This is a genomic window from Shinella curvata, assembly GCF_022899935.1.
GTDB classification, from domain to species: domain Bacteria; phylum Pseudomonadota; class Alphaproteobacteria; order Rhizobiales; family Rhizobiaceae; genus Shinella; species Shinella curvata.
Genome location: NZ_JALJCJ010000003.1, coordinates 520,379 through 574,694, shown reverse-complemented (window position 1 = coordinate 574,694; position 54,316 = coordinate 520,379). Strand labels below are relative to the sequence as shown.

The following is a 54,316-nucleotide window of genomic DNA, read 5'->3' as shown; positions in this document are numbered from 1 at the left end:
ACATAGGCATCGGCGAGGCGGGCGGCCGGATCGCCGAAATCGTGCGGCACGCCCTGTTTTTCCCAGTTGGCGCGGTCGACGGAAATGGCATTCATCGTGGTCGGCACGCACACCCTGGCGCCCATGTCGGCCATCTTTTCAGCGAAGGTCAGGTTGGCGGGGCTGGCATAGATGCAGCCGTCGATATGACCCTGCACCACGTCGATGAGCTTTTCGGCGCCCTGCTGGGCCGCCATGGCGACGGTGATGCGCAAGGCCAGTTGCACGGCGATGCCGTCGCGGCCCTCCAGCATGGCGCGGTCGTTCTCGGTGAGATCGAGCGCGGATGTGGTCGGTGGGGAAACGGGAATGACGAGGCCGTCGGCTTCGATTGCCGTGTCGCTGATCGTCGCCGTCTTGGCCCGACAGAGCGCGTCATAGGCCGCATGCGAGAGCCGCAGCACCGGCAGCGATTTGCCGAACATTTCCGCGGCGATCAGCGCGCCGAGCGTCAGCACGTCTTCCGCTTCGCTGAAAACAAGCGCGGCCGGCGCGCGGCCGGTCAGAGCCAGATCGAGCAGCACGCCGGAGCCGGTGCAGGAGCCGCGGCTCGATGGCATCATCAGGATGCCGCCGTTGATCGTCACGCCATGCAACGGATGGTGCACGTCGATGACGCGTCCGGTCGCCGGATCGACGCCGCCCCAGAAGCTCAGCGCCTCGCCTGCGGCGATGATCGGACCGGAGGCTGTTCCGGAAAGAATGCTGCGGGCGGAGAGCGCTGTCATGGGATGGCTCCTAGAAACGTTGCGGCGAGAAGGCCGCGATGTTGATTGAGGTCGGCCGGTCCGTCAGGAGATCGGCGACGAGACGGGCGGTGCCGGCGGACTGGGTGAGGCCGAGATGGCCGTGACCGAAGGCATAGACGACGCGCGGCGTGGCGCGGGCGCGGCCGATCGCCGGCAGGCTGTCGGGCAGCGACGGGCGGAAACCCATCCACTGTTCGCCGCCCTGGGACTTCAGGCCGGGCAGGAAGGTGCGGGCCTTTTCCAGCATGGCTTCCGACCGGCGGAAGTTCGGCGGTAGCTTCAGTCCGCCAAGCTCCACCGCGCCGCCAACGCGGATGCCGGTCGAAAGCCGGGTCACGACGAAGCCATGGCCGCCGAAGGTCACCTGCGTGCGCAGGTCGAAGGCGTCGATGGGCAATGTCGTGTTATAGCCACGCTCGGTTTCGAGCGGGATGGTTTCACCCAGCGAGCGGGCGACCTGATGCGAGAAGGCACCGGCCGCCAGCACGATTTTTTGCGCCCGCAAAGTGCGTCCGTCGGCTGTGCGGATCTCGACGCCGCCCTCGATCGGATGCAGGCCGGAGATGTCGGCCCGCTCGATCGTACCGCCCTGGGCGCGAAAATGGTCGGCGAGGGCCAGCGTGTAAAACTTCGGATCGGCAATGGAATACCAGCCGGGCGTGAAGGTGCCGTGCGTGAAGCGCGGCGCAAGACCGGGCTGGATCGCCGCCATGGCATTGGCATCGAGATGATGGAACTCGACGCCGTGCTGTTCGCGGGCCTTCCAGCCGGGCAGCGAGGCGTTGAGTTCGGCCTGGCTCTCATAGACCTGCAGATTGCCTTCCTTGCGCAGCATGTCGGCGGTGCCGGTCTGGGCGAGGAAAGGCTCCAGCTCGGCCTTGGAAAGATCCATCAGCGCGGTCTGTGCCGCCGTGGAATGGGCGACACGGCTGGCCGAACAGGCGCGCCAGAAGCGAAACATCCAGGGCGCGATCTGCAGGGCATAGGACGGCGGCACGCTGAGCGGGCCGAGGGGGTCGAGCAGCCATTTCGGCGCCTTTTTCAGAATGCCGGGCGAAGCGAGCGGCAGGATGTCGGTAAAGGCGAAGGCGCCGGCATTGCCGGCAGAGGCGCCGGCCGCCGGAGCGTCGCGTTCCAGAACGGTAACGGTGAGGCCGCGCGCCTGGGCGGCGATCGCTGCAGACAGGCCGACGACGCCGGCGCCGATGACGACGACGCCGGGCTCAATTTCAGTGTTCATCACGGTCTCAATGCGTTGCGGCGAGGAAGGTCTTCAGTTCCGGATCCTTCGGCGCGCCGAACAGCTCTTCCGGCGGCGCGATCTCGGCCATGACGCCCTTGTGGAAGAAGGCGACGCGGTCGGAGACTTCGCGGGCGAACTTCATTTCATGCGTGACGCAGATCATCGTCATGCCTTCGGATGCCAGCATGCGCAGCGTGTCGAGCACTTCGCCGACGAGCTGCGGGTCAAGCGCCGAGGTCACTTCGTCGAACAGCATATAGGCCGGCGACATGGCAAGCGCGCGGGCAATCGCCATGCGCTGCTGCTGGCCGCCCGACATGCGGCTCGGATAGACCTTCAGCTTGTCGCCGAGGCCGACATGGGTCAGCTGCTTGACGGCCATGGCCTCGGCTTCCGCCTTCGACTGGCCGAGCACCTTGACCGGCGCCAGCATGACGTTTTCCAGCACGGTCAGGTGCGGGAAGGCGTTGAACTGCTGGAACACGATGCCGAGCTTGCGGCGCAGCTTGTTGAGGTCCGTGCCCTTGGCATGGACGTCGGTGCCATCGACGACGATACGGCCGGAATCGATATCCTCCAGACCGTTGATGCAGGTGAGCAGCGTCGACTTGCCCGAGCCCGAGCCGCCGATGATGGTCAGCACTTCGCCCTTCTGGACGGTGAGGTTGATCCCCTTGAGAACTTCGAGCTGGCCGAAGGACTTGCGGACGTTTTCGATCTCAATCATTGGACCACCGTTTTTCGAGATAGCCGCCAAGCCGGGCTATGGGGAAGCTGATGATGAAGTAGATGGCGCCGCAGATCAGCAGGATGAACAGCGGTTCCTGCAGGCGCGTGACGAGGATCTGCGAGGCGCGCAAAAGCTCGATGAGGCCGAGCCAGAGCACGAGCGCCGAATCCTTCATGACGCCGAGCGTAAGCCCGATCCAGGCCGGCAGCGAGACGCGGGTGGCAAGCGGCGCCACGATGTAGCGCATGTCCTGCCACCAGGTCATGCCGAGCGAGCGGGCTGCGCGGCGCGTCGTGGTCGGCACGGCGGAGATGCCGCCGCGCACGATCTCGGTGCAATAGGCGGCCGTATAGAGCGACAGCACCACGCAGGAGGTGGTGAACGGCGCCCAGCCGAGCTTCAGGATCGACTGCAACGCATTGCCGAGCACGAGCTGGATGAGCAGCGGCACGGAGCGGAAGATGTCGAGCAGGAATGTGATCGGCAACGACCAGTAGGTGCCGAGCTGATTGCGCAGCACGCCGAAGACGACGCCGAGAATGGTGCCGGCCAGCACGGAGACGGCCGTGACCGCCAGCGTCATGACGGCGCCTTGCGCCAGGAAGCCGAGATCGGCAAGTGTGAGAGCGGTATCGAACATGGTTTACCTCTCTCAGTAACGGAACATGCGCGTAGCGGCGAGGCGTGCGGCGAGCGTCACGGCCTTGGCGATCACGTAATAGATGACGGCGGCGAGCGCGAAGAACTCGAAGGTCCGGAAGGACACTGCATTCAGTGCCTGGGTGACGCCGGCGAGGTCGGTGTTCATGCCGACGGTGACGCCGAGCGAGGTCATCAGGATCGCCCAGACCATCTGGTTGGTGGCCGGCAGGAAGGCGATGCGCAGCATCTGCGGCATGACGATGTAGCGGAAGGCCTGCAGCGGCGTCATGCCGAGCGAGCGGCCGGCGCGGGTCTGCGTCTCCGGGATTGCCTTCAGCGCACCGCGGAAGTTTTCCGCGAGATAACCGGCATTGTTGAAGGCGATACCGACGAGCAGTGCCGTATAGGGGCTGAGGTGGATGCCGAAGCTGCCGAGGCCGAAATGCGCCATGTAGATCTGGAACAGCGCCGGCGTGTTGCGCGCGATCTCGACCCAGACGGTGGCGAAGCCATTCAGGATGCGGTTGCCGGAAAGCCGGAAGAGCGTCAGCGCGAGCGCGACGACAAGGCCGATGGCCATGGAGAGCAGGGCGATCTGGAGCGTGACCAAAGCACCGTCCAGCATCTGCGGCAGGGCCTTGAACGCCTGATTCCAATGGAAATTGTAACTGAACATTGCCGTCTCACCCTTCGGAAACGATCGGCGGCGCGGAAGAGGCTTCCGCGCCGCCTTCTTAAACGGCAGATTAGCGATAAACGCCGTTGACCGAAAGCGACGGAACTTCGCCGCCGACCCACTTTTCGTAGAGTTCGTTGTAACGGCCGGTGCGAACCTGCTGATTGATGAACAGGTTCAGGTAGTTGATCAGGCCGTATTCTTCGCGGTTGGTGAACAGCGCGACATAGTCGATGTCGTAGGGCGCGTTGCCGACGACGGAGATGCCGGCGAACTTGCCACCCTTGACGTTGGACTGGGCGACCGTCGAGGTCGATACCGTGGCGTCGATCTGGCCCTGGCTCAGCGCGAGGAAGACGTCAGCCTGGGTCTGGTACGGACGGAATTCGCCGGCACCCCATTCCTTGACCGACTTTTCGAGCGCGATGGCTTCGAACGTGCCGGCGGTGGCGCCGACAACCTTGCCCTTCATGTCTTCGAAGGACTTGACGCCCGACTTGTCATTAGCCGTGACGGCCATCTGGAAGGCGAAGTAGGGGATCGTCATGCCGACGGTCTTGGCGCGTTCCAGCGTGTCGGAGGTCGAGGCTACGCCGACATCGACGCGGCCGGACATCAGAGCCGGGATACGTTCCGGGAAGGGCGTCTCGACGATTTCGGCGGTGACGCCGAGCGCCTTGGCCAGATCGTTGCAGTAATCAACGTCGAAGCCGATCGGGTTGTTGGCTTCGTCGCGCGAGCCCATCGGCGGGAAGTCGAGAACGACGGCGCAGCGCAGCGTGCCGGAAGAAATGATGTCGTCCAGCTTGTCGGCCTTGGCCGGGCTGGTGAGGGCGGTGGCGGCCACGAGGCCGAAGGCGAGGACCGAGGTCTTCTTCATAACTCTCTCCCTGGATTGGTCTGGACGATTCACTTGGCGAGGCTCGTCCTGCGCCGTGATGTAAATCTCCTCTAAAATACAAATAATATGCAAAAAGTATATAGCTCGTATGCAAAAAAAATGGCCGAGCCTTCCTTTCAGAAGACCCGGCCCTTGCACCTATGCTTCAGGCTTGAATCAGTTGAGGAAATCCTCGGGCAGCAGGCCTTCCGGGAAGTTCTGGTAGGAGACCGGGCGCAGGAAGCGGCGGATCGACATCGTGCCGACGCTCGTCGCGCCGAAATTCGTCGAGGCCGGGTAGGGGCCGCCATGCACCATGGAATCCACCACTTCCACACCGGTCGGGAAACCGTTGACGAGCACGCGGCCGGCCTTGCGTTCCAGGAACGGACGCAGGCGCTTGGCATCGTCGAGGTCGCCGGCGTCCATGTGGATGGTCGCCGTCAGTTGGCCCTCGAAATTGCGGGCAAGCTTTACCATCTCGTCGACCGAGGAGACGCGCACGACGAGGCCGAGCGGGCCGAAGACCTCCTCAGACAGCGCGTGGTCGGCGAGGAACTGGTCGCCGGAGATCTCGAAGAGGTTTGGCAGGGCGTTGCGGCCGGTGGATTCGGTCGTCAGCAACGGCTTGACCGTGTTGCGGCCCTCAAAGCGCGCCTGGCCATCCTGATAGGCCTTGGCGATGCCGTCGGTCAGCATGGTCTGCGGGGCGACCTTGGCAAGCGCCTCGACGGCAGCCGCCGTGAAGCGGTCGGCGTCCGCGCCGTCCTGGACGATCGCGATGCCCGGGTTGGTGCAGAACTGGCCGGCGCCCATGGTGAGCGAGCCGGCCCAGCCCTGGCCGAGGCTTTCCGCGCGGGCCTTCACGGCTTCCGGCAGAACGAACATCGGGTTGACCGAGCCGAGTTCGCCGAAGAACGGGATCGGCTCCGGACGGGCGGCGCACAGGTTGAACAGCGCGCGGCCGCCGGCGAGCGAGCCGGTGAAGCCGACGGCCTTGATCAGCGGATGCTGCACGACGGCCTCGCCGACCTGGCGGTTGCCGCCCTGGATGAGCGAGAAGACGCCCGGATGCACGCCGGTCTTCTTGACGGCGGCGAGAACGGCTTCGGCGATGATCTCGCCGGTGCCCGGATGGGCCGAATGGCCCTTGACGACGACGGGGCAACCGGCGGCAAGGGCCGCTGCCGTGTCACCGCCGGCCGTGGAGAAGGCGAGCGGGAAGTTGGAGGCGCCGAACACGGCGACTGGGCCGATCGGCCGCTGGATCAGGCGGATTTCCGGGCGCGGTGCCGGCTGGCGGTCAGGCAGGGCCGCATCGAAGCGGCGGTCGAGGAAGTCGCCCTTCTCGATGTGATCGGCGAAGAGGCGGAGCTGCCCGGTGGTGCGGCCGCGCTCACCCTGAAGGCGCGCGACGGGCAGGCCGGTTTCCTGCGTGCCGATCTCGGTAATGGCGTCCGCACGGGCTTCGATCTCGTCGGCGATGGCGCGCAGGAAGGCGGCGCGGTCGGCACGCGAGGAATAGCCGTAGCTGAGGAAGGCGTCTTCCGCCGCTTCTGCGGCGCGGTTCACCAGCTCGACCGTGCCGACGGCGAAGTCATGCGCCGGGCCGTGGGCGGGCGAGGAGGTAAACGTGCCTTTGCCGTCAAGCCATTCGCCTGCGACGAGGTGTTTACCGTGGGGAGTGAAAACCATGAGACGTACCTTTCTTGCGGAATGGGGTTCGCCCGATATAGGAGAGGAGAGGGCGAATTGCACTTGTCAAAATCTTGTATACTCTATGTATGCAAATGTTCAATCGCCAACCTGCATGGGTCGGCACCAGCCTGAAGAGATGAACGATGACGCAAACCACCATCCTGCCGATCGACGCCCTGTTTTCGCGCGTCGAAGCGATCTTTCTCAAGGCTGGCCTGAATGCCGTGCAGGCCGGAGCGCTTGCCCGCGTCATCGTCGCCGGTGAACGTGACGCCTGCAAGTCGCACGGCATCTACCGCATCGAAGGCGCTTTGCGAACCGTCAAGGCCGGAAAGGTGAAGCCGGATGCGGTGCCGGTGCTCGATCGCAACGAGGGGTCGGCCATCGTCAAGGTCAACGCCGGCGGCGGTTTCGCCAACCCCGCCTTCGAGCTCGGCGTGCCTGAGCTCGCCGCTCGCGCCCGCAAGCTTGGCATTGCCGCCCTCGTCATCAACGACTGCACCCATTTCTCCGCGCTCTGGCCGGAAGTCGAGGCCGTGACGAATGAGGGGCTTGCCGGTCTCGTTATGTGCCCGAGCTATGCGACCGTGGCGCCGACGGGCGGCAACAAGCCGCTGCTCGGCACCAATCCCTTCGCCTTCGGCTGGCCGCGCAAGGACACGTCGCCCTATGTCTTCGATTTCGCCACCTCGGTCGCCGCCCGCGGCGAGATCGAGCTTCACCGCCGCGCCGGCAAGCAGCTTCCCGAGGGCTGGGCGATCGACGCCGATGGCAACCCGACGACCGACCCGGAAGCGGCACTCGCCGGCGCCATGCTGCCCTTCGGCGGCCACAAGGGTTCGGCCATCGGCACGATGATCGAGCTTCTCGCCGGCATCATGATCGGCGACCTGACGAGCCCGGAAGTGCTCGACTATCTCGGCACCACGACGCTTGCGCCGTTCCACGGCGAACTGATCATCGCCATGTCCCCGGAAGCCTTCGCCAAGGGCCGCCCCGGCGATCCCTTCGCCCGTGCGGAAGTGCTCTTCGAAGCCATCGTCGGCGCCGGCGCCCGCCTGCCCTCGCAGCGCCGCTTCGCGGCGCGCAAGAAATCGGAAGCCGAAGGTGTGTCGCTCACTGCCGCTGAGATCGAACAGCTTGACCGCCTGTTGGATAAGGGTCTGGACGCCATCGCCTGATCGCGTCAACGCATTCGTTAGCCGGCGAATCGCCGGCTAAGGTGCGTGATAAGCAGGTGGTGCAAGCAATTTCCGGCGAACTCCCGTTCACCTGAAATGCTCTGGCAGGACGACATCCCACCCACCCACGTCATCCTCGGGCTTGACCCGAGGATCCACGCCACAAGCGATGTCGTGCGGATGTATGGGTCCTCGGGTCAAGCCCGAGGATGACGGAGGAGAGGGGTGGGGCCAAGCGTATAAACAAGTCGGGTCAGCGGGATTGAGCTGTGCCTGGCTTGGGCCGGACAAACCGGCTTGTGTACAGCTTCTTCCCTCCACCCAATCGGCAAAACAAAAAAGGCCCTCCTTGCGGAGGGCCTTTCTCGTTGGGAGGATCGTAGAGGCTTAGACCTTGTAGGTCTGTACGGCGCCGGGCAGCTTGCTCCATTCGGCGTACCAGGTGTCGAACAGCTTCAACTGGCTTTCGACATAGCCGCGCTGGCTGTCGGAGAGCGCGTCGGTCTCGTTGAAGTGCAGCGTGTATTCCTTGTCGCCCTTCAGAACCATCATGTGCTTGAAGTAGAGAACGAGGTCCGGGCCTTCGTCGAAGGAGGAGAGAACGGCAAGCGCCGATTCCAGCTCCAGCGCGCGGGCGCGGGCGTCCGGGTCACCCTTGGCGGCAGCCTGGGCGAGCGCACACATGTGCAGCACTTCCTTCGGCAGCACGCAGCCGATGCCGGTGATCGCGCCGACGGCGCCGGCATCGACGAAGCCGGTGAAGACGCAGGTATCGACGCCGATCATCAGCGAGACGTCATCGTCGCGGCTGGTGATGTTTTCGGCCGCATAGCGCATGTCGGCCGCGCCGCCGAATTCCTTGAAGCCGACGAGGTTCTTGTGGTCTTCGCGCAGCGCGAAGAACAGATCGGCGCGGGTGGCGAAGCCGTAATAGGGGCTGTTGTAGATAACTGCCGGCAGATCGGGAGCAGCCGAGAGGATCGCCTTGAAGTGGTTCTTCTGGGCGGCAACGACGGAACCGCGGGAGAGCACGCGCGGGATGACCATGAGGCCCTGTGCGCCAACCTTCTGGGCATGCGCGGCGTGGGCAACGGCCGAGGCGGTGTTGACCGCGCCGGTGCCGACGATAACAGGGATGCCGGCCTTGACGAGGCGCTCGACGCCTTCCATGCGCTGTTCATCCGTCAGGAGCGGCCAGTCACCCATCGAGCCGCAATAGACGACGGCGGACATGCCCTTGGCGATGAGTTCCTTGGCCTTGCGCACCAGCTGGTCGAAATCCGGGGTGCGGTCGTCCTTGCAGGGCGTCATCAGGGCGGGAATGACACCGGAAAAAATCTTGGCCTTCATGTCGATCTCCTTTGGCAATTCTTTGGGTGGTCAGCCGGCACGATGCCTCAGGCCTCCCCTCTCTGATTGTGGGTATAGCATCTTGCATTTTATTTGTCGACAAGAAAAATACAACGCCGAACGCCCCGGACTTACAAGGCGATGTCGAGCCTGTCGTTGCGGCTGAAAAGCTTCTGCACCTGGGCGACGATCGCCTCCGCATGGGCCTTGCCGAGCCGGTCGGCTTCCTCGATGTCGCGTGCTTCGATGGCGGCGATGATCGCGGCATGTTCATCGACGAAGCGCTGCGGGAAGTGCTCTTCATATGACTGGTAGTAGAGCTGCAGGATGCGGCGCCCCTCGTCGAGCAGCCGGCGGAACAGGCCGGTGAAATAGGGGTTGCGCCCGGCCTCGGCGATGGCTGCGTGGAAGGCGGCGTTGGTGGCGATCATCGTCAGGTGATCGCGCGCCTTGAGCGCCGTCGCATAGTCCTCGTGAAAGCCCCTGATGATGACGAGGTCTTCCGGCCGATGGCTCTGTGCGGCAAGCCGCGTCGTCACGCGATACATCAGCACCAGCGCGTCAAAGAAGGTGTGCAGGTTCATGAAATCGATGCTCGATACCATGGTCGAGCGGTTCGGCAGCGTCTCGATCAGCCCTTCGCCGGCGAGCCGCACCAGGGCTTCGCGGATCGGCGTGCGCGACATCTTGAATCGCTCGGCCAGCTGCACCTCGTCGATCGGGCTGCCGGGCGCGATCTTCAGGTCGAGAATTTCGTCGCGCAGCAGGTCGTAGACCATCTTGACGCCGGAGCCGCGTTTGCGCTCGGGCAGGGAATCGGTGTCGGTCATGAAAAATCCTCTTGTCGACAAAAGAAATACAATTCTCTGCCCGCGCTATCAATCGTTTTAAGAGGGCCTTTTGCCGAAAGCCGCGTCAAGTGTCCGACCGGCGTGATTTCCGCGATTTCAGTGCTTTGCGGGCAGAAAACGAAAAGGACGGGAAAATCCCGCCCTATGTTCCGTCAGAAAAGCGTCGGGCCGATCAGCCGCGCTGGTCGCGCAAAAAGCTCATCAGCGCGCGGCCGGCGTCGAGGATGTGATCGCGCGTCAGGCGCGAGGCGAGGTCGGCATCGCCCTTTTCGCACGCGGCCAGGATTGCCTCGTGCTCGCGGCCGGCGCGCGGGACGCCGTTGGTGAAGGTCAGCTGGGCGCGCAGATAGCGGTCGATGCGGTCGAGCGAGGATTGCACATTCTGCAGATAATAGGGGCGGCCGGATGCTTCATAGAGGGTGGTGTGGAACTGGCGGTTGATCTCGCCCCAGCGGTGCGGATCGGTCTCGCGGTCGAAGGCGTCACAATAGGTACGCGCCTTGTCCAGCGTCGCACGGTCGAGATTGGGCACGGCAAGGCGCATGACCTCCGCCTCGATCAGCGCGCGGAACTCGAAGATCTCGTCGATCTCCTCGATGGACAGGCCGGCGACAACAGCGCCCTTGTAGCGCTGGGTGGTGATGAGGCCATGCTGCTCCAGCCGCGACAGCGCCTCGCGCACGGGGATGCGGCTGGTGTTGAACATCTGCGCGATCTCTTCCTGGCGCAGGTTGTCGCCCACGGCGATCTTGCCCTCGATGATCGCCTTGCGCAGCGCCTCATAGACGAGGTCGGCCGCCGAAGCGGACTGCCGGACATCGACGGCGGCAAATTTCATCCCGTTCAACCCCTGAAAATCGAGTTTATGGTCATAGGTGGATTCCGTATGCGGAGCAATAAACGAAGCCTTGAGAATGAATATTGTATATTGGATCCAATTTTTCTATAAGAGTTCATCCGCGTCGAGCCGCATCCGGCATCGCCGCGAAAAATCAGGACATCGGAGAGAGCCATGCGCAGCAGCAAGGTCATTCACATCGTTTCCTGCCACGCCGAGGGCGAGGTGGGCGACGTCATCGTCGGCGGCGTGGCACCCCCGCCGGGCGCAACGCTCTGGGAGCAGCGCAACTTCATCGCCCAGGACCAGACACTGCGCAATTTCGTGCTCAACGAACCGCGCGGCGGCGTCTTCCGCCACATCAATCTGCTGGTGCCGCCGAAGGACCCGCGCGCGACCATGGGCTTCATCATCATGGAGCCCGAGGATACGCCGCCGATGTCCGGTTCCAACTCGATCTGCGTCTCCACCGTGCTGCTCGACAGCGGCATCGTGCCGATGGTCGAGCCGGAAACCCATATGGTACTGGAGGCGCCGGGCGGGCTGGTCAACGTGGTGGCGACCTGCCGCAACGGCAAGGCCGAGCGCATCACCGTCACCAACGTGCCCTCCTTCGCCGACAAGCTGGATGTGAAGCTGGAAGTCGAGGGCCTGGGCACTCTGACCGTCGACACCGCCTATGGCGGCGACAGCTTCGTCTTTACCGATGCCCGCGCCCTTGGTTTCTCGGTCACGCCGGACGAGGCGCGGGAACTTGCCGAAACCGGCATCCGCATCACCAAGGCGGCGAACGAGCAGCTCGGCTTCACCCATCCGGAAAACCCGGAATGGAACCACATTTCCTTCTGCCAGCTCACCTTGCCGGTTGAGGAACGCGACGGCGCGCTACATGGCCGCAACACCGTCGTGATCCAGCCGGCCAAGCTCGACCGCTCGCCGACCGGCACCGGCTGCTCGGCGCGCATGGCCGTGCTGCATGCCAAGGGCCAGATCAAGGTCGGCCAGCCCTTCTCCGGCTATTCGATCCTCGATTCGCGCTTCGATTGCCGAATCCTCAGCGAAACCACGGTCGGCGGCCGCCCGGCCATCGTGCCGGAGATTTCCGGCCGCGCCTGGATCACCGGCACCAGCCAGGTGATGCTGGACCCGGCCGATCCCTGGCCGGCCGGTTACCGCCTCGCCGATACCTGGCCGCGCAAGCAGTAATCTCCCTTCCTGCCCGGTGCACGCCAAGCACCGGGCAGAATGTCTTTGACGATCCCGTTAGGAGGCTATAATCATAAAGTCATCCGATGACTTTATGATTATAGCCTATGCAATCCCTCAGCAAAACCAATCTCGCCGATACCGCCGTGGAGGCGATCCGCACGGATATCCTCGCCCGCCGCTGGGCGATCGGCGAAAAGCTGCCGAACGAGGCGGCCTTGTCTTCCATGTTGTCGGTCAGCCGCGGCACGGTGCGCGAGGCGGTGCGCGTGCTCGCCTCGCAGGGCTATCTCGAAACGCGGCAGGGCTCCGGCACCTATGTGCTCTCGACGGTCGATACCGCGCGCCCGCTCACCATGGCCCGCCGCGCCGGCCTGCGCGATCAGTTCGAGGCGCGGCTGGCGCTCGACGTCGAAGCCGCCCGCCTTGCCGCGCTGCGCCAGACGCCGACAACGGTGTCCAGGCTCCGCGCGCTGTTGTCCGCGCGCGGTCATTCCGAGGCCAGCGACCGGGCGGCCTTCATTATCAGCGACTTCGCCTTCCACCAGGCCGTCATCGCCGCGTCGAACAATGCCGTTTTGATCGGCATGTACGATTTCTTCTCGACGGTGATCGCCGAAACCATTGCGGCCACCCTCGAAGACGACCTTCCCGAACCCGACATGGCCGCGCATGCCGCCATCGTCGATGCCATCGAAAGCGGCGATCCCGACAAGGCCGATGCCGCCGTCCGTGGCTTCATGGCCCCCGTCCTCGCTGCCCTCGACAAGCTGCTTCTGTCATGACCCTCCCCAACGATCCCGCCGCCATAGATCTGATAGATGCCGAAGCCGACAGCGTGCCGGCACCCGAACCGCACCGGCCGAAAGGCACGGCGGCGCGCATACTGCTCGGCGCGAGCCTCGTGCTCATCGCCTTCAATCTGCGCGCGGTCTTTTCCAGCGCCTCGGCCCTGCTGCCAGAAATCCGCGATGTGCTCGGTCTCTCCCCCACCGGCGCCAGCCTGCTGACGACGTTGCCCGTCGTCTGCCTCGGCCTGTTCTCGCCGCTTGCCCCAAAACTGGCCCAGCGCATCGGCACGGAGCGCACGCTTCTGGCCGTCATCCTGCTGGTGGCATTCGGCACGGCCCTGCGCGGCCTGTCCTCCATTCCCTTGCTGTTCTTCGGCACGGCGCTGGCCGGCGGGGCGATTGCCGTCGGCAATGTGTTGCTGCCCGGTCTCGTCAAACGCGATTTCGCCGACCGGGCGGCGCTGATGACCGGTTGCTACACCATGGCGCTCTGCGCCGGTGCGGCTGGTGCCGCCGGCCTGACGCTGCCTATCGAGCATGCGCTCGGCGGGTCGCTGGACGGGGCTTTGGCGGCCTGGTCGCTGCCGGCCTTGCTGGTCGCGCTGCTCTGGCTGCCGCAGGTGCTGGCGACCCGCTCGCAGGCCAAGCGTGCCGGTTTTCGCGTTGAGGGTCTCTGGCGCGATCGGCTGGCCTGGCAGGTCACGCTGTTCATGGGCCTGCAATCGGCGCTCGCCTATTGCGTCTTCGGCTGGCTGGTGCCGATCCTGCGCGAACGCGGGCTGGATGGCGTCACGGCCGGCGCGATTGTCTCCATGTCCGTCATGGTGCAGGCCGCCGCCTGCCTCGTCGCGCCGCATATCGCCGTGCGCGGAAAAGACCAGCGGCTGATCAATGTCACGCTCTGCGGCTTTGCCGTGGTGGCGCTGCTCGGCCTGCTGTTTGCGCCGCTTTGGTCGGTCTGGATCTGGGCGGTCTTGCAGGGCATCGGGCAGGGCGGGCTGATCGCGGTCGCCATGACCGTCATCGTGCTGCGCACGCGCGATCCCCATGTCGCGGCGCATCTCTCCGGCATGGCGCAATGCGTCGGCTATTTGCTGGCCGCCATCGGCCCGCTGGTCGTCGGCCTCATCAGGGGCTGGACGGGCAGTTTTGCCTGGAGCGCCGTGCTCTTCGTGCTGCTTGGCTTGGGAGCCGGCATCAACGGCTGGTTCGCCGGCCGCGCACTCTATGTCAATGCGCGCACGGTGGAGGCCTGAGGCCGGATGATCCCGGTCTCGGTGACCACGACATCCATCGGAATGTCGTGCAGCTGCGGATAGATGGTCGTGATGCGGGAACCGCTGTAGCCGATGCCGATGACGCGCGGCTTTTGCGACATCGCCGCCAGCGTGCGGTCGAAGAAACCGCCGCCATAACCGAGCCGATAGCAACAAGCGTCGAAGCCGACGACGGGGGCGATGACGATATCCGGCCGGCAGGGGTTCGGCACGGCGGGAATGGGAATGTTCCACACGCCGCGCGAAAGCGCTTCGCCCGTCTGCCAGAGATGGAATTCCAGCGGCCGACCCTTTTCCACGACGACCGGCAGGGCCGTACGCCCGCCGCGTTCCGTCACCGCTAGCAGGAAGGGCCGGAAATCCGGCTCGCCGCGAAACGGCCAATAGGCGCTGACGATGCGGCCGGTCACATCGCCGATCTCGTCGAGCACGCGGGCTGCGATGGCCTCGCCACAGGCAAGCCGCGTCGCGGCCGGCATGGCGAGGCGCTCTGCGATCAGCCGCTCCCGCTCGGCTTTGCGCCAGCGGTTCACATCCGTCCAGGCCTGTAGATCGAGCGGCCCCGGCAGGCCGGCATAGGCCGGGTCGATCTCGTGCAGGAAACAGGCCGGCGAGGCAAAGGTGGCGGGTCTGTCGTCATCTGCCATCGCATCCTCCTCCTTGCAGATATCCGGCCTGGAGCCGGTTCTTCGGCGGTCCGCATTGCCGGGTGTTCAGGCAGGCAGGATGGGGCTTCGCCAGTACGCTGACAAATCAATTCTCGCGCTGGGACGGCCTAGCTGTCTTTCAGCAATTCAGCCAGCACGGCAGCGTGGTTGAACGCCGTGTTGCGAGAACCGTAGAGCAGGGTCAAGGTGCCGGTGGCCGCACGCCTTCTGAGGTCGTCGAGATCGGGGCTGCCCTTGAGTTCCTCGCGATATAGCGTCTTGAATTCCATCCAGCGCTCCGGCTTGTGGTCGAACCATTTCCGAAGTTCGGTCGATGGCGCGACGGACTTCATCCATGTTTCGAACGATGCCTTCTCCTTCGAAATGCCGCGCGGCCAGAGCCTGTCGACAAGGATACGCGTGCCGTCGTCTGCCGCTGCCGCCTCATAGACACGCTTGATTCGCACCGGCATCGCATCAGCCTCCCTCTGCTCCGCATCCCGCATTTGAGATCAGAAAGCGGCCCATCCTTCAAGCCATGGGTCAAGTCGGCGCGCCCTGCTTGACTTTGCCGTCGCGCTCGTCCCATCATGGGAGCATGACGACGATGCCTTCCCTTGCCCGGTTTCTGAAACGGCTGTTTCCTCTCGCAGGACACTAGCCCCTCGGCTTGGTCGCGTCGCGCCCCGGCCGTGGGGGCATAGCGGTTTCGTCCAGCACGTCACCGCGCCAGGAAAGCGCGACACCCATTTCCCAGATTTCGAATTTTCCGCGTGCCTTGAGGGCCGCGTAACCCCGTGCGCGAGGTTTCCATGACTGCCAAGACCAAGAGCGGCCGCCGGCCGGCCATCACCATTGCCCGCTCGGAACATGAGCGCCTGTCCAACCTGGCCGACAGGCTGGCCGAGCGCGATCCGCACGCCGCCGAACAGCTCGCCGCCGAGCTCGACCGCGCGAAGATCGTCGACGATGCGCGCATGGCCCCGGGCATCCTGCGCATGGGTTCGTTCGCCGAATTCCGCATCGACGATGAAGCGCCGCAGACCGCCGAACTCGTCTTCCCCGGCGATGCGGATATTTCCCGCCAGCGCATCTCGGTGCTGACGCCGGTCGGCGCCGCGCTGCTCGGCCTTTCCGCTGGCCAGTCGATCGACTGGGCGGGACGCGACGGGCGGGTACGGCGGCTCAGCGTAATCGCCGTGCATGCGGCCCCCCAAGCCGCCCAGGCCTCCTGAGGGCCGCGCGTGCCATGAAGTTCCTGTCCTTCTCTCTTGCCGGGCGCATCGGAGGCTGCCTCGTCGCAGGATCGTGACCCCCTGTGCCGCATTCGCGGCCAGGGGGCTTCTCCACCACGATTTCACATGGAGATGACGATGGGACAGAATCCCGCCTTGTTGACGCTGCGCGATGGGTACGTGCTGGAAAAGATGGCGGCCGACGCGCCGCCGCTGACGCAGGAATGGTGCACCCTCCTGCACCGCAAGCTCTTCGGCCATCGGTTGGCGCTGGAAGGCGGCATCCCGGCCGACCTCGCGATGATCGACGCACGCGTAACCTTCCGCTGCGCGAGCGGCCTCACCGATGTCAGGACGCTCTGCTTGCCCGGTACCTATGTGCCCGGCGGTGCCTTCCTGCCGGTCACGACCTTCTATGGCCTTGCCCTGCTCGGCCTGCGCGAGGGCCAGTCCATGGTCTTCGACCGGCCGGAGGGACGGCGCGACTGGGTCGTGCTGGAAAAGGTGCTCTACCAGCCGCTATCCGCCCAGCCTGCCCCGGAGGAGCGTCCGCGCATCCGCCTTGTCGCCGGAGGCCGCTTCGGTCAGGCTTTCCATGCCGCCAATGAAAACGGCCCCGGAGAGGGTCCGGGGCCGTCTGCTGCGTAGGAATAAGGCGAGGCTATCAGATGACGCCCTGCGCACGCATGGCTTCGGCCACGCGGATGAAGCCGGCAATGTTGGCGCCGAGCACGTAATTGCCCTTGGCGCCATATTCCTCGGCCGTCTCGGCGCAACGGTCGTGAATGCCCTGCATGATCTGGCCGAGGCGTTCGCGGGCGGTCTCGAAGCTCCAGCTGTCGCGGCTGGCGTTCTGCTGCATCTCGAGCGCGGAGGTGGCGACGCCGCCGGCATTGGCCGCCTTGCCGGGGCCGAACAGCACGTTGCCCTCCTGGAAGGCGCGCACGGCCTCCGGGGTGGACGGCATGTTGGCGCCCTCGGCGACGGCGATGACGCCGTTTTTGATCAGCGTCTTGGCGTCCTTGCCGGTCAGCTCGTTCTGCGTGGCGCAGGGCAGCGCCACGTCGCAGGGCACGTCCCAGATCGAGCCCTTGCCGGAGGGGATGAAATGCGCGCCCTTCCTCGTCAGGACATATTGCGACAGGCGCTCGCGGCGCACTTCCTTGATCTCCTTGACGAGATCGAGGTCGATGCCGTCATCGTCGACGACATAGCCGGAGCTATCCGAGCAGGCGATGACCTTGGCGCCGTAGGCTATGGCCTGTTCCATGGCGTAGATCGCGACATTGCCGGAGCCCGACACGGTGACCCTCTTGCCTTCGAAGCCGGTGCCGCGGCTTTCCAGCATGGCGCGGGTGAAATAGACGGCGCCGTAGCCGGTCGCTTCCTTGCGCACCAGCGAGCCGCCATAGCTCAGGCCCTTGCCGGTGAAGACGCCGGCCTCGAAGCGGTTGGTGAGGCGCTTGTACTGGCCGAACATCCAGCCGATCTCGCGGCCGCTGACGCCGATATCGCCGGCCGGCACGTCGGTGTATTCGCCGAGATGGCGGTAGAGCTCCGTCATGAAGGACTGGCAGAAGCGCATGATCTCGCCCTCCGATCGGCCCTTCGGGTCGAAGTCCGAGCCGCCCTTGCCGCCGCCGATCGGCAGGCCGGTCAGCGCGTTCTTGAAGATCTGCTCGAAGCCGAGGAACTTGATGATGCCGAGATTGACCGAGGGGTGGAAGCGCAGGCCGCCCTTGTAGGGCCCGAGCGCCGAATTGAACTGCACGCGAAAACCGCGGTTGATGTGCACCTGGCCCTTGTCGTCCACCCATGGGACGCGGAAGATGATCTGGCGTTCCGGCTCGCAAATGCGCTCGATCAGCGCATCCTTCAGGTAGTCGGGGTGTTTGGAGACGACGAGGCCGAGGCTTTCCAGCACTTCTCGGGCTGCCTGGTGGAATTCCGGCTCGGCGGGGTTGCGTTGCAGCACCTGGGCCAGGATGGGTTCAAGCTTCTCGTCGACGGTCGCCATGGCGACACTCCTTTCGTTCTTCTTCAAAAAATCACTGGAAGGGGGCTGCCGGCTTCACACCGGTCAGCCCGCGGTGACATCGTTTCTGCATGGGGTCAGATTCCCTGTCCGTGCCCACCCATCAGGCCCGTCGGGCCTGTGTGGGAGAGGCTCTTGGCAAGCGTTGCCAGAAGATCGGTCTGCGAGATGATGCCGACGACGCGGTTGTTGTCGTCGGTGACGACGACGGCATGGATCGCGCCGTCGGTGAGATGCGGCAGGAGACCGATGGCCGGGTCACCCGTCTTGGCGGTCTTGGCCGGCGACATCGGAAGAGGCGAGGCATGCGCCATGGCGGCGAGCTCGCGCAGGCCCACGGTGCCGAGAAGGTGGCCTTCATTGTCGACAACCGGCAGGGTGCGAATGTCGTGCTCGAGCAGCTGGCGGCGTGCCTCCTCGGCGCTGGCATCCGAGGTCACCGTCACCACATCGCGCGACATGATGTCGGCGCAGGTAAGGTCGCCGCGCTGGCGCATCAGCGCCTGCAATTCGACCTTCCGCAACAGCACGTCGAGGTCGGCGCGGCTGATGTCGAGCGTTTCGTTGAAGCTCGCGACGGCGGCGTCGATGTCCTCGGTGCTGAAGCCGACGCGGAAGGCGGCCGGCGGATCGGCAGTCCTGTGCGTGTTGACGGGGGCAACGGCCTGCCGGTGAGGATATTGCCGGCCGGCAAGCCGGTGGAAGACGACGCCGAGCAGGACGAGAATCAGCGAATTGATGCCGATCGGCACGATGGGGAACCAGAAACCGGCTCGTGCGACGGCCGTGCCGCCGATGACGGCGGTCAACGCGGCGGCCCCGCCCGGCGGATGCAGCGAGCGGGTGAGCGACATGACGAGAATGGCGAGCGCCACCGCTAGGCCGATGGCGATGGCGGGATCCCGGACCAGCGTGGAGACCGTAACGCCGACGAAGGCGGAGATCGTGTTGCCGCCGACGATCGACCAGGGCTGGGCAAGGGGGCTGGCCGGCACGGCGAAGAGCAGGACGGCGGAGGCGCCGATCGGCGCCACGATCAGCGGCAGGTGCGGATCCTGCCCCATGAAGAAGCCGCTGACGAGGCCGGTGAGGCAGATGCCGATCAAGGCGCCGAGGCAGCCGATCAGGCGTTCCCTGAGCGTCGCGCCGGCAAGAATGGGGGAGAACAGCCGGAATTTGGACAGGATGCCCGATTTCTGGGCATCGTGTGGGGGTGGGGCCACGATGATCCTGATCTTAAAAAGGCAGATGACTATTTTCGAGGCTTATCCGCCCTTCGCGCCCTGGACGCAAGGGTGCACGGGGAAGATTCTGTTTTGCCGGCGGGGAATGGGGAGGGTGGCTGTTTCAGCCAACAAAAAAGCCCGGCTGAGCCGGGCTTTTTTGACAACGCTCCTGGTAAGTGGAGCGGGGAATTTGGTGCCCAGAAGAGGACTCGAACCTCCACACCCTTTCGAGTACCAGCACCTGAAGCTGGCGCGTCTACCAATTCCGCCATCTGGGCGACGGAGAGCGATGTAGAAGGACCGCCCGCCGGTGTCAACAGGCTTTTTGAAGTTTTTGCAACGGCTTGGCGAAAAGTTTGTTTATCGGCTTTGTGCCCAGTCGCGGATGCGCCGGAGTCCGGCAGTGAGAAGGTTCGCGGCAGCCGGCTCGTCAGCGGCCTCCACATAACAGCGCATTTCCGGCGCATTGCCGGAGGGGCGGAAGTGGATGATGCTTTTATCCTCCAGCATGACGCGTAGCCCGTCGATATCGCTTACCGTCCGCGGCACGCCGATCGGTCCGAGGAAGGCGGTAAGCGGGCCGGGACCCGAGCGCAGCTCTGCCATAAGGGCGGCGCTCGTCTCGACGGGAAAGTTTTCCAGCCGGTCGCTGGCGGCGGCAGGCAACGCAAAGCTGGATGCGACGGTGGAGAGCGGCTTTTCTTCCGAGGCGGCCAGCGCCAGCACGGCCAGAATCGGCATCAGGCTGTCGCGCGTCGGCAAAGCGGCGAGCGTGTGGCCATTCACGGCAAACGGCGTCGCCGTCAGCGTGCCGCCGTTCGCCTCGAAGCCCGCAACGGCCCTTTCGCCGGCGCCGACAGCGTCGTTCATCGCGGCGATCACGAAGGGCGAGCCAACGCGGGTGCGCAGCACGCTGCCGTCCACGGCCGCCTCGATGCCGGAATTGGAGGTGACGGGCGTGGCGATGGCGGTCGCCCCCAGGAAGCGGCAGGCGATGAGGCCGATCAGGTCGCCGCGCATGGGCATGCCGGTCTCGTCCGCCACGAGTGGCCGGTCGCCGTCGCCATCGGCGGAAACGATGGCATGCAGGCCGTGTTTCACGGCCCAATCCTGCAGGAGCGTGATGGTTTCCGGCGAGACGGCTTCGGTATCGACGGGGATGAACGTTTGCGAGCGGCCAAGCGCGACGACGTCGGCGCCGTAGTGTGCAAGCATGTCCACGAACAGATCGCGGGCGACCGTCGAATGCTGATACACGCCGACCCGGAGGCCCGATAGGCTGTTGTCCGGCAGCAGCGAGCGGTTGCGCGTCCGGTAGAGCGCCATCGCTGTCTCATGAAGGTCGTCAGATGTTTCCTGCGCCGCGTCGAGGACGATGCCTTCGGCCTGGATTGCCGCCGCAGCCGCCGTGATCGCCGCTTCGTCCGCCTTGTCGATCTCGCCGTCCGGCCGGTAGAACTTTATGCCGTTGCGGTCGGCGGGAATGTGCGAACCCGTCACCATCAGGCAGGCCGCCTTGCGGGCAAGGCCAAGGAGCGCGAGCGCCGGCGTCGGCAGCGTGCCGCAATCGCGGGGTGTGAGGCCGGACTTGCGCAGGGCCGCGATGGCGATGGCCGAAATGGCGGGACTGGAAGCACGGAAATCGCGGCCGATCAGGATTTCGTCGCCAGGCCTGGCGATGCCGGCGGTCAGCAGATGGTGGGCGAAGGCGGTGGCATAAAGGGCGGTCGCCGGACCTTCCAGATCAACCGAGAGGCCCCGCAGGCCGCTGGTTCCGAATTTCAGGCTCATGCTTCACCTCTGCCCCTTGCGGATCGCCCGCGCCGCGATAAATCCGCCACACAGGACGGCGCGCGACCATGAATAAAACAAAATGCGTGAACGTAATGCAAAGCAGGGACGTGACAGGGAGAAATCCCGCCAAGAACTAGAGAGGATCACATGTCGAAGATCAGGAATCTCGTGTTCGGTTGCGCAATGGGCATCGCCTCCGCAATCGCGCCCATGGGAGCGGCCCAGGCCGTCCCGCTTGCTGTACCGCTGCAGGCAAAGAGCGACGTACAGAAGGCGCAGGTGGAGTTCTGCGTCGGCTATGGCTGCGAGCGCCCGCGCTACTATCGCCGCCATCATCGCCCGTATTACGGCTATGAGCGCCGCTACTACCGCCCGCGCTACGAACGGCCGCGCTACTATGGCGGCGGACGCAACGCGCATGTGCGCTGGTGCATGAACCGCTACCGCACCTACGACCCCTATACCAACCGCTACCATGCGGGTGGCGGTGTCTATCGTATGTGCTACTCGCCCTATCGCTGATCGCGACCGGGAGGGAACAGGCGGCGGGCTTCGGCCCGCCGTTTTCGTTTCAGGGCATAGTCAATCAAGCAGGCGTCTGATCAACGCGGTCGGTGTGGCCGAGGTCGCGGCCGGGCTCGATGATATCGCGTACCCGCTGCTTCAATTCCTTCGGCCCCGGAAATCCGCCGTCGCGCTTGCGTTCCCAGACCAGCACGTCGTTGACGCGGATCTCGAAATTGCCGCCGGTGCCGGGGATGAGCGCCACTTCGCCGAGCGCGTCGGAAAAGGTGGACAGCAGTTCCTGCGCCATCCAGCCGGCGCGCAGCAGCCAGTTGCACTGGGTGCAGTAGAGAATGGAAATACGCGGCTTTTCCCCGGACATGGCAACCTCCTGAACGATCGCCAAAGCATATAGCAGCCGGTGCCGCTTGGCACGCCTTCGCTCGCGGCGAACTCACGGAAATGTCAACTCAATTCATCAAGTTTTGTCGCCGGACATCTTGTCGCAGCCCGAATCCTGGGAGAGACGTGTTGCACCGCAATATGCTCACAGGAGATCCCATGACAGAGCTTGCCACCAATCGCCCGCGCCTCATCATCCCCTCGCTCGGCGGCCTCTATTCCAGGCTTTCGGAAAGTGCCGAGACGATCCTGCGCGTCGCCACGGGTCTCCTGCTTGTCACCCATGGCTACGGCAAGATTCTGAACCCCTTCGGCGCAAGCGGCATGGTCGAGAGTCTCGGCTTCTATCCGGGTGCCTTCTGGTCGCCGCTGCTTGCCGCAACCGAATTTTTCGGCGGCATCCTGATCGCCATCGGCCTCTTCACCCGCCCGGCCGCTTTCGCCGGTATGATCGTGCTGGCCGTGACGGTCTACTTCCACGGCATCGTGCAGGCCGAAGGCCTCGGCGGTGCGGAAAAGTCGATCCTCTGGACGCTGATCCTGTTCTTCTTCGCCGTGCGTGGCGCCAACAGCCACTCGGTCGACGCCAAGATCGGCCGTCAGTTCTGATCCGTCTCCGGCGGTTGCGGTCTTTGCCGCAGCCGCCCCTCGACGAGCGCCGCCAACGTTTCGCCCTCATAGGGTTTCCGTGCGATCGGAATGACTTCGAAGCCGGCGATGCCTCCGACATGAATGTCCGCGACCGTCGTGAACAGCAGCGGCACGCGGGCCTCGATCAGGCGCTCGATGCGGGCGGTGATCCGCGTCGCGTCGAGCGGAATGTCAAGCAGGCACAGATCGATATCGGCCAGCATGGCCGTGTCCCATTGGTCGAGCTGCTCGGGTCTCAGCAGCGTGATGCGGCAATCGATTGCCGACTTGATCAGATATTCCGCGTCGAGCGCGATCAGGAACTCGCGTTCGGCGATCAAGACGTGCGGTAAAGACGGTTCCATGGCGCCGCACTCCTCATCCATGCACAAGCACCGGAATCACGGCGCTTCGGGAGGCGGACATTGGGCATCATCCCAAAAAGTGTCATTTAAAAAAGACATAGCATCGGCGTGATGGAACAAGCGCACCGCTTCCGCGTTTTGCGGAGCCAGCCGGTTCCGGCTGGCTTCAACGGACAGGCACGGAGGCATGATGGCGAGCGGTACGGTGGGCAACCAGCAGACCCGATGGCGCACGCCCTGCCAGCAATGTCCCTTGCGCACTCTGCCTGATTTCCGGGATTTCACGCCCAAGGAACTGGATTTCGTTTCGCACTTCAAGAGCGGCGAACTGTCGAGCGAGCGTGGTGCGACCATCCTCGTCGAGGGCATGCACAGCGCCCATCTCTTCACGGTGCTGTCGGGCTGGGCCTTCCGCTACAAACTTTTGCCGGATGGCCGCCGTCAGATCATGAACTATGTGCTGCCGGGCGATCTGATCGGCCTGCAGGGCAGCCTGATGGGGGAGATGGACCATTCCGTCGAGGCGCTGACGCCGGTCACGCTATGCGTCTTCGAACGCTCCAAACTGGAACGGCTCTTTGAGCGCCACGCTTCGCTGGCCTACGACCTTACCTGGATTGCCTCGGCCGAAGAACGCATCCTCGACGAACATCTTTTGAGCATTGGGCGGCGCACGGCGCTGGAGCGCACGGCCTATCTCCTGTCCTTCATCCACCAGCGGGCGCATCTGGCAGGCGTGAACGGCGGACGGCGGGTCATTCCGATCACCCAGCAGCATGTCGCCGACACACTGGGCCTGTCGCTCGTCCACACCAACAAGACGTTGCGCAAGCTTGCCGATCGCAAGCTGATGCGCTGGCAGGAAAAGGGGTGCGAAATTCTCGATGCCGACGGGCTTCAGGCGCTCGCAGGCTGGGAAGGGCTGAAGCGGGGACCCCGGCCCTTCATCTGACCTGACGGATTATGCCACATCCCAATGAAGCGGGAACATCGGGTCGAACACCGTCACCGGCCCGGCACCCGTCTCGATCTTCGCGGGAAAGGCGACAGGATCCGCCCGCTTGACGAGACGGATCGTCTCCTCATTGGCCGGCAAGCCGTACCATTCAGGGCCGTTCAGCGAAGCGAAGGCTTCCAGCCTGTCGAGCGCGTTGTCCTGCTCGAAGACATGGGCGAGGCAGCTCATGGTGTTGATCGAGGTATAGATGCCGGCGCAGCCGCAGGCGCACTCCTTGAGCGGATCGACATGCGGCGCCGAATCGGTGCCGAGGAAGAAGCGCTTGTCGCCGGAGGTTGCGGCGGCGCGCAACGCGAGGCGATGTTCTTCGCGCTTGGCGACGGGCAGGCAGTAATAGTGCGGCTTGATGCCGCCGACCAGGATGGCGTTGCGGTTGATGATCAGGTGATGCGTTGTGATCGAGCCGGCAAGGTTGGCTTTCGACGCCTTGATGTAGTCGATGCCGTTCTTCGTCGTCACGTGCTCCATGGTCACGCGCAGCTCCGGCAGGCGCTGGCGCAGCGGATCGAGCACCGTCTCGATGAACACCGCCTCGCGGTCGAAGATATCAACCTCGGGCGTCGTCACTTCGCCATGCACGCAGAGCGTAAGCCCGATCTTCGCCATGCGCTCCAGCACCGGCATCGCCTTGTCCATGTCGCGCACGCCGCCATGCGAATTGGTCGTGGCACCCGCCGGGTAGAGTTTTACCGCACGGATCAGGTCGCTCTTGAAGCCGGCTTCCACGTCGTCGGGATTGGTGTGCTCGGTGAGGTAGAGCGTCATCAGCGGCTCGAACCGGTCGCCCTTGGGCAGGGCCGCCAGAATACGGTCGCGATAGGCGCTCGCATCGGCTGTCGTCACGACCGGCGGCACGAGGTTCGGCATGATGATCGCACGGGCGAAGTGCCGGCTGGTATCGCCGATCACGCCCTCCAGCATGGCGCCGTCGCGCAGGTGCAGGTGCCAGTCGTCAGGCCGGCGGATGGTGATTTCTGTGGTCATCGGCGTTTCTCCCGTCTTGGAGCATTTCCGCAAGCGGACATGCTCCAATCCCTTTGTTCAGCGCAATTCCGGACGCAAAACCGCTGTACACTTTTGCTGGAATTGCTTTGGGCTGCGATAGCATCCGCGGGCACTGACGACAATCGCTTCAGAAGATGTCGATATGCAGATCGGCGGGGCGGGAGTTTTCCAGGATGCGCTTTCCGTTCGGCAGGTCGTTGCCGTAGAGCTTCCAGCCGATCTGGTCCTCGGGTAGGGCATAGCCCATCCAGCGCTGGCGCAGCCGCTCCTCCAGAACATGGTAAGGCGGGCCGACGAAGATGGTGAAGTCGAAGACGCCGTCGAGCGCATCCCAGGGCGCATCCTTGAAGAGCAGGTAGTTGCCCTCGGCCAACACGAAGCGTGTTTCCAGAGGAATGGCACGGGCCGCATTGATGGCAAGTTCGCGCGAGCGGTCGAAGACCGGCACCAGCACCTCGCCCTCGGCGCGTTTCAGTGCCTGCACGATGTCGACGAAGCCGCGCCCGTCAAAACTCGCCGGCACGCCCTTGCGCGGCAAGAGGCCGCGCTCGGCGAGAATGCCGTTGTCCATGTGAAAGCCGTCCATCGGCAGGATTTCTGCGCTTTCGCCGCGGGCGAGCAGGCCGTCGCGCAGGGCTTCGGCCAAAGTCGACTTTCCGGCGGCCGGTGGGCCGGCGAGGCCGACGAGGAAGCGGCGCGCGTTCCCCGCGCGCCGCAAGAGTGCATCCACGATGGTGGGAGGCGAGATCATGCCGCGATGGCCTCCGCTGGCAGCTTTGCGCCCGTCATGAAGGCGACGGCGTCGGACATCGAGTAGTCCTTCGGGTTGATCACGGTCAGACGACGGCCGAGCCGGTGGATATGGATGCGGTCCGCCACCTCGAACACATGCGGCATGTTGTGCGAGATCAGCACGATCGGAATGCCGCGCCGGCGCACGTCGAGGATCAATTCCAGCACGCGCCGGCTTTCCTTGACACCAAGTGCTGCCGTCGGCTCGTCGAGGATGATGACCTTCGAGCCGAAGGCCGCCGCCCGCGCCACCGCAACCCCCTGCCGCTGGCCGCCAGACAGCGTTTCCACCGCCTGGTTGATGTTCTGGATCGTCATGAGCCCGAGTTCGGAGAGCTTGTCGCGGGCGAATTTCTCCATCGCCGTGCGGTCGAGCTTGCGGAACACATCGCCCATGATGCCCGGTTTGCGCAGCTCCCGGCCGAGGAACATGTTGTCGGCGATCGAGAGGGCGGGGGACAGGGCAAGATTTTGGTACACCGTTTCGATGCCGGCCTTCTGCGCGTCGATCGGCGAACGGAAGCTGACCGGCTGGCCTTCGAGGCGGATTTCGCCTTCGTCCGGCGTGATGGCACCTGATATCGCCTTGATCATCGAGGATTTTCCGGCGCCGTTATCACCGATGACGGCGAGAATTTCACCCGGATAGAGGTCGAAATCGGCATTGTCGAGGGCGGTGACGCGGCCGTAGCGCTTGACGAGACCGCGTGCGGTGAGAATGGGTTCGAGAGCCATCAGCCTGCTACCTTTCTGATCCACTGGTCGATTGCGACTGCCGAGATGATGAGGACGCCGATCAAGAGGTAGGTCCATTGCGGGTCCGTGCCGATGAGACGAAGGCCGAGCGAGAAGACGCCGACGATCAGCGCACCGAAAATCATGCCGAGGATCGAGCCGCGTCCGCCGAACAGCGAGAGGCCGCCGATCACCACGGCGGTGATCGATTCGATGTTGGCGAACTGGCCGGCGGTCGGCGAGACCGAGCCGATGCGGCCGATGAGAGCCCAGCCGGCCAGCGCGCAGATGAGGCCGGACAACGTGTAGACCGAGACCAGCATGCGCTTGACGTTCACCCCGGCAAGCTCGGCCGCATCGGGGTCGTCGCCGACCGCATAGACATGGCGGCCCCAGGCGGTGTGGTTCAGCACGTACCAGAGCACGCCCACCAGAAGCACCATGGCTATGACGCCATAGGTGAAGACCGCGCCGCCGAGCTTGATATTGTTGCCGAAGAATTGCAGGAGCGGCGCCTGTGCGGCGAGGTCCTGCGAGCGGATCGTCTCGTTGGCCGAATAGAGGAAGTTCGAGGCGAGGATGATCTGCCACATGCCGAGTGTCACGATGAAGGGCGGCAGTTTCATGCGGGCGACGAGCAGGCCGTTGATATAGCCGCAGAGCGCGCCGCAGGCGAGGCCGCAGGCGACCGATACGACCGGCGGCAGGCCGTAGCGGAAGGTGAACTGGCCCATCACCACCGACGACAGAACCATGATGGCGCCGACGGAAAGGTCGATGCCCGCCGTCAGGATGACCAGCGTCTGGGCCGCCCCCACGATGCCGACGATCGCCACCTGCTGGAGGATCAGCGTCATGGTGAAGGCGGAGAAGAATTTTCCGCCGAGAATGATGCCGAATATGGCAACGGAGAGCACGAGCACGATGAGCGGCACGGCAGACGGGCTGCCGTGCAGGAAATGCTGGAATTTCTGGATGGCTGTCTTGTCATGCGTATCGAAGGACGCGACCTGCGTTGCGCTGCCGGTCAGCACCTTCTCGAATTCCTGCGAGGGTTGCGAGGCTGTCGAAGCCGTCGTTGTCTCACTCATGATCCTTTTCCTCCCCTTCCGATGCCGACCGTCGCGGCAGTGCCGGATAAAATGGGTGCGCGGACGTATCGGTAGAGACGCGTTTTGCGCACCCGCCGCCTTCTTCGGGCGGCCTTCTCCGCGCAGCAGCATGATACCGTGCCGCTGATCGCCGGGGAGAATGGTGCCCACGTCTCTTTGCGATTGTCAAAACAAGGGTGCGCTCACTGCTTTCTTCGCAATTGCTGGCGCGTCACCCGATCCGTCCATGGCGGATGGCCGGCCCGGTCAAACCGGGCCGGCGGGGGCATCAGCCCCAGCACTTGTCCTTGCCGGCCTTGGTGTCGATGGACTCGACGCCTGCTGCCGGCTTGTCGGTGACGAGCGTCACGCCCGTGTCGAAGAAGTCCTTGCCTTCCGTGGCCTTCGGCTTTTCACCGGTGTCGGCAAACGTCTTGATGGCCTCGACGCCGAGCGCCGCCATCATCAGCGGGTACTGCTGCGAGGTCGCGCCGATCACGCCATCGGCGACGTTCTGCACGCCCGGGCAACCGCCGTCGACGGAGACGATCAGCACGTCGCCTTCCTTGCCGACGGCCTTCAGCGCTTCATAGGCGCCGGCAGCAGCCGGTTCGTTGATGGTGTGCACCACGTTGATCGACGGATCCTTCTGCAGGAGGTTTTCCATGGCCGTGCGGCCGCCTTCCTCGTTGCCGTTGGTCACGTCGTGGCCGACGATGCGCGCATCGTCCTCATCACCGATCTTGGTGATGTCCTTCACGTCGATGCCAAAACCCTTCATGAAGCCCTGGTTGCGCAGCACGTCGACCGACGGCTGCGACGGGGTGAGGTTCAGGAAGGCGATCTTGGCGTCCTTGGCGGCGTCGCCGAGCGTTGCGGCGGCCCACTTGCCGATCAGTTCGCCGGCGAGCAGGTTGTCGGTGGCAAAGGTCATGTCGGCGCTGTCGAGCGGCTCGAGCGGCGTGTCGAGCGCGATGACGAGCAGGCCGGCTTCGCGGGCCTTCTGCACCGAGGGAACGATGCCCTTGGTGTCGGAGGCGGCAATCAGGATGCCCTTCGCGCCGTCGGCAATGCAGGTTTCGATGGCGGCAACCTGGCTTTCCGAGTCACCGTCGACCTTGCCGGCATAGGCCTTCAGCGTCACGCCAAGTTCCTTGGCCTTGGCTTCGGCGCCTTCCTTCATCTTGACGAAGAAGGGGTTGGTGTCGGTCTTGGTGATCAGGCAGGCGGTGGTGTCGGCGGCGGCTGCCGGCGACGAGAAGGCCACGCCGAGCGCAAGTGCGCCGAGAGCGGCGGAAACGATCGTCTTCTTCATCTAATCAATCCTCCCAAGGACGAAACGGGATGCGCCCTGTCCGGGCCCATCCGGTCACACGGGCCAGGGGCTCCTCCGCCGGCTTTCCGTGTTTCCGATCGTGAAGAGACCACCAAAAGAAATGCCTGTCAATAAATAAATCGAATTGAATTATTAATTCGATGTGGCATGCTGGTGGAAAGAACGGGTGAAAACCCCGGCTGTATCGTTTCCGATGGAAGAGCGGAGCGCCAGCCGATAAGAGGACCGGAAGCGGTGCCTTGCGCCGCGACCGGCACGGGAGGAGACGATGAGCAAACATGCCGCGACGGCGCCCGCCGCGCCGGCCGAAATCCTCGATCCCAGCGGGGGCGCCAACCAGGTGCGCGTGCGCGCCTATAACGAGCGCCTCGTCATGTCGCTGGTGCGCCGGCACGGCAGCCTGTCGAAGGCCGAAATCGCCCGGCGCAGCGGGCTTTCGGCCCAGACCGTCACCGTCATCATGCGCGCCCTGGAGGCCGAAGGTCTTTTGATGCGCGGCGAACCCATGCGCGGCAAGGTCGGCCAGCCCTCCGTGCCGATGCGGCTCAATCCGGATGCGGTCTATTCGCTGGGTCTCAAGATCGGCCGGCGCAGCGCCGATATCGTCTTGATGGATTTCGTCGGCGGCATTCGCCGGCAGGTGCGGCTGACCTTTCCCTATCCCATGCCCGGATCGCTGCTGGCCTTCGTGACGGAGGGCCTGGCGGAACTCGAAGCCTCGATCACGCCGGAAGAGCGCGCCCGCATCGCCGGCTTCGGCGTCGCCGCACCCTTCGAGCTGTGGAGCTGGGCAAGCGAGGTGGGTGCCCCGCAGGCCGACATGGACCAATGGCGCGGCGTCGATCTCGAGGCCGAGATCGCCAGCCGCGTGCCCTATCCCGTGACCTTGCAGAACGACGCCACCAGCGCCTGCGCCGCCGAACTGGTTTTCGGCCTCGGCCCGCAATATCCCGATTTCCTCTATCTCTTCATCGGCTCCTTCATCGGCGGTGGGGTGGTGCTGAATTCCGCTCTGTTCACCGGCCGCACCGGCACGGCCGGCGCCATCGGCCCGCTGCCCGTGCAGGGCCGCGACGGCGAGACGGTGCAGCTTCTGAAGATCGCCTCGATCTACCGCCTCGAGAACCTCCTGCGCGAGCACGGCATCGATCCGAAACCCGTCTGGTATTCGCCCGACGACTGGGTGGATTTCGGCGCGCCCCTGCAGATCTGGATCGACGACATGGCGGCGGCACTCGCCCAGGCCGTCGTCGCCTCCGCCTCGGTCATCGACTTCTCGGCCGTCATCATCGATGGTGGCTTTCCGGCCTGGGTGCGCGAACGCGTCGTCGCCGCCACGCAGGCGGCCGTCGCCCGGCTCGACCTGCAGGGCGTCACCATGCCGGAGATCGTCGAGGGCGCGGTCGGCAGCCGGGCGCGCTCGGTCGGCGGCGCCAGCCTGCCGCTGTTTTCCCGCTATCTTCCTGATCATAACGTCCTCTTCAAGGAGCTTGCCTGAATGTTGAAAGGTCTCGACCCCATCCTGAGCCCGGAGCTCCTCTCGACGCTGCGCGCCATGGGGCATGGCGACGAGATCGCCATCGTCGACGGCAATTATCCCGGCGTCGAGCATGCCCGCCGCCTCGTCCGCCTCGACGGCGTCGCGCTCGTTCCTGCCATCAACGCGGTGCTGTCCGTCATGCCCATCGACGACTTCGTCGAGGAGGCGATCTTCCGCTCGACCTTCCGCCAGGAGCGCGACACGCTGGAGCCCGTCCATCACGAGATCATCGCCTGCTGCGCCCGCCACGAGCCGGAGCGTAAAGTCGTGCCGCTGGTCGGCGCCGATTTCTACAATCGCGTGCGCGCCGCCCATACGCTGGTGCAGACCAGCGAGCCGCGGCTCTATGCGAATGTCATTTTGCGCAAGGGCGTGATCTATCCCTGAGCCTGTTCCACCGGAAACAGCGGCATGCGCAGGGATATGAGACCTTCAGATCACCGGATGAGAGAGGCTCATTCTTAACCAGAGATCAGGAGAGACCCCATGCGCAAGTTCATCGTTTCCGCCACCGTTGCCCTCGTCGCCGCCGTCTCCTTCGCGGCCCCCTCGCAGGCCGGCTATTACAGCTACGACTATCAGCCCACCTGCTTCATCAAGAAGATCAAGTCCTACGACTACTACGGCAACATCGTCATCAAGCGCATCAAGGTCTGCCGCTGATTTCTTCCTTTCGTTGATCCTCCCCGCCTGACCCGGCTCGAAAGAGCCGGGTTCTTTGTGTCTCGGCCCTTGAACGAAATAAAAGGGCGTGATTGTCTCGCGCGATATCGAAAGGGAGTATCGCATGCGGGTTCTGGTGGTGGAAAACGACAGGGTAACACTGCTCGGGCAGATCGGCGTGGCTCTTGAGGAAGCGGGTGCTACGCTCGACATCTGCCGCCCCCATGCCGGCGATATCATCCCCGCCGACGAGACCGGCCACGACGCCATCGTGGTCATGGGTGGCCCGCAGAATGCTCGCGACGACGAAAACCACGCCTATCTGCCGGATCTCGCCGCCCTGATGCGCCGCTTTGGCGATGCCGACAAATCCGTGCTCGGCGTCTGTCTCGGCAGCCAGCTTCTGGCCCGGGCCTATGGCGCGGAGAACCTGATCGGCACCCATCCGGAATTCGGCTGGTGCCAGGTGGCGCTCACCAAGGACGGCGCCGGCGATCCCGTATTGTCCGCCGCAGCTGGCGATTTCCCGATCTTCGAGTGGCACAGCGATTCCTTCACGCTGCCCGAGGGCGCGGTGCGCCTTGCCGGCAATGCCGCCGCCGAGAACCAGGCCTTCCGCCTCGGCCGCGCCATCTATGGCACGCAGTTCCATTTCGAGGCGAGCCGCTCGGTGGTCGACGAATGGGTCGAAACCTTCCCGGAGATGATCCGAAGCACCGCGCCTGAATGGCATGCGCGGCGTGACGCCCTGGCCGCCGAACACGGTCCGGCCGCCGATGCCACCGGCCTTGCGCTGGCCCGTGCCTGGGTAGCGACGATCGACACGGCAGAAGCACGCCGCGTCGCCTAGAAACCGGCGATCGCGACCGCGAAGCGTCTCGCGGCGGCTTCCAGAACTTCAGGTGCAAAGCCGGAGAAGCCGATCACCAGACCCTGTCGCGGCGCATGGGTGACGGCCATGGCGGAGAGGGCACGGACGCCCAGCCCCACCTGACGGGCGATCTCGACCGCTTCGGTATCGGCAAGCGAGGTCGGCAGCGTCGCCACCAGATGCAGGCCCTGATCCGGTACGGCGACGGCAAGCCTTCCGGTTGTCGAAAGCCCCGCCACCAGGGCATCCCGTGCCGCCTGCGCCTGCCGTCTTGCCCGCCTCAGATGCGCCGAGAAATGGCCCTCGCGGATGAGGTCGGTCAGTGCAGCTTCGGCGAGTGTCGGCGGGCTGCGGTCGGTGCGGATACGCAGCGCAATGACCTGGTCGAGCAACGCATCGGGGATCACGGCATAGCCGAGGCGAAGGCCGGGAAACAGCACCTTGGAGAAGGTGCCGAGATAGATCACGCGGCCGCTGTCATCCATGCCCTGCATGGCGGCGAGCGGGGGACCGGCGAAGCGGAACTCGCTGTCATAATCGTCCTCGAGGATCCAGCCGCCCGTCTCCCGCGCCCAGTCGATCAGGGCGAGGCGCCGGCGCATGCTCATGGCGACGCCGAGCGGGAACTGGTGCGAGGGCGTGACATAGACCGCCTTTGCACCCGGCACGGCCTGTCCGATATCCGCGCCCTCGTCATCGACCGGCAGGCCGGTGAGAACAAGGCCGGCGCCGGCCAGCGCGGCACGGGCGCTCGGATAACAGGGATCCTCGATCATCACCCGGTCGCCGGCGGCAAGCGCGCCACGGATGACGAGGTCGATACCCTGCTGGATGCCGGTCGTGATCACGATCGAGCGTGCCTCGCAGCGCACGCCGCGCGCCTGTCGCAGATAGGCGGCGATGGCCTGGCGCAGCGCGTCGCCGCCGCGCGGATCGCCATAGTAGAAATGCTCCGGGCCGGGGCGGGCGAGGTGACGCGACAGGAGCGTGCGGAACAGGCCGAGCGTGCGGGCATCCGCCATCGCCACGCCAAGCGTGCCCGGCAGCGGCATTTTGGGCGCGATGCTCTCGGATGCTGCGGGGGCCGTAGGCTTCACCGTCGGTACGCGGCCGGCGACGAAGGTGCCGGCGCCGGTGCGCGCCTCGGCATAGCCTTCGGCGATCAGCATTTCGAAGGCGGCAACCACGCTGCCGCGCGACGTCTTCAGCCGGCCGGCGAGATCGCGCGACGGCGGCAGCTTGGCACCGGGCGGGATATCGCCCGCCTCGATCAGCCGGCGCAGCTCGCGATAGAGCGCGGGCGTGCGCTTCCCCGCCGCCGGCAGGACGGGAATGAGCGCGGACCAATCCGGCAGATTGGTCCTGATTTTTTCATCTGAATTGGTGCTTTTTCGATCCAATGACATGGCGCACCATGGCGTCACCCTGTTTGAAAGGCAAGACCCGCATGACCGCCGAGACTGAAACCGCCGCTTATCCCGTCACCCCGCGCAACCGCGTCAAGCGCATGCATGAACGCGGCAGCTATGACCGCGCGGCGGTCCATGCCATTCTCGATGCGGCCATGCTCTGTCATGTCGCCTATGTCATCGACGGCCAGCCCTATGCCACGCCGACCCTGTTCTGGCGCCGGGGCGACACGCTCTACTGGCACGGCTCGTCGGCGAGCCGCATGCTGCGCCACCTGAAGGCCGGCACGCCCGCCTGCCTCACCGTCGCCCATCTCGACGGCCTCGTGCTCGCTCGCTCCGGCTTCAACCATTCGGCCAACTACCGCTCCGCCATGTGTTTCGGCACGGCGCGACTCGTCGAGGATGCGGACGAGAAGATTACGGCGATGCGCGACGTGGTCGACCGCTTCTATCCCGAGCGCAGCGCGCTGCTCCGTCCCATCACGCCGCAGGAGGCCAAGGCGACGACGATCATCGCGATGGTGATCGACGATGCCGCCGCAAAAGTCCGCGCCAAGGGCGTCGGCGACGATGAGGAAGATTTCGCCCTGCCGATCTGGGCCGGCGTCATCCCCGTCACGACGGTGCTCGGCGAGGTTCAGACCTGTCACCGGTTGGTGGACGGCGTCGGCAGGCCAGAAACGCTGTCGCTCTTCCCCGAGGGTGGCCGGCTCGATGCAGCGCTTCTCGAAGGGCAGCGGATCTACGAGGAGGCCTGAGGCGGCCGTCTCCATAGGCTTGGGTCCACGCGGCGGATTGTCCGCCCGTGGGTTCAAAGAGCATTTCGGACGGGGCGCCGGTGGTGCCGCATCTGAAAAGGTTAAAATGACACCTGCCGGCGCCCCGTTCGGCGGTTTTTGCCTGCGACTTGGGGCTCTCTGAAAAGGCTGAGGCCGGGGATGTCTGCCGCCGGTTTCCGGAGCGGGGTCCTGGCCGGTTTTGGCATCCGGCTGGACTCTCCATCGAGCCTGGCCCGGACGGAAAGGGTTTGCCTTTCCCGGAAAAACACCGCTCCGGCGGACGATGCCGACGCATCCGCCAGTCCCAGCCCCCTTGTGTGCCGCACAGGCACATCCGGCGCGCCGTCTGGGGCATGAAACGACGGGATCGGTCCGACACCCCATCGCTTCCCCCATGTCGCCGGAGGGAGACCATTTTCCGCAGGCCCGGTGCGTGAGGTTCTGCGTCTTCGCCCCACACACCGCGCCGACCCCGCCTCGCTGCCACGCCTGGCAGTGTATCCGTGACGGGATGGGAGGATTGTAGGCACAGGTTCGGAGGGTGGGGAAAATTTGGATGCCGATGGGGGATGACGGAGAGGGTTTGCCATGGCGCGCGACCCTGTCGTGCCGTCACCGGGCGATTGACAAAGGTGGTCGCGCACGCACCATTCGGCGGCAGGAACGGGGAGCGGATGGACGACATTCTCGAAGGTTATGCCAGGGCGGCGACGCCGGAGCTGATCGAGCGCTATGAGGCCTTCGATCCGGAGGTGCTCTATGCGCCCGTGCTGGATCTGCTGCCGCAGGCGCCCGCCCGCGTGGCCGATATCGGCACGGGAACGGGGCGGGATGCGGCCTGGTTTGCCGGCAAGGGGCACCCCGTCGTGGCAGTCGAGCCGGTGCGGGCGCTGCGCGAGGCCGGGATGCTGCGGCATGGTGCTGCCGGTATCGTCTGGATCGACGACCGGCTGCCGCATCTCGACGCAACCCGTGCCTGCGGCCCCTTCGATCTCATCACGCTGAACGGCGTCTGGCAGCATATCGACACGGCGTCGCGCGCCGTCGCCCTGCCGGTTCTGGCCGGGTTGCTGGCGCCGGAGGGGCGGCTTGTTCTGGCGCTTCGCCATGGTCCCGGCGCGCCGGGCCGGCGGACCTTGCCGATCTCCGATACGCATACGATCGACGCGGCCGGTCGTTGCGGCCTCGCGCTGCTGCGCAGCCGGGCGGCGGCGTCGCATCAGGCGGCCAACCGCGACCTTGGCGTTTACTGGACCTGGATGGTTTTCGCGCGCACATCTGCGTGATCGGCGCGCCGCGCGCCTTGCCATCGTCAAAGGTCGCGGCTAGACAGCCTACGCGCAGGACGACCTGCGCCTTGTTCGTTCCGGGGACGGCCCCTTTTCTCGCTTGCGAGATCAGGATGGCCCCGTTGAACCCTTCACCCCTTTCACCGTTTTCCCCAGGTCGCGACCGTCGCGGGCTGCGTCGTGCCCTGTCGCGTCCGCCCGTTGGCGCCGGCTGATGTTTTGAGGATACCCCATGGCCGGACCCATCGAGCAATTCGCGATCAAGCCGCTCGTTCCTTTCCAGATCGGCGGCTTTGATCTGAGCTTCACCAATTCGTCGGCCTACATGGTCCTGACGGTGGCCGCGGCCGGGACGTTCCTGCTTCTTGCCACACGCCGGCGCGAACTGGTGCCTGGCCGCCTGCAATCGAGCGCGGAACTTGCCCATGAATTCGTCGCGAAGACGCTGCGCGCCAATGCGGGCGAGGAGGGCATGCGGTTCTTTCCGCTGGTCTTCTCGCTGTTCCTGTTCATCCTCGTCGCCAACCTCATCGGCATGTTTCCCTATGCCTTCACGGTGACGAGCCACCTGATCGTCACCTTCGCGCTGGCCATGCTGGTCTTTGCGACAGTCACGCTCTACGGCCTGTTCCGCCATGGCGCCCGGTTCCTGAAACTCTTCGTGCCCGATGGCGTGCCGCTGATCCTGACGCCAATCATCGTGCCGATCGAGGTGATTTCCTATCTCTCGCGGCCGGTCAGCCATTCCGTGCGTCTCTTCGCCGTCATGCTGGCGGGGCACATCACGCTGAAGGTCTTTGCGGGGTTCGTCGTGTCGATGGGCGGACTTGGCACACTCGGCATGCTCGGCGCCATCCTGCCCTTCGCCATGACCGTGGCGCTGACGGCGCTGGAACTGCTGATGGCCGTCATCCAGGCCTATGTCTTCACCATGCTGACCTGCATGTATCTGAACGACGCCCTGCATCCCGGCCATTGAGCTGTGCCGAAGCGGGACGAAAGCGCGCGCTTTCCGTTCACGGGATCGAAAGGCGCTGCGTGTAGAAGGAGAGCCGATCAACGGAGCCTCTCCGCATGCAGCTATCCGGTATCCTGAACACGGCCCGCCAGGGCATGGCAACGGAAACGGCCCGCTTCGACCGGGCCGCACGCACCCTTGCCGGCGGCGCGTCGGGGGATGGTGATCTGGCGGCTGGCATGATGGATGTGGTTTCGGCCGAAATCGGCTTGCGGGCCAACGCCGCCGTCTTCGAGACGGGCGCGGACCTCTGGGAGGTCCTGGCGACGATCAAACGGGATTAGGCAGGCGGGATTGATCCCGGCAACAAAAAAGGGAGGCAGCGCCTCCCTTTTCGGTCTTATTCGTCGCCCATCTTAAGTGCGGCGATGAAGGCTTCCTGCGGGATTTCCACCTTGCCGAACTGACGCATGCGCTTCTTGCCGGCCTTCTGCTTGTCGAGCAGCTTGCGCTTGCGGGTGGCGTCGCCGCCGTAGCATTTGGCCGTCACGTCCTTGCGCAGCGCCGAAATGGTCTCGCGGGCGATGACGTTGCCGCCGATGGCGGCCTGGATCGGGATCTTGAACATGTGCTTGGGGATCAGCTCCTTAAGCTTCTCGCACATGTCGCGGCCACGCTTTTCAGCGGCCATGCGGTGCACCATCATCGAGAGCGCATCGACCGGCTCGCCGTTGACGAGGATCGACATCTTCACCAGATGGCCTTCCTGATGGTTGGTGATCTGGTAGTCGAACGAGGCATAGCCTTTGGAAATCGACTTCAGCCGGTCGTAGAAATCGAAGACGACTTCGTTGAGCGGCAGGTCGTAGGTCAGCATCGCACGGGTGCCGACATAGGTGAGTTCCACCTGGATACCGCGGCGATCTTGGCAAAGTTTGAGGATGCCGCCGAGATAGTCGTCAGGCGTCAGGATGGTGGCGCGGATCCACGGCTCGTGGATTTCCTTGATCCTCACGACGTCGGGCATGTCGGCCGGATTGTGCAGCTCGCGCTCGGTGCCGTCGTTCATGAACAGCTTGTAGACGACCGACGGCGCGGTCGCGATCAGGTCGAGATCGAATTCGCGCTCGAGGCGTTCCTGAACGATTTCAAGATGCAAGAGCCCGAGGAAACCGCAGCGGAAACCGAAGCCGAGCGCGGCGGACGATTCCATTTCGAACGAGAACGAGGCGTCGTTGAGGCGCAGCTTGCCCATGGCGGCACGCAGGTCCTCGAAATCGGCGGCATCGACCGGAAACAGGCCGCAGAAGACCACCGGCTGGGCAGGCTTGAAGCCCGGCAGCATGTTGGCGGTCGGGCGCTTGTCCTCGGTGATGGTATCGCCGACGCGGGTATCGGCCACTTCCTTGATGGAGGCGGTAATGAAGCCGATCTCGCCCGGACCGAGCGCTTCGACATTGACCATCTTCGGCGTGATGACGCCGACGCGTTCCACCTGGTATTTCGCATCCGTGCCCATCATGCGGATGGTCTGGCCCTTTTTCAGCATGCCATCGAGAATACGCACGAGCACGATTACGCCGAGATAGGTATCGTACCACGAATCGACGAGCAGCGCCTTCAGCGGCGCGGTCTCGCCGCCCTCGCTCTTCGGCGCGGGCAGCTGGTGGACGATGGCTTCCAGCACGTCGGGAATGCCAAGGCCGGTCTTTGCCGAAATCAGCACGGCCTGCGATGCATCGATGCCGATGACCTCCTCGATCTGCTCGCGGATGCGGTCGGGCTCGGCGGCCGGCAGGTCGATCTTGTTGAGCACGGTGACGAGCTCGTGGTTGTTGTCTATCGCCTGATAGACGTTGGCGAGCGTCTGGGCTTCGACGCCCTGCGACGCATCCACCACCAGCAGCGACCCCTCGCAGGCCGAAAGCGAGCGCGAGACTTCATAGGCGAAGTCGACGTGGCCAGGCGTGTCGATGAGGTTGAGAACGTAGGTCTCGCCATTGTTGGCGACATAATGCAGGCGCACGGTCTGCGCCTTGATGGTGATGCCGCGCTCCTTCTCGATTTCCATGTTGTCGAGAACCTGTTCCGACATTTCTCGCGCGGCAAGGCCGCCGGTCGACTGGATCAACCGGTCGGCGAGCGTCGACTTGCCGTGGTCGATATGGGCCACGATCGAGAAGTTGCGGATATGGTCGAGGGGCGTCGAAGAATTGGTGCTCATGCGCGCCATATAGCAGCGAGGGAGATTCCCGCAAAGCGGTAAATGAAGGGTTTCGGGACGGGAAGCGCCGCTATTCCGGGGCTTTTTCGCCCTCGACCAGCGCGCCGGCATTCGGCACCTGGGCGCTTCTGATCTCGAAGGTCTCGCGCGCCTCGGGCGGCACGGTCTCGCGAAGGCGCAGACGGTGGGCCACGAAGGCGGCATAGAGGACCGCGACGGCCATGGCGGCATAGATGAAGGTCTTGGGGCCGAAGGTCGGCGTCAGCGCGGTCACGGCAAGCGGCACGAGCGTTGCGGCCGTCGACCAGGCGACGAGCAGCGTCGAGGCGAGTGGCACGAAATCCTCCGGATCCGTGCGGTCATTGGCATGGGCGTTGGCGATGGAATAGACGCTTTCGGTCGCCCCCGCCCAGAGCGCGAAGACCAGCATGAGGATCAGCAGCGCCTGGAAGGAGACGAAGAGCGCCGCGATGGCGGCACCCGTGATCAGCAGGCAGGTGAAGATCAGCACGACGCGCCGGTCAATGCGGTCCGACAGCGTGCCGAGCGGATATTGCACGAAGAGCAGGCCGAACTGCATGACGAACATCAGGAGTGCGACGTCCTTCTGGCCGACATTGTTGGTGGCGGCATAGATCGGCGTAAAGCCCTGCACCACCATGGAGAGGCCGCCGGCGGCGAGCACGCCGATGAGGGCGACGGGCGAATTGCGCCAGGCCATGGCGAAATCGACGCTGACGCTGGCCGGCGCCGGCGGGGTGGGAAGCCGGGTCAGGCCGATCGGCAGGATGGCGAGCGTGGTGACGAAGATGGTGACGAGCGGCGCGAGGTTGCCATCCGCCGGCATCTGGCCGAACAACCAGGCGCCGACGCCGAGCCCCAGCACATAGGCCATGTAGAAGAACGACATGGCCTTGCCGCGCCAGCGGTTGTCGGCGGCGTGGTTCAGCCAGCTCTGGGCGATGATGAAATTGGCATTGCCCGCCGTACCATAGATGCCGCGGGCCAGAACCCAGAGGATCGGATTGACGCCGAGCGCCACGAGGAAGGCGGCGATGAGAACGAGCGCCATGGAGCAGGAAAATGCCCGCGCATGGCCGACGCGGCGGATGACCGGGCCGGCCAGGATGCAGCCGAGCAGGCCGCCGAAGGCGATCGCCGTGACGGCGGCACCGGGCGTCCAGGAGGGCGCGTCGGCACGCGACAGCACATAGGGCACATAGGCGAGCATGATGCCATTGCCGATGGCGACGAAGGTCATCGAGACGACGATGGCGGTGATGGAAAAGAGCGACGATGCCCGCTGTGTTTCCTCCGTCATGTGCCGCTCCCTCCGATTCTCGTGCGGCCACCATATCCGGTCAGGCCGATGTCGCATTGTCGCCGGAGCGGCATGGCGGAGAATTATTTTGGGATGAGGTCATGCCGATTGACTCCATTATGCGGGAGATTTATTCCATGATAATGGAAAATGAAAGCGACCCCTTGGAAAGCGCCATCGGCGAACGGCTGCGGCAGCTGCGCATGGCCCGCAACCAAACACTGGACGACCTGGCCGGCGCCTCGGGCGTCAGCCGGGCGATGATCTCACGGATCGAGCGCGGCGAGGCGAGCCCGACGGCGCAGCTGCTCTCGCGGCTCTGCGCCGCACTCGACCTGACGCTGTCGGCCTTCTTCGCCTTTTCCGGCGCGGCGGGCGATCCGCTGTCGCGGCGGGAGACGCAGACCGTCTGGCGCGATCCGGAAACCGGCTACCAGCGCCGCGCCGTCTCGGCCGCCAACACGGCCGCGCGCGTCGAGGTGATCGATGTCGAGTTTCCCGCCGGTGCGCGCATCGCCTATCCGCCGGAGACGGCGAAGGCCGGCATGACGCAGCATGTCTGGCTGTTTTCCGGCCGGCTGCGCATGACGATTGCCGGAACCGTGCATGATCTTAACCCCGGCGATTGCCTCTATATGAGCATCACCGAGGGCCATGTCTTCGAAAACCCCGGCGATGGGCCGGCGCATTATGCCGTGGTGCTGGACCGCGGCAGAGCCTGAGGACCCGATGAGCGATATCAGACTGCTCGACCATGCCGAAGCGCAGGCGCGTATCGGCGAATTGTCCGAAGTGCTGGCCGATTGCGTGATCGGCGGCGCCTCCGTCGGCTTTATGGCGCCCTATGGGCCTGAAGATGCCGTGACGTTCTGGCAGGGCGTGGCAGCGGCGGTCGGCGCGCAGGCGACGCTGCTGTTTGCCGCTGAGCGGGAGGGCCGCATCGTCGGCACGGTGCAGATCGGCATCAGCCAGATGCCGAACCAGCCGCACCGGGCGGATGTGAAGAAACTGCTCGTCATGGAAAGCGAACGCGGCCGGGGCGTGGCGCGCGCCCTGATGACGGCGGCGGAAGCCGAAGCTATCAGGCGCGGCAAGACCATGCTGGTGCTCGACACCGCGACCGGCAGCCCGGCGGAAACCGTCTATGAGCGGCTGGGCTGGCAGCGGGCGGGCGTCATTCCCGACTATGCGCTCTATCCGGACGGACGCTTCTGCGCGACGACCTTCTTCTACAAGCGCATCGGCGTATGACAAAAACCCGGATGCAGGGGGCATCCGGGTCTTCTGGGAGGTCAGCGGCAGGCTGGATTACTTGCAGACCTTGATCTTCTTGATCACCAGGTTGCCGTAATAGTCGTAGGATTTGATCTTCTTGATGAAGCAGTGCGGCTTGTGGCCGTAGCCGTAGTAGCCGGCCTGCGAGGGTGCGGCGAAGGACACGGCGGCGACGAGGGCGATGGTGGCGGAAACGATGATCTTGCGCATGGTGATCTCCCGATCTCTGTGGGATGAGCCTCTCTCATCCGGTGTGATCAGACTTTTCCACGATCCTCCGCCGCGCGCTGTTCCGCATGGAACAGGCCCAATACTATCTATTCCGTCCCGATCTGGCGGATGGCGGCAAAAAGTTCGCCGCCGAGCCTGAGGGCCGCGCCGCAGGCGACCACCATCTGCGGCAGGATCAGCCATTCGAGCGTCCAGGCCGCGCCCGAGCGCTCCTGTTCATGCACCGCCGCCTGGGCGATGCCGCCGAGCTGGGCGGCGTTGAAGCGGGCAAGTGTCACCAGCGCTTCGGCGGCGACCGGGTTCTGCTTGTGCGGCATGGCGGAGGAGCCGCCGCCGCCGGTAAGCATGATCTCGCCACCGCGATCCGCCATCAGCACGATATCCTGCCCGATCTTGCCGAGGCTGCCGGTGATGGCGGCGAGCAAGCCGGCAAGCTCGCCGATCCGGTCACGCTGGCTGTGCCATTGCGGCGTGTCGACGAGGCCGAGTTCATCGGCCAGCGCGGCGCGCACGGCCGCTGCCTTGTCGCCAAGCTTCTCCAGCGTGCCCGCCGCCCCGCCGAACTGCACGGCAAGCCCCTCCAGCGCAAAAATCTCCAGCCGCTCGGCAACACGCTCCAGCGGCTGGCGCCAGCTGTCGAGGCGGTCGGCCACGGTGATGGGAATGGCCGGCTGCATGCGCGTGCGCCCCATCAGGCTGTGCGTGCCAAACGTCGCGGCGAGGGCGGCCAGCCCGCCGATCAATCCGTCCAGCCGCTCCTCCAGAAGAGGCAGGACGCGCGACAGGCGCAGCATCAGGCCGCTGTCGATGACATCCTGGCTGGTCGCGCCGAAATGCAGGTGTCTTGCATGCGGCTCGCCAACGGCGGCCCGCAATTGCCGAACGAGATCCGGCACGACGACGCCATCGCGCGCCGTCGCGGTACGCAGGCTCGCGACATCAGGCGAAAAACGATGCGCCGCGCGCGCGATGGCAGGGGCCGCATCGGCCGGAATAACCCCCGCCACGGCCTCCGCCTTCGCCAGTGCCACCTCGAAGGCCAGCATGGCCTCAAGCTCCGCCGCAGCGGAAAAGAACGACGCCACCTCTTCGTCGCCGACGAGGCCGGAGAGGTAGGGATGGTCGAAGGGCGCGACGGTCATGGAGTACCTCTTTTGGGGAGGTTAGCGTGTGCCGGGTGGGGCGTGGGGTCAAGTCTTGATGCGAGGAAGGCGAGGTCTGACCTTTTGAGCGGAGGTGGCAAATGTTTATCGCGAGCGCCCTGCCCGTGGCGTGGATCCTCGGGTCAAGCCCGAGGATGACGAGGAGGGGATGGTGGATGTCTTCTCTAACGGCTTTATATGCGGCTCGGTTGCGATACCGCTGCACCTTCGCCAGTGGGCAACGCAGGCGGGAACGCCGTGCGCTCCTCAACCGGCCCGAAGCCGCGGCGTCAATATGCGCGCGCCCTCTCCTCCTCTCCGTCATCCTCGGGCTTGACCCAAGGATCCACGCCACGAGCAGGGCGCTCGCGAGATTCGACTGTCACGCGCCGCCTTATATATCGAAAAACACCGTCTCCCGCTCACCCTGCAGATGAATGTCGAAGCGATAGTGATCGCCTTCACCCGCGGCGATCAGCGTCGGCACGCGCACGCGGTGTTCGATGCGTGCGAGCACGGGGTCTTCGGCGTTGGCGGCTTCCTCGTCGGCGAAATAGAGGCGGGTGTTGAGGCCGAGATTGATGCCGCGGGCGACGATCCAGACGGAAATGTGGGGGGCCATCGGGCGGCCGTCGCGGAAGGGGACGCGGCCGGGTTTGATCGTGTCGAAACGGTATTCGCCGGTCACACCATCGGTGGCGCAGCGGCCCCAGCCGGTGAAGTTGGGATCGGCGCTGCCGCGCAGTTCGGACGGGCTGTTGTAGAGGCCGGCGGCGTCGGCCTGCCAGATTTCGAGAAGCGCGTCCTTCAGCGGCGTGCCGGTGCCGTCGAGCACGCGGCCGGTGATGGTGATGCGCCGGCCGAGCGTTTTATCATTGACCATGACGGCGCCGAGATCAGTGTCGTAGACGCCGCGGATATCGGCATGGTTGGGCGTCAGGCCGATATGCACATAGGGGCCGGCGGTCTGCGAGGGGCTTTCCTTGAGGTAGCCGAGGGATTGGACCATCAATTGCCCTCCATGCGGTTTTCGAACAAAGTCGAGCGGCGGCCGCGCAGCACGATGTCGAACTTGTAGGCGCGCGCATCCATCGGGATCGTGTTACCCCAGTCGAGCGCAGCGACGAGCTGTTCGACGGCTGCCCTGTCGGGGATTGTCTGCACGATGGGACACTTCCAGATCATCGGGTCGCCCTCGAAATACATCTGCGTGATCAGCCGCTGGGCAAAGCCGTGGCCGAAAACGGAGAAATGGATATGCGCCGGGCGCCAGTCGTTGACGCCGTTCGGCCAGGGATAGGGGCCGGGCTTGACGGTGCGGAAGGCGTAACAGCCGTCTTGATCGGTAATCGTGCGGCCGCAGCCGCCGAAATTCGGATCGAGCGGCGCGAGATAACTTTCCTTCTTGTGGCGATAGCGCCCGCCGGCATTGGCCTGCCAGAATTCGAGGAGCGCGCCGGGGACGGGGCGTGCCCGCTCGTCGAGCACCCGGCCATGCACGATGATGCGCTCGCCGATGGCGCTTTCGCCCGGTTTTGCGAAATTGTGGATCAGGTCGTTGTCGCGTTCGCCCAGAATGGAATGGCCGAAGACCGGGCCGGTGATTTCCGAGAGCGTGCCGTCGAGTGACAGAAGTGCCTTCTGCGGCGAGCGCAGCACGGAGGTCTTGTAGCCGGGGGTGAGGCCCGGCGGGTGCCACACGCGGTCGCGCGCGAAGAAGGCGCCGGTTTCGGGTTTTCGGTTAGGTCTGTCGCTCATCATCGCCTCAGGCCGCTTGTTCCGCATCCATATCCGCAAAGACCTGCTTGGCCACGCGGATCGCCCGGTTGGCGGCGGGCACGCCGGCATAGATGGCCACATGCAGCAGCGCCTCGGCGATGTCCTCGCGGGTCGCACCGGTATTGGCGGTAGCGCGCACATGCATCGCCACCTCCTCGTCATGGCCCAGCGCCGCGAGCAGTGCGATCGTCACCATGGAACGCTCGCGCTTCGTCCAGCCGGGGCGCGACCAGACGGTGCCCCAGGCGCTTTCGGTGATCAGTTCCTGGAAGGGCTGGTCGAAGGGCGTGGCGGCGGCACTGGCGCGGTCGACATGGACATCGCCCAGCACGGTCCGGCGCGTCGCCATGCCCTGCCGGTAGCGCTCGGAGTGCGGTTCAGGCATGCAGCTTTCCTCCGGCGGGGATGGTGTCGATGAAGGCGCGGATCATCTCGGTCAGCATTTCCGGTTGTTCGACGCAGGGAATGTGGCCGGCATCCTTGATGACCTCGTAGCGCGCGCCGTGGATGAGTTTGGCCATGGAGAGCACGACATCCGGCGGCGTGGAGCCGTCCTGATCGCCGACGACGCAGAGTGTCGGCACGGCGATGCGCTTCGTGGATTCCGTGAGGTCGGCATCGCGCAGCGCCGCACAGGTGGCGGCGTAGCCGACGGCGGACTGGCGCGTCAGCATGGTGCGGTAGCCGTGATAGGCGGCGTTCTCAGGGCGGCGGAAGGCCGGCGTGAACCAGCGCTCCAGAATGCCGTCGGCGAGGCTTTCGATGCCCTTCGTCTCGACGCTTTCGATGCGGGCGTTCCACATCTCGGCCGTGCCGATCTTGTGGGCGGTGTCGCAGAGGACGAGGCCCTTGACCAGATCCGGGCGCTTGGCTTCCAGCCCCTGGGCGATCATGCCGCCGACGGAGAGGCCGCAGATGATGGCGTCGCGGACGTTCAGCCGGTCGAGCAGGCCGGCGAGGTCGAGCACATGGTCGTCGATCGAATAGGGCACCTGGCCGAGATCGGAGAGGCCGTGGCCGCGCTTGTCATAGGTGATGATCGGGAAATCGCCGGCAAGGCGCACCACGACGTCGCGCCAGATGCGGAAATCGGTGCCGAGCGAATTGACGAAGACGATGACCGGCTTGCCGGCCGGCCCGCCGATCAGCTGGTGATGCAGGATCACGTCGTTGACGGTTGCGAATTGCACGTCTGTCTCCTCCCGTTGCCGCAGATTGATCATTCAATCCGGTTCGGTAAAATGATATTTTCGGCCGATCTGATAACGGATGGGTTATGGAAAGCGTGATCGACAGCCGCATCAAGGTCCGCCATCTCCAGACCTTTGTCGAGGTGGCGCGCCAGAAGAGCGTGATGAAGGCGGCCGGACTGCTCCATGTCAGCCAGCCGGCGGTGACGAAGACCATCCGCGAGCTGGAAGAGGTTCTCGGCGTTCCCGTCTTCGAGCGCGACGGGCGCGGCATCCGCATCACCCGCATGGGCGAGGTGTTTCTGCGCCATGCCGGTGCGGCGCTTGCGGCGCTGCGGCACGGGCTCGATTCGGTCTCGCAGGCGCGGGCGGGCGAAGCACCCCCGGTGCGCATCGGCGCGCTGCCCACCGTCTCGACGCGCATCATGCCCAGGGCGATGCGGCTCTTTCTGGCGGAAGAGACCGGGGCGCGGATCAAGATCGTCACGGGCGAGAATGCGGTGCTGCTGGAGCAGTTGCGTCTCGGCGATCTCGATCTCGTCGTCGGGCGGCTTGCGGCGCCGGAGCAGATGACCGGCTTTTCCTTCGAGCATCTTTATTCGGAGAAGGTGGTGTTTTGCGTGCGTGCCGGGCACCCGCTGCTGTCCAGCGGGGCGGGTTTTGCCGGGCTCGATGCCTATCCGGTGCTGATGCCGACGCAGGGTTCGATCATCCGGCCCTTCGTCGAGCGCTTCCTGATCGCCAACGGCATTGCCGATGTGGCGAACCCGATTGAGACCGTCTCCGACGCCTTCGGCCGCGCCTTCGTGCGCGACAGCGATGCGGTCTGGATCATTTCCGAGGGTGTGGTGGCGGGCGATATCGCGGAGGGTGTGCTTTCGGTGCTGCCGATCGATACGAGCGAGACGAAGGGCGCCGTCGGCCTCACCATGCGGGCGGAGGTCACTCCCTCCTTGCCGCTCGCCCTTCTCATGCAGACGATCCGCGAGGTGGCGGGTGCGGTGGCGCCGCGGGCCTGACGGCGGTTGCATGGCGCGGCGCGGCGTGTCAGCCTCGCGGTCCCAATCGCACGAGGAGGGTGCTGCATGATCGTACAGGCCTGCATCAACGGCGCGCGTGACGCGGCTTTCCACCCGGCATTGCCATTGACGCCGGAAGCGATGGCGGCCGATTGCCGTGCTTGCATCTTGGCAGGTGCCGGTGAAATCCATCTTCATACGCGCGGCCCGGATGGACGCGAGAGCCTGGCACGCGAGGTGATGGACGAAACCATGCGGCTGGTGCGCGAAGCGGTGCCGGGAACGCTGGTTGGCGTGTCCACCGGGGACTGGATCGAGAAGAGCGATCCGCGCACGCTTGCGGCCATCGCCGCCTGGCGCGCGCTGCCGGACTATGCCTCGGTCAACCTGTCGGAGCCGGCCGCGCCCGCTGTCATGCAGGCGCTTTCGGCGCGCGGCGTGGGCATCGAGGCGGGGCTTGCCTCCGTTGCCGATGCGGAGCGCCTTGTCGGCCTCCTGCTCGACCGGCCGCCGCTCCGCATCCTCATCGAGATCGGTGAGCAGGATTTCGGCGAGGCGACGGCGGTTGTGGAGGGCATTCATGCGGTTCTCGACAAGGCCGGCCTGCGCCGGCCGGTCCAGCTGCATGGCATGGACGAGACGGTCTGGCACTTTGCCCGGATGGCGGCGGGCCGGCGATGGTCGACGCGCGTCGGCCTCGAGGATGGCCGGTTGTTGCCGGATGGAACGGTGGCGGAGGACAATGCGGCGCTGGTGCGGGCGGCGGTGGAAATCTACCGACAGGCCGCCGCTCAATAGGGCAGGCCGACATAATTTTCCGCCAGCACCGTCTCGGCGGCGCGGGAATGGGTGAGGTAGTCGAGCTCGGCTTCCTGGATCTTCTGGTCGAAGGCGCCGGTGCCGGGAAAGCGGTGCAGCATGCTCGTCATCCACCAGGAAAAGCGCACGGCCTTCCACACGCGGGCGAGCGCCTTGTGCGAATAGCCGTCGATGCCGGCATTCGAGCGATCCTCGTAATGCTCGATGAGGCCGCTTGCGAGGTAATGCACGTCGCTTGCCGCCAGATTCAGGCCCTTGGCGCCGGTCGGCGGCACGATATGGGCGGCGTCGCCGACGAGGAACAGTCGGCCGAAACGCATGGGCTCGGCGACGAAGGAGCGCAGCGGCGCGATGGACTTTTCGAAACTCGGCCCCGTCACCATCGCCTCGGCATGATGGGCGGGCAGGCGGCGTCGGAGCTCGTCCCAGAAGCGGTCGTCGGACCAGGCCTCGATCTGCTCGTCCAGCGCGCACTGGATGTAGTAGCGGCTGCGGGTGAGCGAGCGCATGGAGCAGAGCGCGAAGCCGCGCGGATGGTTGGCATAGATCAGCTCGTGATCGACCGGCGGCACCTCGGCGAGAATGCCGAGCCAGCCGAAAGGATAGACCTTCTCGAAGGTGCGGATCGCATCGTCCGGCACGGCCTTGCGGCTGGCGCCGTGAAAACCGTCGCAACCGGCGATGAAATCGCAGTCGATGCGATGCGTCACGCCATCCTTTTCGTAGGTGACATGGGGCGTTCCACTGTCGAAACCCTGCGGCATCACGTTGGTGGCCTCGTAGATCATTAGCCGGCTTTCGGCTTCGCGCGCCTCGATCAGGTCGCGCGTCAGCTCGGTCTGGCCATAGACCATGACGCGTTTTCCCTGGGTGAGGTCAAGCAGGTCGATGCGGTGGTCGCGGCCGTCGAAGGCGAGCGAAAAGCCGTCATGCGGCAGGCCTTCCGCCTTGAGGCGCGCGCCGACCCCGGCGGCGTCCGCCAGATGAACCGTGCCTTCCTCCAGCACGCCGGCCCGCACCCGCGACAGGATATGGGCGCGGCTGGAACGGTCGAGGATGACGGTGTCGATGCCCGCTTTGCCCAGGAGCTGGCCAAGCAGCAGGCCCGACGGACCCGAGCCGATGATGACGACCTGAACGCGCATGCTGCCCTCTCCCTGACATTTCGCAAGTTTCCGAAAGCGGGCGGGATTGCGCAATGGACGGATCGTGCTGTCGCTTGTACAAAACGAACATTGCCATCGGGAGGCGGCGACATGGCGAAAACCGTTCCGACCTACGACCTCTATGGCGAAAGGGCGGGCACTGCGCCGGATTTCTGGCTGCATTGCGAGACGATCCCGTCACGCAGCAGCCTGCACCGCTACGAGATCGGCCTGCACCGGCACGAGAGCTTTTTCCAGGTCCTGTACATTTCCGCCGGATCGGGCGATGCGCGCTTCGGCGCCGAGACGGTGGCGCTGACGCCGCCGGCCATCGTCACTGTGCCGCCGACGGTCGGCCACGGCTTCCGCTTTTCACGCGATGTCGATGGCCATGTCTTCACGATGCTCGCCTCGCATCTGCGTCTTTCCGGCGAGGTCGGGCGGTTTGCCGCCGCGCCGCGCGTGATGCCGCTCGAAGCCGGCGATCCGGATGGCGGCTTCGTGCTGGCGGCGCTGGAGCGGCTGGCCGGCGAATGGGTGGGGCGCGAGAGCGGCCGCACGGACCTGATGGAGGCCTATCTGGTTTCGGTGCTGACGCTTGCGGCGCGGCTTTGGAGCCGGGCCAATCCACTGGCAGGGCCGGGTGACGCGGCGCGGCGCATGGAGCACCTCAATAGCCTGATCCAGCAGCATTTCCGCAGCCAGAAGCCGGCGCGGTTCTATGCGCGGGAAATCGGCATTTCGCCAACCCATCTCAACCGCGCCGTCAAGGCGGCGACGGGGCTGACGGCGCATGCCTATATCGCGCGAAAACGGATCGACGAGGCGAAACGCGCGCTGGTCTTCACCGAGGCGTCGGCGCAGGAGATCGGCCTTGCCCTCGGCTTTGCCGATGCGGCCTATTTTTCCCGCTCCTTCCTGCGGGCGACGGGCGCCACGCCGCGCGCCTTCCGGCTGACGGAGCGGGCGCGGCTGGCGGCTCAGTCGTCGGAATAGCGCTCTTCGGCCCAGGGATCGCCGCGCATGTGATAGCCGTTGCGCTCCCAGAAGCCGGCCTGGTCGCCGGGCAGAAAATCGATGCGCGTCAGCCACTTGGCGCTTTTCCAGAAATAGAGATGCGGCACGACGAGGCGCATCGGCCCGCCATGCTCGGCGGAGATCGGCCTGCCTTCCCAATGGGTGGCGAGAATGGCGTCCTCCACGGCGAAATCGGCCAGCGGCAGGTTGGTCGTGTAGCCGTCATAGCTTGTCAGCATCACGAAATTCGCCTCCGCCCGCGGCACGACGACGTCGAGCAGGTCGCGGGTCGAAACGCCTTCCCAGCGATTGTCATAACGCGACCAGGTCGTCACGCAATGGATGTCGGACAGTTTCTGGCTTTGCGGCAAGGCGAGAAAGTCCGTCCAGCTGAAGGAAACAGGGTTTTCCGCCCCACCCTTTACATCGAGCCGCCAGCTCTCCGGGCGGATGATGGGCTGCTGGCCGAGATCGAGCACGGGCCAGTTCGTCACCAGATGCTGGCCGGGCGGCAGGCGATCGGTCTCCGGCCGGGTGATGCGGCCAGTCAGAAACTTGCCCTGATCTGCCCATTGGCGCTTGGTGCGGGTGAGCTTGCTCTCGTCGTCGCACATGGCGGCCTCCTGTTGCAGTGCAAAAGGTGGGGGCCGCGCCTGCGGTCTGTCAAGATCAGGCGAGCAAGGGCCGGAGCGCCACCTGCACCGCGCGCATCGCCGGGAGATAGCGCTCGACCATCTCTTCCGCGGCGGCATGGGCGGCGGGCGCGCCGATATTGAGCGCGGCCACAGTGCGGCCGCGGGCGTTTTCCAAGGGGACGGCGATGGAGCGCAGGCCGATCTCCAGCTCCTGGTCGATCAGGGCGAAACCCTGTCTGCGGACCGTCGAGAGTTCCTCCAGCAGCGCGTCGGGCTCGGTCTTGGTGAAGGGTGTGTTGGCCTTGCGGTCGGAGGCTTCGATGATGGAGCGGGCCTCGGCCTCGGGCAGGGCTGCGAGCAGCACGCGGCCCATGGAGGCGCAATAGGCCGGCAGGCGCGAGCCGGCCATCAGGCTGATCGACATGACGCGTTTCTGCGCGGCGCGGGCGATGTAGACGATATCGGCGCCATCGAGCACCGAGGCGGACGCGCTCTGGCCGACCGTTTCGGAAAGCTGGTCGAGAAACGGCTGGACGAGCCGCGGCAGCGGGGTCGCCGAAAGATAGGCATGGCCGAGCCGCAGGATTTTCGGCGTCAGCTCGAAGAATTTTCCGTCATAGGCGGCGTAGCCGAGTTCGGCGAGCGTCAACAGGCAGCGCCGCGCCGTCGCCCGGTCTAGGCCGGTTTCTCGCGCGATATCCGTGATGGTGAGGCGCGGCTTCGTTTCGCCGAAGGCCTCGATGACCCGGAGGCCCTTGGCGAAGCCGCCGATGAAGTCCGTTTCCCGCATGGTTGTTTCGTCTCCGAATGGGTGCCGGGGCGCTTTCCTCCTCTCGACGTCTTCCTCGGCCTTGCGCCGAGGATCCACGCGGCACCCACGGCGGGTGGATGCTCGGGTCAAGCCCGAGCATGACGGAGGAGAGGGTAGTACATGCCGGCATATCAATCCATTTTGTGCGTATATTGAACAAAAGTCAAATAACGCACAAAATGGATTGCCGCTTTTCCCCTTCGGATCTACCTCTCTTGCCGACATCGGGAGATTGGCATGGACAAGAGCATCTCAAGTCTGGCGGAAGCGGTATCGGGGATCGGCAACGGGGCGACGGTGATGATCGGTGGTTTCGGCGGCTCCGGCGCGCCGATCGAGCTGATCCACGCGCTGATCGACACGGGGGTGAGGGACCTCACCGTCATCAACAACAATGCCGGCAACGGGCGCGTCGGCATCGCGGCGATGATCGATGCGGGGCGGATCCGGAAAATGATCTGCTCCTTCCCGCGCTCCTCCGATCCGCGCGCCTTCACCGAAAACTATCTCGCCGGGAAAATCGCGCTGGAACTGGTGCCGCAGGGCACGCTGGCCGAGCGCATCCGCGCCGGCGGCGCGGGCATTCCCGCCTTCTACACGCCGACGGGTTTCGGCACGGAACTCGCCGAGGGCAAGCCGGTCGCGGAATTCGATGGCCGCATGTATGTGCAGGAACGCTGGCTGAAGGCGGATTTCGCGCTGATCAAGGCGCATGTGGGGGATACGCACGGCAATCTCACCTACAACAAGGCCGCCCGCAATTTCAGCCCGCTGATGTGCATGGCGGCGGGCAAGACCATCGTGCAGGTCTCCCGGCTGGTATCGCCGGGTGGAATCGATCCCGAACAGGTCGTCACGCCGGGCATTTTCGTCGACCAGATCATCGAGGTCGCCGATCCCGGCCAGGAAGAAGCGCTGATCCGCGCAGGAGTGGCCTACGCATGAGCATCGATACACGAGACGACATCAAACTCTCCAACGCCCAGATCGCCTGGCGCGCGGCACAGGACATTGCCGACGGGGCCTATGTGAACCTCGGCATCGGCTTTCCCGAGATGGTGGCGCGCTATCAGCCCGAGGGGCGCGAGGCGATCTTCCATACGGAAAACGGTATTTTGGATTTCGGCGAGGCGCCGCCGCCTGGTGAAGAGGACTGGGATCTGATCAATGCCGGCAAGAAAGCGGTGACGCTGAAGCCGGGTTCGGCCTTCTTCCACCATGCCGATAGTTTTGCCATGGTGCGCGGCGGCCATCTCGATGTGGCGATCCTCGGTGCCTATCAGGTGGCGGAGAATGGTGATCTCGCCAATTGGCGCGTCGGTTCCAAGGGCGTGCCGGCGGTCGGCGGGGCGATGGATCTGGTGCATGGCGCAAAGTCGGTGGTCGTCATCACTGAACATGTCACCAAGAACGGCGAACCGAAGCTCGTCGAGCGCTGCAGCTTTCCGCTGACCGGCGTCGGCTGTATCACCCGCATCTATACCAGCCATGCCGTGATCGATGTTGCCGGTGGCCGCTTCGTGCTGCGCGAGAAACGGGCGGGCATGACGCTCGAGGAATTGCAGGCTATGACGGGCGCGAAACTCCATCTCGACGGCCCCATCACCGACCTCGTCGTGCCGGAACTCTGAGGAAAAACATGTCTGACGCCTATATCTGCGACTATATCCGCACGCCCATCGGCCGTTTCGGCGGCTCGCTCTCGTCCGTGCGCGCCGACGATCTCGGTGCCATCCCGCTCAAAGCGCTGATGGCCAGGAACACCGGCATCGACTGGGAGGCGGTCGACGACGTCATCTATGGCTGCGCCAACCAGGCCGGCGAGGACAATCGCAATGTCGCGCGCATGTCCTCCTTGCTTGCAGGCCTGCCCGTCGCCGTCTCCGGCACGACGATCAACCGGCTCTGCGGCTCGGGCATGGACGCTGTCATCGCCGCTGCCCGCGCCATCAAGGCCGGGGAGGCGGAACTGATGATCGCCGGCGGTGTCGAGAGCATGAGCCGTGCGCCTTTCGTCATGCCCAAGGCGGAAACGGCCTTTTCGCGGAGCGCGGAAATCCACGACACGACCATCGGCTGGCGCTTCATCAATCCCCTGATGAAGAAACAGTACGGCGTGGATTCCATGCCGGAAACCGGAGAGAACGTTGCCGAAGACTTCAAGGTCTCCCGCGAGGATCAGGATGCCTTCGCCCTGCGCTCGCAGGCAAAGGCGGCTGCGGCTCAGGCGAATGGCCGTCTGGCCAGGGAGATCACGCCCGTCACCATTGCGCAGCGCAAGGGCGATCCGGTCGTGGTCGACAAGGACGAACATCCGCGCGCGACGACCATGGAAGCGCTCGCCAAGCTCGGCACGCCCTTCAGGAAGGAGGGCGGCACGGTGACGGCGGGCAATGCCTCGGGTGTCAATGACGGCGCGGCCGCGCTGATCATCGCCTCCGAAGCGGCGGTGAAGAAGTATGGCCTGACGCCGATCGCCCGCATTCTCGGCGGCGCTACGGCCGGTGTGCCGCCGCGCATCATGGGCATCGGCCCGGTCTATGCCACGCAGCGGCTTTGCGCCCGGCTCGGCCTCAAGCCGGATGATTTCGATGTGATCGAGCTCAACGAAGCCTTCGCCTCGCAGGGCCTCGCCACGCTGCGCGAACTCGGCATTGCCGACGATGCCGCGCAGGTGAACCCGAACGGCGGCGCCATCGCGCTCGGCCATCCGCTCGGCATGTCCGGTGCGCGCATCACCGGGACGGCTGCGCTGGAATTGCAGCTCACCGGCGGCAAACGCTCGCTCTCGACCATGTGCATCGGCGTCGGGCAGGGCATTGCCGTGGCGCTGGAACGGGTCTGAGGACACTCTGTCCGGGCGGTTGACAAGCCGTCCGGCATTTCGCACCCATGCGGTCCGATATTCTCGTTTCGATGACGGCCCGCTCATGTCCAAGACCACCCGCGCCACCCAGGCCCTTGCCAAGGCCGGCGTTTCCTTCACCGTCCACACCTACGACTATGACCCGACCGCCGACCGCGTCGGCATCCAGGCCGCCGAGGCGCTTGGGGAGGATCCGGCGCGCGTTTTGAAGACTTTGATGGCGGAGGTGGATGGCAAGCCGGTCTGCGTGATCGTGCCCTCGGATTGCGAGGTCAGCATGAAAAAGCTCGCCGGCGCCTTCAAGGGCAAATCGGCCAACATGATGAAGCCCGCCGATGCCGAGCGGCTGACCGGTTTCGTCGTC

Annotated in this window: 60 protein-coding genes and 1 tRNA gene (2 of these 61 cut by a window edge); 26 read left to right on the top strand and 35 right to left on the bottom strand. The window is 65.1% G+C overall.

Going from position 1 to position 54,316, the window contains the following annotated elements:
- From lhpI to MUU55_RS14330, 7 genes are all read right to left on the bottom strand, one after another.
- Positions 1-767, bottom strand: partial view of a cis-3-hydroxy-L-proline dehydratase gene (gene lhpI / locus MUU55_RS14360; protein WP_244761415.1) — the 5' portion only. Its footprint begins 916 nt before the window's first position; only the first 767 of its 1,683 coding nucleotides appear in the window; it begins with the start codon at positions 765-767; its stop codon lies off the left edge, out of view.
- Positions 768-777: 10 nt separating this feature from the next.
- Positions 778-2,028, bottom strand: a complete 1,251-nt coding sequence (locus tag MUU55_RS14355) for an NAD(P)/FAD-dependent oxidoreductase (protein WP_244761414.1) — start codon at positions 2,026-2,028, stop codon at positions 778-780.
- A gap of 7 nt (positions 2,029-2,035) precedes the next feature.
- The gene (locus MUU55_RS14350) at positions 2,036-2,758 is read right to left on the bottom strand and encodes an amino acid ABC transporter ATP-binding protein (RefSeq protein ID WP_244761413.1); all 723 of its coding nucleotides are present in this window, start codon (positions 2,756-2,758) and stop codon (positions 2,036-2,038) included.
- Positions 2,751-3,401, bottom strand: a complete 651-nt coding sequence (locus MUU55_RS14345) for an amino acid ABC transporter permease (RefSeq protein ID WP_244761412.1) — start codon at positions 3,399-3,401, stop codon at positions 2,751-2,753. Before MUU55_RS14345 ends, MUU55_RS14350 begins: the two co-directional genes overlap by 8 nt.
- 12 nt (positions 3,402-3,413) lie before the next feature.
- A complete protein-coding gene (locus MUU55_RS14340) occupies positions 3,414-4,079 on the bottom strand; it encodes an amino acid ABC transporter permease (protein ID WP_117367403.1) in 666 nt (221 codons plus the stop codon).
- Positions 4,080-4,149: 70 nt separating this feature from the next.
- Positions 4,150-4,959 (bottom strand): ABC transporter substrate-binding protein, encoded by an 810-nt coding sequence (locus MUU55_RS14335; protein ID WP_244761411.1) that lies wholly within the window; start codon positions 4,957-4,959, stop codon positions 4,150-4,152.
- Positions 4,960-5,136: 177 nt separating this feature from the next.
- Entirely contained in the window at positions 5,137-6,654 is a 1,518-nt protein-coding gene (locus MUU55_RS14330; RefSeq protein ID WP_244761410.1) for an aldehyde dehydrogenase (NADP(+)), read from the bottom strand.
- Positions 6,655-6,800: 146 nt separating this feature from the next.
- On the opposite strand from MUU55_RS14330, the gene MUU55_RS14325 reads away from it, so the two are divergent.
- On the top strand, positions 6,801-7,838 hold the full coding sequence (locus tag MUU55_RS14325) for an Ldh family oxidoreductase (RefSeq protein WP_244761409.1): 1,038 nt from the start codon (positions 6,801-6,803) through the stop codon (positions 7,836-7,838).
- A gap of 387 nt (positions 7,839-8,225) precedes the next feature.
- Here the strand turns inward: MUU55_RS14325 and MUU55_RS14320 are convergent, their stop codons facing one another.
- From MUU55_RS14320 to MUU55_RS14310, 3 genes are all read right to left on the bottom strand, one after another.
- Entirely contained in the window at positions 8,226-9,188 is a 963-nt protein-coding gene (locus MUU55_RS14320; RefSeq protein WP_244761408.1) for a dihydrodipicolinate synthase family protein, read from the bottom strand.
- A gap of 131 nt (positions 9,189-9,319) precedes the next feature.
- Positions 9,320-10,018, bottom strand: coding sequence for a GntR family transcriptional regulator (locus MUU55_RS14315; protein ID WP_244761407.1), 699 nt, complete (start codon positions 10,016-10,018; stop codon positions 9,320-9,322).
- 193 nt (positions 10,019-10,211) lie between these two features.
- Positions 10,212-10,877, bottom strand: a complete 666-nt coding sequence (locus MUU55_RS14310; RefSeq protein WP_244761406.1) for a GntR family transcriptional regulator — start codon at positions 10,875-10,877, stop codon at positions 10,212-10,214.
- Between the two features lie 174 nt (positions 10,878-11,051).
- Between MUU55_RS14310 and MUU55_RS14305 the strand changes: the two genes are divergently transcribed.
- From MUU55_RS14305 to MUU55_RS14295, 3 genes are all read left to right on the top strand, one after another.
- On the top strand, positions 11,052-12,083 hold the full coding sequence (locus MUU55_RS14305) for a trans-3-hydroxy-L-proline dehydratase (protein WP_244761405.1): 1,032 nt from the start codon (positions 11,052-11,054) through the stop codon (positions 12,081-12,083).
- A 107-nt stretch (positions 12,084-12,190) separates the two neighbouring features.
- Positions 12,191-12,868 carry a FadR/GntR family transcriptional regulator gene (locus tag MUU55_RS14300; RefSeq protein WP_244761404.1) on the top strand — a complete coding sequence of 226 codons (678 nt, stop codon included), beginning with the start codon at positions 12,191-12,193 and terminating at the stop codon, positions 12,866-12,868.
- Positions 12,865-14,130 (top strand): CynX/NimT family MFS transporter, encoded by a 1,266-nt coding sequence (locus MUU55_RS14295; protein WP_244761403.1) that lies wholly within the window; start codon positions 12,865-12,867, stop codon positions 14,128-14,130. Before MUU55_RS14300 ends, MUU55_RS14295 begins: the two co-directional genes overlap by 4 nt.
- Here MUU55_RS14295 and MUU55_RS14290 read toward each other — a convergent pair.
- Together MUU55_RS14290 and MUU55_RS14285 are read right to left on the bottom strand one after the other, a co-directional pair.
- Positions 14,100-14,798: a 5-formyltetrahydrofolate cyclo-ligase gene (locus tag MUU55_RS14290; RefSeq protein ID WP_244761402.1), complete on the bottom strand. Its 699-nt coding sequence runs from the start codon at positions 14,796-14,798 to the stop codon at positions 14,100-14,102. The genes MUU55_RS14295 and MUU55_RS14290 overlap by 31 nt on opposite strands.
- A gap of 128 nt (positions 14,799-14,926) precedes the next feature.
- Positions 14,927-15,271 (bottom strand): DUF488 domain-containing protein, encoded by a 345-nt coding sequence (locus MUU55_RS14285; protein WP_244761401.1) that lies wholly within the window; start codon positions 15,269-15,271, stop codon positions 14,927-14,929.
- A 339-nt stretch (positions 15,272-15,610) separates the two neighbouring features.
- On the opposite strand from MUU55_RS14285, the gene rnk reads away from it, so the two are divergent.
- Positions 15,611-16,033: a nucleoside diphosphate kinase regulator gene (rnk, locus tag MUU55_RS14280; RefSeq protein WP_244761400.1), complete on the top strand. Its 423-nt coding sequence runs from the start codon at positions 15,611-15,613 to the stop codon at positions 16,031-16,033.
- Positions 16,034-16,171: 138 nt separating this feature from the next.
- Positions 16,172-16,681, top strand: coding sequence for a GreA/GreB family elongation factor (locus tag MUU55_RS14275; RefSeq protein ID WP_244761399.1), 510 nt, complete (start codon positions 16,172-16,174; stop codon positions 16,679-16,681).
- Between the two features lie 16 nt (positions 16,682-16,697).
- On the opposite strand, the gene gdhA is transcribed toward MUU55_RS14275, so the two are convergent.
- The 4 genes from gdhA to MUU55_RS14255 form a co-directional block, all read right to left on the bottom strand.
- Positions 16,698-18,050, bottom strand: a complete 1,353-nt coding sequence (gene gdhA / locus MUU55_RS14270; RefSeq protein WP_244761398.1) for an NADP-specific glutamate dehydrogenase — start codon at positions 18,048-18,050, stop codon at positions 16,698-16,700.
- Between the two features lie 95 nt (positions 18,051-18,145).
- Positions 18,146-19,297, bottom strand: a complete 1,152-nt coding sequence (locus MUU55_RS14265; protein WP_244761567.1) for an HPP family protein — start codon at positions 19,295-19,297, stop codon at positions 18,146-18,148.
- A 188-nt stretch (positions 19,298-19,485) separates the two neighbouring features.
- A tRNA-Leu gene (locus MUU55_RS14260) sits at positions 19,486-19,572 on the bottom strand.
- A gap of 82 nt (positions 19,573-19,654) precedes the next feature.
- Entirely contained in the window at positions 19,655-21,085 is a 1,431-nt protein-coding gene (locus MUU55_RS14255) for a phosphohexomutase domain-containing protein (protein WP_244761397.1), read from the bottom strand.
- 150 nt (positions 21,086-21,235) lie between these two features.
- Between MUU55_RS14255 and MUU55_RS14250 the strand changes: the two genes are divergently transcribed.
- Positions 21,236-21,610, top strand: coding sequence for a BA14K family protein (locus MUU55_RS14250; protein WP_244761396.1), 375 nt, complete (start codon positions 21,236-21,238; stop codon positions 21,608-21,610).
- 64 nt (positions 21,611-21,674) lie between these two features.
- Here the strand turns inward: MUU55_RS14250 and MUU55_RS14245 are convergent, their stop codons facing one another.
- Positions 21,675-21,974: an Rdx family protein gene (locus MUU55_RS14245; protein WP_244761395.1), complete on the bottom strand. Its 300-nt coding sequence runs from the start codon at positions 21,972-21,974 to the stop codon at positions 21,675-21,677.
- A 179-nt stretch (positions 21,975-22,153) separates the two neighbouring features.
- On the opposite strand from MUU55_RS14245, the gene MUU55_RS14240 reads away from it, so the two are divergent.
- Positions 22,154-22,603, top strand: a complete 450-nt coding sequence (locus MUU55_RS14240) for a DoxX family protein (protein WP_244761394.1) — start codon at positions 22,154-22,156, stop codon at positions 22,601-22,603.
- Here the strand turns inward: MUU55_RS14240 and MUU55_RS14235 are convergent.
- Positions 22,594-22,989 (bottom strand): hypothetical protein, encoded by a 396-nt coding sequence (locus MUU55_RS14235; RefSeq protein ID WP_244761393.1) that lies wholly within the window; start codon positions 22,987-22,989, stop codon positions 22,594-22,596. The genes MUU55_RS14240 and MUU55_RS14235 overlap by 10 nt on opposite strands.
- Positions 22,990-23,176: 187 nt before the next feature.
- Here MUU55_RS14235 and MUU55_RS14230 point away from each other — a divergent pair, with 187 nt between their 5' ends.
- A complete protein-coding gene (locus tag MUU55_RS14230) occupies positions 23,177-23,941 on the top strand; it encodes a Crp/Fnr family transcriptional regulator (protein ID WP_244761392.1) in 765 nt (254 codons plus the stop codon).
- A gap of 9 nt (positions 23,942-23,950) precedes the next feature.
- Here the strand turns inward: MUU55_RS14230 and pyrC are convergent, their stop codons facing one another.
- The 5 genes from pyrC to MUU55_RS14205 form a co-directional block, all read right to left on the bottom strand.
- The gene (pyrC, locus tag MUU55_RS14225) at positions 23,951-24,991 is read right to left on the bottom strand and encodes a dihydroorotase (RefSeq protein WP_244761391.1); all 1,041 of its coding nucleotides are present in this window, start codon (positions 24,989-24,991) and stop codon (positions 23,951-23,953) included.
- A gap of 148 nt (positions 24,992-25,139) precedes the next feature.
- Positions 25,140-25,763 (bottom strand): nucleoside triphosphate hydrolase, encoded by a 624-nt coding sequence (locus MUU55_RS14220; RefSeq protein ID WP_244761390.1) that lies wholly within the window; start codon positions 25,761-25,763, stop codon positions 25,140-25,142.
- Complete coding sequence (locus MUU55_RS14215; RefSeq protein ID WP_244761389.1) at positions 25,760-26,539, bottom strand: ATP-binding cassette domain-containing protein; 780 nt, start codon at positions 26,537-26,539, stop codon at positions 25,760-25,762. Before MUU55_RS14215 ends, MUU55_RS14220 begins: the two co-directional genes overlap by 4 nt.
- Positions 26,539-27,630 (bottom strand): ABC transporter permease, encoded by a 1,092-nt coding sequence (locus tag MUU55_RS14210; RefSeq protein ID WP_244761388.1) that lies wholly within the window; start codon positions 27,628-27,630, stop codon positions 26,539-26,541. Before MUU55_RS14210 ends, MUU55_RS14215 begins: the two co-directional genes overlap by 1 nt.
- A 289-nt stretch (positions 27,631-27,919) precedes the next feature.
- Complete coding sequence (locus tag MUU55_RS14205; RefSeq protein ID WP_244761387.1) at positions 27,920-28,945, bottom strand: sugar ABC transporter substrate-binding protein; 1,026 nt, start codon at positions 28,943-28,945, stop codon at positions 27,920-27,922.
- 289 nt (positions 28,946-29,234) lie between these two features.
- Here MUU55_RS14205 and MUU55_RS14200 point away from each other — a divergent pair, with 289 nt between their 5' ends.
- The 4 genes from MUU55_RS14200 (at position 29,235) to MUU55_RS14185 (ending at position 32,019) form a co-directional block, all read left to right on the top strand.
- Positions 29,235-30,464, top strand: coding sequence for an ROK family transcriptional regulator (locus tag MUU55_RS14200; RefSeq protein WP_244761386.1), 1,230 nt, complete (start codon positions 29,235-29,237; stop codon positions 30,462-30,464).
- A complete protein-coding gene (locus MUU55_RS14195; protein ID WP_244761385.1) occupies positions 30,465-30,893 on the top strand; it encodes an RbsD/FucU family protein in 429 nt (142 codons plus the stop codon).
- Positions 30,894-30,992: 99 nt separating this feature from the next.
- Complete coding sequence (locus tag MUU55_RS14190; protein ID WP_244761384.1) at positions 30,993-31,169, top strand: hypothetical protein; 177 nt, start codon at positions 30,993-30,995, stop codon at positions 31,167-31,169.
- A gap of 124 nt (positions 31,170-31,293) precedes the next feature.
- On the top strand, positions 31,294-32,019 hold the full coding sequence (locus tag MUU55_RS14185) for a type 1 glutamine amidotransferase (RefSeq protein WP_244761383.1): 726 nt from the start codon (positions 31,294-31,296) through the stop codon (positions 32,017-32,019).
- Here MUU55_RS14185 and pdxR read toward each other — a convergent pair.
- Positions 32,016-33,446 (bottom strand): MocR-like pyridoxine biosynthesis transcription factor PdxR, encoded by a 1,431-nt coding sequence (pdxR, locus tag MUU55_RS14180; RefSeq protein ID WP_244761382.1) that lies wholly within the window; start codon positions 33,444-33,446, stop codon positions 32,016-32,018. The genes MUU55_RS14185 and pdxR overlap by 4 nt on opposite strands.
- Positions 33,447-33,487: 41 nt before the next feature.
- Here pdxR and MUU55_RS14175 point away from each other — a divergent pair, with 41 nt between their 5' ends.
- The 4 genes from MUU55_RS14175 to MUU55_RS14160 all read left to right on the top strand — a co-directional run bounded on the left by MUU55_RS14175 (position 33,488) and on the right by MUU55_RS14160 (position 36,822).
- Positions 33,488-34,210 (top strand): pyridoxamine 5'-phosphate oxidase family protein, encoded by a 723-nt coding sequence (locus tag MUU55_RS14175; protein WP_244761381.1) that lies wholly within the window; start codon positions 33,488-33,490, stop codon positions 34,208-34,210.
- 695 nt (positions 34,211-34,905) lie between these two features.
- Positions 34,906-35,517 (top strand): class I SAM-dependent methyltransferase, encoded by a 612-nt coding sequence (locus MUU55_RS14170; RefSeq protein WP_244761380.1) that lies wholly within the window; start codon positions 34,906-34,908, stop codon positions 35,515-35,517.
- A gap of 235 nt (positions 35,518-35,752) precedes the next feature.
- Positions 35,753-36,499 carry a F0F1 ATP synthase subunit A gene (locus MUU55_RS14165; protein WP_244761379.1) on the top strand — a complete coding sequence of 249 codons (747 nt, stop codon included), beginning with the start codon at positions 35,753-35,755 and terminating at the stop codon, positions 36,497-36,499.
- Between the two features lie 95 nt (positions 36,500-36,594).
- Positions 36,595-36,822, top strand: coding sequence for a hypothetical protein (locus MUU55_RS14160; RefSeq protein ID WP_244761378.1), 228 nt, complete (start codon positions 36,595-36,597; stop codon positions 36,820-36,822).
- Between the two features lie 56 nt (positions 36,823-36,878).
- Here the strand turns inward: MUU55_RS14160 and lepA are convergent, their stop codons facing one another.
- Positions 36,879-38,711: a translation elongation factor 4 gene (gene lepA, locus MUU55_RS14155; RefSeq protein ID WP_244761377.1), complete on the bottom strand. Its 1,833-nt coding sequence runs from the start codon at positions 38,709-38,711 to the stop codon at positions 36,879-36,881.
- A gap of 61 nt (positions 38,712-38,772) precedes the next feature.
- Positions 38,773-40,023: an MFS transporter gene (locus MUU55_RS14150; RefSeq protein ID WP_244761376.1), complete on the bottom strand. Its 1,251-nt coding sequence runs from the start codon at positions 40,021-40,023 to the stop codon at positions 38,773-38,775.
- A gap of 143 nt (positions 40,024-40,166) precedes the next feature.
- Here MUU55_RS14150 and MUU55_RS14145 point away from each other — a divergent pair, with 143 nt between their 5' ends.
- Positions 40,167-40,745, top strand: coding sequence for a helix-turn-helix domain-containing protein (locus tag MUU55_RS14145; RefSeq protein WP_244761566.1), 579 nt, complete (start codon positions 40,167-40,169; stop codon positions 40,743-40,745).
- 7 nt (positions 40,746-40,752) lie between these two features.
- Positions 40,753-41,274, top strand: a complete 522-nt coding sequence (locus tag MUU55_RS14140; RefSeq protein ID WP_244761375.1) for a GNAT family N-acetyltransferase — start codon at positions 40,753-40,755, stop codon at positions 41,272-41,274.
- Between the two features lie 57 nt (positions 41,275-41,331).
- On the opposite strand, the gene MUU55_RS14135 is transcribed toward MUU55_RS14140, so the two are convergent.
- From MUU55_RS14135 to pcaD, 6 genes are all read right to left on the bottom strand, one after another.
- Entirely contained in the window at positions 41,332-41,508 is a 177-nt protein-coding gene (locus MUU55_RS14135) for a hypothetical protein (protein WP_244761374.1), read from the bottom strand.
- 107 nt (positions 41,509-41,615) lie between these two features.
- Positions 41,616-42,671, bottom strand: coding sequence for a 3-carboxy-cis,cis-muconate cycloisomerase (locus MUU55_RS14130; protein ID WP_244761373.1), 1,056 nt, complete (start codon positions 42,669-42,671; stop codon positions 41,616-41,618).
- A 394-nt stretch (positions 42,672-43,065) separates the two neighbouring features.
- Positions 43,066-43,680 carry a protocatechuate 3,4-dioxygenase subunit alpha gene (gene pcaG, locus MUU55_RS14125; RefSeq protein WP_244761372.1) on the bottom strand — a complete coding sequence of 205 codons (615 nt, stop codon included), beginning with the start codon at positions 43,678-43,680 and terminating at the stop codon, positions 43,066-43,068.
- Positions 43,680-44,429, bottom strand: a complete 750-nt coding sequence (pcaH, locus tag MUU55_RS14120; protein WP_244761371.1) for a protocatechuate 3,4-dioxygenase subunit beta — start codon at positions 44,427-44,429, stop codon at positions 43,680-43,682. Before pcaH ends, pcaG begins: the two co-directional genes overlap by 1 nt.
- Before the next feature lie 7 nt (positions 44,430-44,436).
- Entirely contained in the window at positions 44,437-44,835 is a 399-nt protein-coding gene (pcaC, locus tag MUU55_RS14115) for a 4-carboxymuconolactone decarboxylase (protein WP_244761370.1), read from the bottom strand.
- Positions 44,828-45,640 carry a 3-oxoadipate enol-lactonase gene (gene pcaD, locus MUU55_RS14110; RefSeq protein WP_244761369.1) on the bottom strand — a complete coding sequence of 271 codons (813 nt, stop codon included), beginning with the start codon at positions 45,638-45,640 and terminating at the stop codon, positions 44,828-44,830. The genes pcaC and pcaD overlap by 8 nt, the downstream gene beginning before the upstream one ends.
- A gap of 95 nt (positions 45,641-45,735) precedes the next feature.
- Here pcaD and pcaQ point away from each other — a divergent pair, with 95 nt between their 5' ends.
- A complete protein-coding gene (gene pcaQ, locus MUU55_RS14105) occupies positions 45,736-46,659 on the top strand; it encodes a pca operon transcription factor PcaQ (protein ID WP_244761565.1) in 924 nt (307 codons plus the stop codon).
- Between the two features lie 66 nt (positions 46,660-46,725).
- Complete coding sequence (locus MUU55_RS14100; protein WP_244761368.1) at positions 46,726-47,457, top strand: 3-keto-5-aminohexanoate cleavage protein; 732 nt, start codon at positions 46,726-46,728, stop codon at positions 47,455-47,457.
- On the opposite strand, the gene pobA is transcribed toward MUU55_RS14100, so the two are convergent.
- The gene (pobA, locus tag MUU55_RS14095; protein WP_244761367.1) at positions 47,451-48,623 is read right to left on the bottom strand and encodes a 4-hydroxybenzoate 3-monooxygenase; all 1,173 of its coding nucleotides are present in this window, start codon (positions 48,621-48,623) and stop codon (positions 47,451-47,453) included. The two genes, MUU55_RS14100 and pobA, sit on opposite strands and share 7 nt — an antisense overlap.
- Positions 48,624-48,734: 111 nt before the next feature.
- Here pobA and MUU55_RS14090 point away from each other — a divergent pair, with 111 nt between their 5' ends.
- Positions 48,735-49,619: a helix-turn-helix domain-containing protein gene (locus tag MUU55_RS14090; protein ID WP_244761366.1), complete on the top strand. Its 885-nt coding sequence runs from the start codon at positions 48,735-48,737 to the stop codon at positions 49,617-49,619.
- On the opposite strand, the gene MUU55_RS14085 is transcribed toward MUU55_RS14090, so the two are convergent.
- Entirely contained in the window at positions 49,604-50,254 is a 651-nt protein-coding gene (locus MUU55_RS14085; protein WP_244761365.1) for a sulfite oxidase-like oxidoreductase, read from the bottom strand. The genes MUU55_RS14090 and MUU55_RS14085 overlap by 16 nt on opposite strands.
- A 55-nt stretch (positions 50,255-50,309) precedes the next feature.
- Complete coding sequence (locus tag MUU55_RS14080) at positions 50,310-51,065, bottom strand: IclR family transcriptional regulator (RefSeq protein ID WP_244761364.1); 756 nt, start codon at positions 51,063-51,065, stop codon at positions 50,310-50,312.
- A 258-nt stretch (positions 51,066-51,323) separates the two neighbouring features.
- On the opposite strand from MUU55_RS14080, the gene MUU55_RS14075 reads away from it, so the two are divergent.
- From MUU55_RS14075 to ybaK, 4 genes are all read left to right on the top strand, one after another.
- Complete coding sequence (locus MUU55_RS14075; RefSeq protein WP_244761363.1) at positions 51,324-52,031, top strand: 3-oxoacid CoA-transferase subunit A; 708 nt, start codon at positions 51,324-51,326, stop codon at positions 52,029-52,031.
- The gene (locus MUU55_RS14070; RefSeq protein WP_244761362.1) at positions 52,028-52,717 is read left to right on the top strand and encodes a CoA transferase subunit B; all 690 of its coding nucleotides are present in this window, start codon (positions 52,028-52,030) and stop codon (positions 52,715-52,717) included. The genes MUU55_RS14075 and MUU55_RS14070 overlap by 4 nt, the downstream gene beginning before the upstream one ends.
- Before the next feature lie 8 nt (positions 52,718-52,725).
- Positions 52,726-53,931 carry a 3-oxoadipyl-CoA thiolase gene (gene pcaF, locus MUU55_RS14065; protein ID WP_244761361.1) on the top strand — a complete coding sequence of 402 codons (1,206 nt, stop codon included), beginning with the start codon at positions 52,726-52,728 and terminating at the stop codon, positions 53,929-53,931.
- A gap of 85 nt (positions 53,932-54,016) precedes the next feature.
- On the top strand, positions 54,017-54,316 hold the 5' portion of the coding sequence (ybaK, locus tag MUU55_RS14060; RefSeq protein WP_244761360.1) for a Cys-tRNA(Pro) deacylase. Its footprint extends 174 nt past the window's final position; 300 of the gene's 474 nt are visible here — the first part of the coding sequence; the start codon lies at positions 54,017-54,019; its stop codon lies beyond the right edge, outside the window.

Coding starts and splice junctions, on each gene's coding strand:
- MUU55_RS14355 (WP_244761414.1), bottom strand. CDS start 2,028: ATGAACACTGAAATTGAGCCCGGCGTCGTCGTCATCGGCGCCGGCGTC.
- MUU55_RS14350 (WP_244761413.1), bottom strand. CDS start 2,758: ATGATTGAGATCGAAAACGTCCGCAAGTCCTTCGGCCAGCTCGAAGTT.
- MUU55_RS14345 (WP_244761412.1), bottom strand. CDS start 3,401: ATGTTCGATACCGCTCTCACACTTGCCGATCTCGGCTTCCTGGCGCAA.
- MUU55_RS14340 (WP_117367403.1), bottom strand. CDS start 4,079: ATGTTCAGTTACAATTTCCATTGGAATCAGGCGTTCAAGGCCCTGCCG.
- MUU55_RS14335 (WP_244761411.1), bottom strand. CDS start 4,959: ATGAAGAAGACCTCGGTCCTCGCCTTCGGCCTCGTGGCCGCCACCGCC.
- MUU55_RS14330 (WP_244761410.1), bottom strand. CDS start 6,654: ATGGTTTTCACTCCCCACGGTAAACACCTCGTCGCAGGCGAATGGCTT.
- MUU55_RS14325 (WP_244761409.1), top strand. CDS start 6,801: ATGACGCAAACCACCATCCTGCCGATCGACGCCCTGTTTTCGCGCGTC.
- MUU55_RS14320 (WP_244761408.1), bottom strand. CDS start 9,188: ATGAAGGCCAAGATTTTTTCCGGTGTCATTCCCGCCCTGATGACGCCC.
- MUU55_RS14315 (WP_244761407.1), bottom strand. CDS start 10,018: ATGACCGACACCGATTCCCTGCCCGAGCGCAAACGCGGCTCCGGCGTC.
- MUU55_RS14310 (WP_244761406.1), bottom strand. CDS start 10,877: ATGAAATTTGCCGCCGTCGATGTCCGGCAGTCCGCTTCGGCGGCCGAC.
- MUU55_RS14305 (WP_244761405.1), top strand. CDS start 11,052: ATGCGCAGCAGCAAGGTCATTCACATCGTTTCCTGCCACGCCGAGGGC.
- MUU55_RS14300 (WP_244761404.1), top strand. CDS start 12,191: ATGCAATCCCTCAGCAAAACCAATCTCGCCGATACCGCCGTGGAGGCG.
- MUU55_RS14295 (WP_244761403.1), top strand. CDS start 12,865: ATGACCCTCCCCAACGATCCCGCCGCCATAGATCTGATAGATGCCGAA.
- MUU55_RS14290 (WP_244761402.1), bottom strand. CDS start 14,798: ATGGCAGATGACGACAGACCCGCCACCTTTGCCTCGCCGGCCTGTTTC.
- MUU55_RS14285 (WP_244761401.1), bottom strand. CDS start 15,271: ATGCCGGTGCGAATCAAGCGTGTCTATGAGGCGGCAGCGGCAGACGAC.
- rnk (WP_244761400.1), top strand. CDS start 15,611: ATGACTGCCAAGACCAAGAGCGGCCGCCGGCCGGCCATCACCATTGCC.
- MUU55_RS14275 (WP_244761399.1), top strand. CDS start 16,172: ATGGGACAGAATCCCGCCTTGTTGACGCTGCGCGATGGGTACGTGCTG.
- gdhA (WP_244761398.1), bottom strand. CDS start 18,050: ATGGCGACCGTCGACGAGAAGCTTGAACCCATCCTGGCCCAGGTGCTG.
- MUU55_RS14255 (WP_244761397.1), bottom strand. CDS start 21,085: ATGAGCCTGAAATTCGGAACCAGCGGCCTGCGGGGCCTCTCGGTTGAT.
- MUU55_RS14250 (WP_244761396.1), top strand. CDS start 21,236: ATGTCGAAGATCAGGAATCTCGTGTTCGGTTGCGCAATGGGCATCGCC.
- MUU55_RS14245 (WP_244761395.1), bottom strand. CDS start 21,974: ATGTCCGGGGAAAAGCCGCGTATTTCCATTCTCTACTGCACCCAGTGC.
- MUU55_RS14240 (WP_244761394.1), top strand. CDS start 22,154: ATGACAGAGCTTGCCACCAATCGCCCGCGCCTCATCATCCCCTCGCTC.
- MUU55_RS14235 (WP_244761393.1), bottom strand. CDS start 22,989: ATGGAACCGTCTTTACCGCACGTCTTGATCGCCGAACGCGAGTTCCTG.
- MUU55_RS14230 (WP_244761392.1), top strand. CDS start 23,177: ATGATGGCGAGCGGTACGGTGGGCAACCAGCAGACCCGATGGCGCACG.
- pyrC (WP_244761391.1), bottom strand. CDS start 24,991: ATGACCACAGAAATCACCATCCGCCGGCCTGACGACTGGCACCTGCAC.
- MUU55_RS14220 (WP_244761390.1), bottom strand. CDS start 25,763: ATGATCTCGCCTCCCACCATCGTGGATGCACTCTTGCGGCGCGCGGGG.
- MUU55_RS14215 (WP_244761389.1), bottom strand. CDS start 26,539: ATGGCTCTCGAACCCATTCTCACCGCACGCGGTCTCGTCAAGCGCTAC.
- MUU55_RS14210 (WP_244761388.1), bottom strand. CDS start 27,630: ATGAGTGAGACAACGACGGCTTCGACAGCCTCGCAACCCTCGCAGGAA.
- MUU55_RS14205 (WP_244761387.1), bottom strand. CDS start 28,945: ATGAAGAAGACGATCGTTTCCGCCGCTCTCGGCGCACTTGCGCTCGGC.
- MUU55_RS14200 (WP_244761386.1), top strand. CDS start 29,235: ATGAGCAAACATGCCGCGACGGCGCCCGCCGCGCCGGCCGAAATCCTC.
- MUU55_RS14195 (WP_244761385.1), top strand. CDS start 30,465: ATGTTGAAAGGTCTCGACCCCATCCTGAGCCCGGAGCTCCTCTCGACG.
- MUU55_RS14190 (WP_244761384.1), top strand. CDS start 30,993: ATGCGCAAGTTCATCGTTTCCGCCACCGTTGCCCTCGTCGCCGCCGTC.
- MUU55_RS14185 (WP_244761383.1), top strand. CDS start 31,294: ATGCGGGTTCTGGTGGTGGAAAACGACAGGGTAACACTGCTCGGGCAG.
- pdxR (WP_244761382.1), bottom strand. CDS start 33,446: ATGTCATTGGATCGAAAAAGCACCAATTCAGATGAAAAAATCAGGACC.
- MUU55_RS14175 (WP_244761381.1), top strand. CDS start 33,488: ATGACCGCCGAGACTGAAACCGCCGCTTATCCCGTCACCCCGCGCAAC.
- MUU55_RS14170 (WP_244761380.1), top strand. CDS start 34,906: ATGGACGACATTCTCGAAGGTTATGCCAGGGCGGCGACGCCGGAGCTG.
- MUU55_RS14165 (WP_244761379.1), top strand. CDS start 35,753: ATGGCCGGACCCATCGAGCAATTCGCGATCAAGCCGCTCGTTCCTTTC.
- MUU55_RS14160 (WP_244761378.1), top strand. CDS start 36,595: ATGCAGCTATCCGGTATCCTGAACACGGCCCGCCAGGGCATGGCAACG.
- lepA (WP_244761377.1), bottom strand. CDS start 38,711: ATGGCGCGCATGAGCACCAATTCTTCGACGCCCCTCGACCATATCCGC.
- MUU55_RS14150 (WP_244761376.1), bottom strand. CDS start 40,023: ATGACGGAGGAAACACAGCGGGCATCGTCGCTCTTTTCCATCACCGCC.
- MUU55_RS14145 (WP_244761566.1), top strand. CDS start 40,167: ATGGAAAATGAAAGCGACCCCTTGGAAAGCGCCATCGGCGAACGGCTG.
- MUU55_RS14140 (WP_244761375.1), top strand. CDS start 40,753: ATGAGCGATATCAGACTGCTCGACCATGCCGAAGCGCAGGCGCGTATC.
- MUU55_RS14135 (WP_244761374.1), bottom strand. CDS start 41,508: ATGCGCAAGATCATCGTTTCCGCCACCATCGCCCTCGTCGCCGCCGTG.
- MUU55_RS14130 (WP_244761373.1), bottom strand. CDS start 42,671: ATGACCGTCGCGCCCTTCGACCATCCCTACCTCTCCGGCCTCGTCGGC.
- pcaG (WP_244761372.1), bottom strand. CDS start 43,680: ATGGTCCAATCCCTCGGCTACCTCAAGGAAAGCCCCTCGCAGACCGCC.
- pcaH (WP_244761371.1), bottom strand. CDS start 44,429: ATGAGCGACAGACCTAACCGAAAACCCGAAACCGGCGCCTTCTTCGCG.
- pcaC (WP_244761370.1), bottom strand. CDS start 44,835: ATGCCTGAACCGCACTCCGAGCGCTACCGGCAGGGCATGGCGACGCGC.
- MUU55_RS14100 (WP_244761368.1), top strand. CDS start 46,726: ATGATCGTACAGGCCTGCATCAACGGCGCGCGTGACGCGGCTTTCCAC.
- pobA (WP_244761367.1), bottom strand. CDS start 48,623: ATGCGCGTTCAGGTCGTCATCATCGGCTCGGGTCCGTCGGGCCTGCTG.
- MUU55_RS14090 (WP_244761366.1), top strand. CDS start 48,735: ATGGCGAAAACCGTTCCGACCTACGACCTCTATGGCGAAAGGGCGGGC.
- MUU55_RS14085 (WP_244761365.1), bottom strand. CDS start 50,254: ATGTGCGACGACGAGAGCAAGCTCACCCGCACCAAGCGCCAATGGGCA.
- MUU55_RS14080 (WP_244761364.1), bottom strand. CDS start 51,065: ATGCGGGAAACGGACTTCATCGGCGGCTTCGCCAAGGGCCTCCGGGTC.
- MUU55_RS14075 (WP_244761363.1), top strand. CDS start 51,324: ATGGACAAGAGCATCTCAAGTCTGGCGGAAGCGGTATCGGGGATCGGC.
- MUU55_RS14070 (WP_244761362.1), top strand. CDS start 52,028: ATGAGCATCGATACACGAGACGACATCAAACTCTCCAACGCCCAGATC.
- pcaF (WP_244761361.1), top strand. CDS start 52,726: ATGTCTGACGCCTATATCTGCGACTATATCCGCACGCCCATCGGCCGT.